General features: G+C 50.9%; 44 protein-coding genes and 3 tRNA genes. 26 read left to right on the top strand and 21 right to left on the bottom strand.

Annotated elements, in window-relative coordinates; all coding sequences use genetic code 11:
* Positions 1 to 340 (top strand): tyrosine-type recombinase/integrase (locus tag JQ822_RS23315; RefSeq protein ID WP_244849128.1); only part of this gene is annotated, 340 nt, incomplete at its 5' end.
* Positions 341 to 544: 204 nt separating this feature from the next.
* On the opposite strand, the gene JQ822_RS23310 is transcribed toward JQ822_RS23315, so the two are convergent.
* The 3 genes from JQ822_RS23310 to icd form a co-directional block, all read right to left on the bottom strand.
* A complete protein-coding gene (locus JQ822_RS23310) occupies positions 545 to 2,035 on the bottom strand; it encodes a hypothetical protein (protein WP_213135406.1) in 1,491 nt (496 codons plus the stop codon).
* A complete protein-coding gene (locus JQ822_RS23305; protein WP_213135405.1) occupies positions 2,032 to 6,993 on the bottom strand; it encodes an AAA domain-containing protein in 4,962 nt (1,653 codons plus the stop codon). The genes JQ822_RS23310 and JQ822_RS23305 overlap by 4 nt, the downstream gene beginning before the upstream one ends.
* A 404-nt stretch (positions 6,994 to 7,397) precedes the next feature.
* A complete protein-coding gene (gene icd / locus JQ822_RS23300) occupies positions 7,398 to 8,648 on the bottom strand; it encodes an NADP-dependent isocitrate dehydrogenase (RefSeq protein ID WP_213135404.1) in 1,251 nt (416 codons plus the stop codon).
* Between the two features lie 202 nt (positions 8,649 to 8,850).
* On the opposite strand from icd, the gene rluE reads away from it, so the two are divergent.
* From rluE to roxA, 9 genes are all read left to right on the top strand, one after another.
* A complete protein-coding gene (gene rluE / locus JQ822_RS23295) occupies positions 8,851 to 9,474 on the top strand; it encodes a 23S rRNA pseudouridine(2457) synthase RluE (protein ID WP_213135403.1) in 624 nt (207 codons plus the stop codon).
* 34 nt (positions 9,475 to 9,508) lie between these two features.
* Complete coding sequence (locus JQ822_RS23290; protein ID WP_213135402.1) at positions 9,509 to 10,447, top strand: hypothetical protein; 939 nt, start codon at positions 9,509 to 9,511, stop codon at positions 10,445 to 10,447.
* Between the two features lie 10 nt (positions 10,448 to 10,457).
* Positions 10,458 to 10,919 carry an NUDIX hydrolase gene (locus JQ822_RS23285; protein ID WP_213135401.1) on the top strand — a complete coding sequence of 154 codons (462 nt, stop codon included), beginning with the start codon at positions 10,458 to 10,460 and terminating at the stop codon, positions 10,917 to 10,919.
* A 53-nt stretch (positions 10,920 to 10,972) separates the two neighbouring features.
* A complete protein-coding gene (gene mnmA, locus JQ822_RS23280; protein ID WP_213135400.1) occupies positions 10,973 to 12,079 on the top strand; it encodes a tRNA 2-thiouridine(34) synthase MnmA in 1,107 nt (368 codons plus the stop codon).
* A 35-nt stretch (positions 12,080 to 12,114) separates the two neighbouring features.
* Entirely contained in the window at positions 12,115 to 12,756 is a 642-nt protein-coding gene (hflD, locus tag JQ822_RS23275) for a high frequency lysogenization protein HflD (RefSeq protein ID WP_045449571.1), read from the top strand.
* Between the two features lie 3 nt (positions 12,757 to 12,759).
* The gene (gene purB, locus JQ822_RS23270; protein WP_213135399.1) at positions 12,760 to 14,130 is read left to right on the top strand and encodes an adenylosuccinate lyase; all 1,371 of its coding nucleotides are present in this window, start codon (positions 12,760 to 12,762) and stop codon (positions 14,128 to 14,130) included.
* A 168-nt stretch (positions 14,131 to 14,298) separates the two neighbouring features.
* Positions 14,299 to 14,970, top strand: a complete 672-nt coding sequence (gene phoP, locus JQ822_RS23265; RefSeq protein ID WP_213135398.1) for a two-component system response regulator PhoP — start codon at positions 14,299 to 14,301, stop codon at positions 14,968 to 14,970.
* Positions 14,970 to 16,433: a two-component system sensor histidine kinase PhoQ gene (phoQ, locus tag JQ822_RS23260; protein ID WP_213135397.1), complete on the top strand. Its 1,464-nt coding sequence runs from the start codon at positions 14,970 to 14,972 to the stop codon at positions 16,431 to 16,433. Before phoP ends, phoQ begins: the two co-directional genes overlap by 1 nt.
* Before the next feature lie 88 nt (positions 16,434 to 16,521).
* A complete protein-coding gene (gene roxA / locus JQ822_RS23255; protein ID WP_213135396.1) occupies positions 16,522 to 17,643 on the top strand; it encodes a [50S ribosomal protein L16]-arginine 3-hydroxylase in 1,122 nt (373 codons plus the stop codon).
* 56 nt (positions 17,644 to 17,699) lie between these two features.
* Here roxA and pepT read toward each other — a convergent pair whose 3' ends face one another.
* Entirely contained in the window at positions 17,700 to 18,926 is a 1,227-nt protein-coding gene (pepT, locus tag JQ822_RS23250; RefSeq protein ID WP_213135395.1) for a peptidase T, read from the bottom strand.
* Between the two features lie 250 nt (positions 18,927 to 19,176).
* On the opposite strand from pepT, the gene potA reads away from it, so the two are divergent.
* Genes potA through potD form a run of 4 tightly spaced genes read left to right on the top strand, consistent with a single transcriptional unit; the run spans position 19,177 to position 23,004 of the window.
* Entirely contained in the window at positions 19,177 to 20,313 is a 1,137-nt protein-coding gene (gene potA / locus JQ822_RS23245; protein ID WP_135321510.1) for a spermidine/putrescine ABC transporter ATP-binding protein PotA, read from the top strand.
* Positions 20,297 to 21,154, top strand: a complete 858-nt coding sequence (gene potB / locus JQ822_RS23240) for a spermidine/putrescine ABC transporter permease PotB (protein ID WP_213135394.1) — start codon at positions 20,297 to 20,299, stop codon at positions 21,152 to 21,154. Before potA ends, potB begins: the two co-directional genes overlap by 17 nt.
* Positions 21,151 to 21,930, top strand: a complete 780-nt coding sequence (gene potC / locus JQ822_RS23235; RefSeq protein WP_003030794.1) for a spermidine/putrescine ABC transporter permease PotC — start codon at positions 21,151 to 21,153, stop codon at positions 21,928 to 21,930. The genes potB and potC overlap by 4 nt, the downstream gene beginning before the upstream one ends.
* 27 nt (positions 21,931 to 21,957) lie before the next feature.
* Positions 21,958 to 23,004, top strand: coding sequence for a spermidine/putrescine ABC transporter substrate-binding protein PotD (gene potD, locus JQ822_RS23230; protein WP_213135408.1), 1,047 nt, complete (start codon positions 21,958 to 21,960; stop codon positions 23,002 to 23,004).
* 51 nt (positions 23,005 to 23,055) lie between these two features.
* On the opposite strand, the gene cobB is transcribed toward potD, so the two are convergent.
* From cobB to lolC, 5 genes are read right to left on the bottom strand one after another with little or no spacing between them, the layout of a single operon-like run.
* On the bottom strand, positions 23,056 to 23,877 hold the full coding sequence (gene cobB / locus JQ822_RS23225; RefSeq protein ID WP_213135393.1) for a Sir2 family NAD+-dependent deacetylase: 822 nt from the start codon (positions 23,875 to 23,877) through the stop codon (positions 23,056 to 23,058).
* A gap of 15 nt (positions 23,878 to 23,892) precedes the next feature.
* A complete protein-coding gene (gene nagK / locus JQ822_RS23220) occupies positions 23,893 to 24,804 on the bottom strand; it encodes an N-acetylglucosamine kinase (protein WP_213135392.1) in 912 nt (303 codons plus the stop codon).
* Between the two features lie 46 nt (positions 24,805 to 24,850).
* On the bottom strand, positions 24,851 to 26,095 hold the full coding sequence (gene lolE, locus JQ822_RS23215) for a lipoprotein-releasing ABC transporter permease subunit LolE (RefSeq protein WP_213135391.1): 1,245 nt from the start codon (positions 26,093 to 26,095) through the stop codon (positions 24,851 to 24,853).
* Positions 26,095 to 26,796, bottom strand: a complete 702-nt coding sequence (gene lolD, locus JQ822_RS23210) for a lipoprotein-releasing ABC transporter ATP-binding protein LolD (protein ID WP_213135390.1) — start codon at positions 26,794 to 26,796, stop codon at positions 26,095 to 26,097. The genes lolE and lolD overlap by 1 nt, the downstream gene beginning before the upstream one ends.
* Positions 26,789 to 27,988 carry a lipoprotein-releasing ABC transporter permease subunit LolC gene (gene lolC / locus JQ822_RS23205; RefSeq protein WP_213135407.1) on the bottom strand — a complete coding sequence of 400 codons (1,200 nt, stop codon included), beginning with the start codon at positions 27,986 to 27,988 and terminating at the stop codon, positions 26,789 to 26,791. Before lolC ends, lolD begins: the two co-directional genes overlap by 8 nt.
* 261 nt (positions 27,989 to 28,249) lie before the next feature.
* On the opposite strand from lolC, the gene JQ822_RS23200 reads away from it, so the two are divergent.
* From JQ822_RS23200 to ldtC, 3 genes are all read left to right on the top strand, one after another.
* Positions 28,250 to 29,311, top strand: a complete 1,062-nt coding sequence (locus JQ822_RS23200; protein ID WP_213135389.1) for an acyltransferase family protein — start codon at positions 28,250 to 28,252, stop codon at positions 29,309 to 29,311.
* Positions 29,312 to 29,429: 118 nt separating this feature from the next.
* Positions 29,430 to 32,876, top strand: a complete 3,447-nt coding sequence (mfd, locus tag JQ822_RS23195) for a transcription-repair coupling factor (protein WP_213135388.1) — start codon at positions 29,430 to 29,432, stop codon at positions 32,874 to 32,876.
* 148 nt (positions 32,877 to 33,024) lie between these two features.
* Positions 33,025 to 33,990: a L,D-transpeptidase LdtC gene (gene ldtC, locus JQ822_RS23190; protein ID WP_213135387.1), complete on the top strand. Its 966-nt coding sequence runs from the start codon at positions 33,025 to 33,027 to the stop codon at positions 33,988 to 33,990.
* A gap of 85 nt (positions 33,991 to 34,075) precedes the next feature.
* Here ldtC and bhsA read toward each other — a convergent pair whose 3' ends face one another.
* Positions 34,076 to 34,333 carry a multiple stress resistance protein BhsA gene (gene bhsA / locus JQ822_RS23185; RefSeq protein ID WP_198904478.1) on the bottom strand — a complete coding sequence of 86 codons (258 nt, stop codon included), beginning with the start codon at positions 34,331 to 34,333 and terminating at the stop codon, positions 34,076 to 34,078.
* Between the two features lie 242 nt (positions 34,334 to 34,575).
* On the opposite strand from bhsA, the gene comR reads away from it, so the two are divergent.
* Both comR and JQ822_RS23175 read left to right on the top strand, forming a co-directional pair.
* Positions 34,576 to 35,211: a TetR family copper-responsive transcriptional repressor ComR gene (comR, locus tag JQ822_RS23180; protein ID WP_213135386.1), complete on the top strand. Its 636-nt coding sequence runs from the start codon at positions 34,576 to 34,578 to the stop codon at positions 35,209 to 35,211.
* Between the two features lie 246 nt (positions 35,212 to 35,457).
* A complete protein-coding gene (locus tag JQ822_RS23175; RefSeq protein ID WP_213135385.1) occupies positions 35,458 to 37,638 on the top strand; it encodes a TonB-dependent siderophore receptor in 2,181 nt (726 codons plus the stop codon).
* 63 nt (positions 37,639 to 37,701) lie between these two features.
* Here JQ822_RS23175 and JQ822_RS23170 read toward each other — a convergent pair whose 3' ends face one another.
* The 8 genes from JQ822_RS23170 to hinT form a co-directional block, all read right to left on the bottom strand.
* Positions 37,702 to 38,241: a glycine zipper 2TM domain-containing protein gene (locus JQ822_RS23170; RefSeq protein WP_135321498.1), complete on the bottom strand. Its 540-nt coding sequence runs from the start codon at positions 38,239 to 38,241 to the stop codon at positions 37,702 to 37,704.
* A 168-nt stretch (positions 38,242 to 38,409) separates the two neighbouring features.
* Positions 38,410 to 39,714 carry an NADH-quinone dehydrogenase gene (ndh, locus tag JQ822_RS23165; protein WP_117341953.1) on the bottom strand — a complete coding sequence of 435 codons (1,305 nt, stop codon included), beginning with the start codon at positions 39,712 to 39,714 and terminating at the stop codon, positions 38,410 to 38,412.
* 238 nt (positions 39,715 to 39,952) lie between these two features.
* On the bottom strand, positions 39,953 to 40,495 hold the full coding sequence (gene ycfP / locus JQ822_RS23160; protein WP_061067733.1) for an alpha/beta hydrolase YcfP: 543 nt from the start codon (positions 40,493 to 40,495) through the stop codon (positions 39,953 to 39,955).
* Positions 40,496 to 40,515: 20 nt separating this feature from the next.
* Complete coding sequence (gene nagZ, locus JQ822_RS23155) at positions 40,516 to 41,541, bottom strand: beta-N-acetylhexosaminidase (RefSeq protein WP_213135384.1); 1,026 nt, start codon at positions 41,539 to 41,541, stop codon at positions 40,516 to 40,518.
* Between the two features lie 10 nt (positions 41,542 to 41,551).
* Positions 41,552 to 42,376 (bottom strand): thiamine kinase, encoded by an 825-nt coding sequence (thiK, locus tag JQ822_RS23150; protein WP_213135383.1) that lies wholly within the window; start codon positions 42,374 to 42,376, stop codon positions 41,552 to 41,554.
* Positions 42,357 to 42,998, bottom strand: a complete 642-nt coding sequence (lpoB, locus tag JQ822_RS23145; RefSeq protein WP_213135382.1) for a penicillin-binding protein activator LpoB — start codon at positions 42,996 to 42,998, stop codon at positions 42,357 to 42,359. Before lpoB ends, thiK begins: the two co-directional genes overlap by 20 nt.
* Positions 42,999 to 43,011: 13 nt before the next feature.
* The gene (locus JQ822_RS23140; protein ID WP_213135381.1) at positions 43,012 to 43,386 is read right to left on the bottom strand and encodes a YcfL family protein; all 375 of its coding nucleotides are present in this window, start codon (positions 43,384 to 43,386) and stop codon (positions 43,012 to 43,014) included.
* 2 nt (positions 43,387 to 43,388) lie between these two features.
* On the bottom strand, positions 43,389 to 43,748 hold the full coding sequence (gene hinT, locus JQ822_RS23135; RefSeq protein ID WP_135324862.1) for a purine nucleoside phosphoramidase: 360 nt from the start codon (positions 43,746 to 43,748) through the stop codon (positions 43,389 to 43,391).
* A gap of 350 nt (positions 43,749 to 44,098) precedes the next feature.
* On the opposite strand from hinT, the gene fhuE reads away from it, so the two are divergent.
* Together fhuE and JQ822_RS23125 are read left to right on the top strand one after the other, a co-directional pair.
* Positions 44,099 to 46,288 carry a ferric-rhodotorulic acid/ferric-coprogen receptor FhuE gene (fhuE, locus tag JQ822_RS23130; RefSeq protein WP_213135380.1) on the top strand — a complete coding sequence of 730 codons (2,190 nt, stop codon included), beginning with the start codon at positions 44,099 to 44,101 and terminating at the stop codon, positions 46,286 to 46,288.
* Between the two features lie 72 nt (positions 46,289 to 46,360).
* Positions 46,361 to 46,735 (top strand): hypothetical protein, encoded by a 375-nt coding sequence (locus JQ822_RS23125; protein WP_244849126.1) that lies wholly within the window; start codon positions 46,361 to 46,363, stop codon positions 46,733 to 46,735.
* 99 nt (positions 46,736 to 46,834) lie between these two features.
* Here JQ822_RS23125 and JQ822_RS23120 read toward each other — a convergent pair.
* Positions 46,835 to 46,910, bottom strand: a tRNA-Asn gene (locus tag JQ822_RS23120).
* A 6-nt stretch (positions 46,911 to 46,916) separates the two neighbouring features.
* Between JQ822_RS23120 and JQ822_RS24720 the strand changes: the two genes are divergently transcribed.
* The 3 genes from JQ822_RS24720 (at position 46,917) to JQ822_RS23110 (ending at position 48,733) form a co-directional block, all read left to right on the top strand.
* The gene (locus tag JQ822_RS24720; protein WP_446715024.1) at positions 46,917 to 47,051 is read left to right on the top strand and encodes a DUF5951 family protein; all 135 of its coding nucleotides are present in this window, start codon (positions 46,917 to 46,919) and stop codon (positions 47,049 to 47,051) included.
* Positions 47,052 to 47,070: 19 nt separating this feature from the next.
* Positions 47,071 to 48,558, top strand: coding sequence for an EmmdR/YeeO family multidrug/toxin efflux MATE transporter (locus JQ822_RS23115; RefSeq protein WP_213135379.1), 1,488 nt, complete (start codon positions 47,071 to 47,073; stop codon positions 48,556 to 48,558).
* Positions 48,559 to 48,657: 99 nt separating this feature from the next.
* Positions 48,658 to 48,733: transfer RNA gene (locus JQ822_RS23110), tRNA-Asn, on the top strand.
* Positions 48,734 to 48,775: 42 nt separating this feature from the next.
* Here the strand turns inward: JQ822_RS23110 and cbl are convergent.
* Together cbl and nac are read right to left on the bottom strand one after the other, a co-directional pair.
* Positions 48,776 to 49,729, bottom strand: coding sequence for an HTH-type transcriptional regulator Cbl (gene cbl, locus JQ822_RS23105; protein WP_213135378.1), 954 nt, complete (start codon positions 49,727 to 49,729; stop codon positions 48,776 to 48,778).
* Between the two features lie 101 nt (positions 49,730 to 49,830).
* The gene (nac, locus tag JQ822_RS23100) at positions 49,831 to 50,748 is read right to left on the bottom strand and encodes a nitrogen assimilation transcriptional regulator NAC (protein WP_213135377.1); all 918 of its coding nucleotides are present in this window, start codon (positions 50,746 to 50,748) and stop codon (positions 49,831 to 49,833) included.
* A gap of 323 nt (positions 50,749 to 51,071) precedes the next feature.
* Between nac and JQ822_RS23095 the strand changes: the two genes are divergently transcribed.
* Positions 51,072 to 51,147 (top strand) — tRNA-Asn (locus tag JQ822_RS23095).
* A gap of 161 nt (positions 51,148 to 51,308) precedes the next feature.
* The gene (locus tag JQ822_RS23090) at positions 51,309 to 52,580 is read left to right on the top strand and encodes a tyrosine-type recombinase/integrase (protein ID WP_213135376.1); all 1,272 of its coding nucleotides are present in this window, start codon (positions 51,309 to 51,311) and stop codon (positions 52,578 to 52,580) included.
* The last annotated feature ends 148 nt before the right edge of the window (positions 52,581 to 52,728 follow it).

Raw genomic sequence — 52,728 nt, 5'->3', positions numbered from 1 at the left:
TAGCGATCTCCTTTGTTGGCAGAGTGATTATGCCGGAGGGTCTCTAAATGTGAATGGCACGATTATGCGGGATACTTACAGTACGACTTCACAGGCTGAACGCGGGGCACAGGTTAAATCTAACACATTGACGATGAATTTCAGTAAAGCGAGGGATTTGGCAGGAATCGACTGGGGTGATGGTTCGCCCGCAACATTCCATGAACAAAGGTCTTTATCTGAACGTCTGTACAAAGAACAGGGGTTAGACACACAAAAACTACTTGGTCATAAAACACAACAACAAACCGATCGTTATCATGATGATCGAGGTAAAGGATGGAGCAAAGTAGCGTTGTGAAACTTTAAGCGTCTCAACGCCACCTTGAATTTCTCACCACACATGAAAGTCCGCTCTGAACGAGGAGCGGAAGTCAGTAAGGCATAACTTATATTGAGAGGTTTTGATCAAAAGGGGCTGGCGATATAATAATTACTCCGAAAACCAGTCCATTAATTACATCACTAAAACGCCAGCTACCAGTTATGGTAACTGACTTTGATGTTAGCGATTCAGGCTAAGAATAGGTCTGGTGGTAGTCCTAGTTAGCCAGTTTTGTGGTAGAAGATCTCGTTCGCTTGCTGGCGATTTGGACTCTCCGGAAGAGCCCCATGTACTATTCAATTTGCTGAGGTCTCCGATTCTAGATTGGAATAATAACTCTAGAGACTTAATTCGTTCCGGATCTTTGGTCATGTAGCCAATGGGCAGACTAACTCCGCTATCACTATTAGGTTGACCATGATACTGTATAAGACCGAAAATACCAGGAATAACAAACAATTCAAGTCTATCCAGCTCTAGTGGAGTGGATAATCCATATGGGAAAATATTTATCAAGTACTGGCTAACATCCCATTTTTTTCCTTGATGGATTAGGGATACTTTTGCATCGTTGTCTCTTTGCTCAAGAATATTTTTTAGACCTTGTACAAAGTGCTCTATGTCCTCCGAATTAGCTCCCCACAATGGAACGTTACTCGGCATCCATAGTGCTTTTAGCTCAGTAACGTCATTATGCTCGTGTAGAGTTTTTCGAATCCATTGCAATGCATCACGTCGATTTTCAACTAGATATATGGGCCCAAAAACACCTCGAGTATCTGGTGAGCCATAACCAGTCTTGCTTTCATCTCTAGCATGCATCCAACCAGAATAATCTACCCGGTAGCCATTTACGAAAGGCTTAAGTATATGATCGTCGGCTAGTTGGCAGTATGTTTCCGCATCAGTGCCTTTTTCTTCTATGTAATTTGATCCTAGAAAATCTGCGATATGGGCTTCTAGCTTACTATTGAGGGGGCGACTTTGGTTTGGCCCTAGCCGTTCAACAGAGCAAATAAACTGTTTTGGTTCACCCTTAGCCTGCAGATAGGTGAATTCAATATCAACTGCTAACTGTAGCACTTCACTTGAACTGCAGCCCATCACTTTATAAAGTTGAGTTCGTTGACGTTCATGCTCGTTGTTGCGAGTTATTTCAAGATAACTGCGGAATTGTCGACTGAACTCTTCAATGATTTTATCCATTCCTAATTCTTTTAGGGATTCAGGCATTGCAAGTTCCGGCAAACCAAACATCAATCGACTCAATCTTTGTTCTTTACGGACAGACAAAGCAAAAGCGTCAAGTACCACATGTTCTGTCTGCTCATTATATTTAACCAACATTGGTACACCATCACCATCGCCGACTTGGCCCTTTAACAGTGGACTCGGGACTAGATAACCCTGGTGATCCAATGTAGCTAGGCGTTTATCTTCTAATGAATTTAGTAATTCTTCCTCTTCGCGTTCTGAAAGTCCGAAGAACTCACGTAACTCGAGAGGTAACATTCGTTCAAAGAGTATGAGCAGTCGACAAGCAAATAGCTCAATAGCAGGCATGGGCTTTTCTTCAGTCCAGGCTAAGTTCATGATGTATTTTCTAGCAGGAATAAGGATGGTGATGCGATTCCCTACACGAGCTTTAGTTTCTGTCGAAAGCGGGATCATAGTGGTGTGGCTTCCTTATTGAATTCAAGAGTCGTAATCATCTGGTAATGGCTATTGTGTTGTATTGCTTGCTCTGCGATGTATTCATACACTGAGCCCAATGCAGAGTCATTGTTGTCTTTACGCCACATTTTGCTTGCTCCAAGAATAACTAAGCGCTCCTGAGCACGAGAAATAGCTACGTTGATTCGGGGGGCATCCCTTAAGAAACCCTGCAGAGCGTCGGAATTATCTCGCACTAAACTAAGGATTATGATCTTGTTTTCTTGACCCTGGTAGGAATCAACGGTATCAATTCGGATCAAATGGCGCAGCGGTCCCATCCATTCAGCTTGATTGAGTTGAGTATCAATTTCATTTTTCTGCGCCCTGTACATGGTAATAATTCCAATTGGATAAGGTTGTTCATTGGTGACCGTTCTTTGCAGATGTTCCACAGCATCTGTCTCAACGAGAACGCGTAATGACTGTAATAACAGATCTATTTCATGTTGGTTGATGTAGCCTGGTTTAGCCTCTTTCTCACCCCGTTCAGAGGTGGTATCTATCCAGCTAACACCTTTATTCCATGGGAAAGGTAATTCGTCGTACCAGTATTTTACTGGTCCTCGCCCAGTGTGTAATTTGCCGATATCGTCGGCATAAAAACATGCTGAGACTAGGTCACCAATGGGTTCAATCATCCGATATTGTGTATCCAGTGTTACTCCACCACATGCCTTGAATGCTCGCTCGAAATCGGATTCTCGAAAAGCTTCTTTGTTTACATCAAGTAGTTTGCTTGCGTGCTTTATATGCCCATTCTGATAAAACGGAGGTAATTGTTTATGGTCGCCCACTAATAGAACGCGTTTCGCACTTTGCAATGCTACCATCAGCTCACTGGCTTGGGCGCGACCAGCTTCATCGACAATAACCCAATCAAATTGGGTCTGCTCCAGCTCTAAACTGCGACGTCCAACCCCCACTAGAGTGCCGCAAGCTAATTGTTTTGTTTTTAACATAAAACGTTCATAGCCAGCTTCTCCAGAGCGCAATACATCAAGCCATTCTTGGCTTAAGGATAGCAATCGATGTAGGCGGTCTACCTTAACGGGATTATTCACTCCATGACTTTGAGCTAATATCTGTAGTAGCTTGTCCAGTAGAAGCTCACTATCAGTTGGCAACTCGCCAAACGCCCCGTTGAATTGTTGTCGGATTATAGTTTCAATTGTTTCTAACGTCTGATTTCGCTGATGCATTAATTCCGTTAACTGGTTTACATGGATCTCATTGGAATCTCCACCAGTGCGTACAAGTTTTTCTCGCTGACGTTGGAACTGTCCTAATTGTGCTAGCAAGGGAGCTAGGTTGCGGTGCATTCGTGTTGCATCTTGAATAAGTTCATGTGGTAGCTGCAGTCTTGAGGACAGAGCATTAACTCGTATGTCATATTCCCTGTGAAATTTGTGGCGGATTTTTTGTTGCAAAGCTCGGCTATGTGTTGGCAGCATACGATCATCGATTAGTGATTCACTACCGATTCGAATAGTATCCAGTTCCAGGCCTTTGTCAGCACATAGTTCACGGGCTTTTATTGCGACATTATCGACCGCAGAGTGCTGCTGTCCTACCAGGAGTATGTTGTTCGCACCAGCATGCTCAAACAGATAATGGATGAATTTACTGACGAAAGTCGTCTTCCCTGTACCAGGGGGACCTTGAAGCACTCCAACAGGACCTTGTCCTACCAAAAATTGAAATGCCTCGAGTTGCTTGCTATTTGTTTCCTGGCCAGGTACATCATATAACTCTCGCAGCTTCTGGATGGATGGACGCTCTGTCATTTCCCTGAGTGCAGGAGATTGTCTGGCATCAAAGTAGTCAATCAAGTTGGGTATGACCGATTTTTTAGTCATAACTCGGTTCAAAGCCTTGAGTCTAAGATCTCTTGACGATTTGCTACGAATGGATTCAAGTTGAAACGACTTACCAGGCGTGAACTGCTTATTGGCCCAATTGTTGACAGGTTGTATAGCTACAAAACTGCTGCTCGTCTCGTTGACGACGAGTTCTCCAAGCTTTTCATCGGACTTAGGTTGATAGATGTAGTAGGTCTCATCTACATCTATCTGCAGGTCCCGTCCATCGAGACACGAATATGGGTACATTGGATACCCACTATCGCTCACTTTATCCTCTGCATTCGATTCAATTTGGAAGGTTTGACGAAGTTGCCCTTCTGAATCAGCTAATGTCTTCCATAATCTCTCTGGAGATAATTCCTTGCGCTCTTCATCTGTTAAAGGACTGTCTGAAACGTCTACAGATAGATTAAAGCGCTCAATAATAGCATCGATGACAGCTTCCATGCTTAGGATTTCATCCACCAAAGAGCATCTTTCATCCACAGGGCCATTCTTCAGAGCAATAAGTTGTGATACTTTTCCAACAGAACGTCGTTGAGCGCTGACAACATCACTTAGCGGAATGGAGGTTGTATACCGGACTTTGGTAATGATACGTGCTTCAACATCCACGTTAATTTTTAGATAAGCGGTATTACCTGTAATAAAGCAAGCAAGTTCATTACTTGAATTACTAACTCGACTATCAATCCATTTGCAGTTGAAATAATAACCGCCGTCGATTGGATCCAAAAGTGTGGGAGCACTCGGAAGGTTACCCCTCCAACTCAACAATATCGGCTCTTTTTCTTCAACCTCTGGTTCTTCTGATTCTTCTGGTTCTAGAGCTTCATGCAGCGAATTGAGCAATGGAGCAAGGGCGATTGGAATTTGTGTTTGATTGTCCCGAGCTCTAATGAGTTCTTCTTGAACTTGTGTTGGCAAGTCTCCCGAGAAAAGTTCCTCAACAATCTTGAATACAGCATAACGGTCTCTCCCATATGCATCAGTAATGGCTGGGTTTACTGGACCATAATCTGTATTAAATGCCTCAGTTTCACTACCGTAATCAACCACATCTACAAGCATGATCAGTTCAGCATTGCTGTCTTTCACAAGAATATTCTCTGGATGCAAATCTCCATGGGCAAATCTTTTTTCGTGGAAATCCATTACAGTACTAATAAGATTAATTGCAAGCTCCCTCTTCTCTTCTTGAGACAAAGTTAAATCGAGCAAGTAATGTGACCAGGTTTCACCCTCCACATATTCTGTGACTACAAATAAGCCTTGGGGATTCATTAGACCAAAGTCTATTACTTTTGGAGTTGCGAGAGTTGCTTCTTGGAACTTTTCCAATCGTTTTAGAAACTGCAATACTCGACGATTGGAGCCTGGCTGGTTTTGAGAGATCTGAACATTATCCCATAACTTTACTAGAATTTCCCGATTGTCTTTATGAGCCAAGAATGATTTCTTACTGCTTACGCTGGCTAGAGCCTCGAAGGCTTGCTGTAGTTGCTCTGGGGATGGTGGGAAATTCTGGAGTATTAAGTATGGTGTTAGTTCTTGCCGTCGGTGTGGACTATGCAGTAACTGCTCAAAGATCTGTTGTGATTCTTTATCTTCTTCAGGACATGTTCCGGTAAGGGAGTTGAATTCTCCTAGCATGCTATGGGCGCCGTCAAAACGTTCTGAGGCATCCCAAGATAAGGCTTTTTCAAACCAAGAGTTCAATAGTCCATCGAAAGGATCGTTTACAGGAAGAGTCCATTCGGGAACACCATCCACTTGCTCAAGCTTTTGATTAAAACAAATCTGATAAGCGACAGATGCCAGCAGGAATACATCGATACGAAAAGCGTCAATGATTTCGCCTTCAGACATAGCATCTTCAGGCAGTGCGACTGGTGAACTTTGCAGTAATTTTCGATGTTCGGCCACTGTTCCTGTTTCAGGAAAAAACGCAGCACCGAAACCTGATGCCAGAATACTACCGTGGTTGTTGGCATACCAGAGGTTGTGTGGGTCTACATCGCGGTGAGCAATATTCAATGCATGTAAGTCACCAAAAGGGGCTAGTAGAGCTCGAACCCTATCAATCCGTTGCTCTTTAGACCATGATGCAGAATCACTTGCTATAACCTCATCCAAACGCTCTGTATTTCGAGGTAACTCATACAACTCACAAAAATCCTCTGTGATGTCATCTGCTGAAACATCGTTGACATACCTAAGCAGATAATCTCGCATATTGCTGTTATCACGAATAAATTTCCCTATCCGATTTTCGCGCAGAGCAATATCGGACCAAGTAGCCTGTAAGGCATGTATGGTACCCAACTGATTAAAGTCCCAGCGACGGATCAATCCTTTCGCTGATGGCATTGTTTTATCTTGAGCCAAATATTCTTTGTAGATTGAGTTCCGGTGAGCAAACCAAGACTTGTTTGTGTGCGCCTGAAAGTTGCCAACAACAAGCTCTTTTTTCCGAATCTTTGGTCCTTCGATAAATCTGTAGATGACCTGCAAAGACTTTTCGGAGTTTGGTCTTGCTTTTCCATTGTTGAAGAATCCGGCCAGTTTTTTATTTGCGACTAGATTGTCATACTTTTCTGGAGACCGAATAGCAAGAAATTCATCGAGTGAGTGTACAAAAGGCCTTTCTATCTGAGGGAGATTGTCTGGAGTAGCGCTTCCACAGAGTACTACATGAGCTTCCACTGTGAGCCAATAACCGAGGTTGTGCGACAACTCTCTATCAAGTAATTTTTGTAGGCGCAGAGCATGTTCTCGTTTGATGGCAAAAGGACTTTTTCCACGATTTTGACCATTCTGGATCCACATCCCGTTGTCATATTCGATTACCCCATTCCATTCTTTGAGCTCAACTAAAAGCAAACGGTCATGGGTAATGATAAGGCAATCAATTTCCATTGCGCCTTGCGCATCCGAAGCAACCAATCCCGCAAATCCGTGCCAGCTGCTTTGGAAGTGCTGCTCCATTTTACTGATTGCTCTGAGCTCACTTGCGTGAAGTCCAGCACCACCCACTTTTTTTATGTCCATCGACCTTATGTCCTTATTACAGAGATTTAAATATTTGCTAAAAATAGATTATTGTCTGCAGTAGCAACATGCTACACATGATAAAACATACCAATCCCCAAATTGACTAATTAATTATTTGACCGGATCTTCTTCACAAACAAATATAGCACGATGTAAGCAACGTCTGCTCCTAGCACAGAATGAAGCTAGATATTAACGAGCGTCCACCAGAAATAATAAAAAGCTGAGGAATGTCAAATGGGGACCTGGCAATAGAACTGCCATCTGACCGACCAGCCTACTCCAAACTCCCAAGGGGGTTTTGATAACTTATTTTGACAAAATTTTGATAACCGTTAGCAGCCTAACAAAAAATAACGGGAGCGTTACGCTCCCGTTAATAAATTTAACAAATTACGGCATTACATGTTTTCGATGATCGCGTCACCAAACTCTGAACATTTCAGCAGTTTAGCGCCGTCCATCAGACGTTCGAAGTCATAGGTTACGGTCTTGGCGTTGATCGCACCGCTCATACCTTTAACAATTAAGTCAGCCGCTTCGGTCCAACCCATGTGACGCAGCATCATTTCAGCAGACAGGATGATGGAACCCGGGTTCACTTTATCCTGACCCGCATACTTCGGTGCTGTTCCGTGGGTGGCTTCGAACAGTGCACATTCGTCACCGATGTTTGCACCCGGCGCAATACCAATCCCGCCAACCTGTGCTGCCAGGGCATCAGAAATGTAGTCACCGTTCAGGTTCATACAGGCAATAACGTCATACTCTGCCGGGCGCAGCAGGATCTGCTGCAGGAACGCATCGGCGATAACGTCTTTAACAACGATCTCTTTACCGGTTTTCGGGTTCTTGATTTTCACCCACGGGCCGCCGTCGATCAGTTCACCACCGAATTCTTCACGCGCTAACTGGTAACCCCAGTCTTTGAACGCGCCTTCGGTGAATTTCATGATGTTGCCTTTGTGTACCAGGGTAACAGAATCACGATCGTTGGCGATGGCGTATTCAATCGCCGCACGCACCAGACGTTTAGTCCCTTCTTCGGAGCACGGTTTGATACCGATGCCGCAGTGTTCCGGGAAGCGAATTTTCTTCACGCCCATCTCTTCACGCAGGAATTTAATCACTTTCTCTGCATCAGCAGAGTCGGCTTTCCACTCGATACCCGCGTAGATGTCTTCAGAGTTTTCACGGAAGATGACCATATCGGTCAGTTCAGGATGTTTAACCGGGCTTGGCGTGCCCTGGTAGTAACGCACCGGACGCAGGCACACGTACAGGTCAAGTTCCTGGCGCAGCGCAACGTTCAGTGAACGAATACCGCCGCCAACTGGAGTAGTCAGTGGGCCTTTGATGGCAACACGGTAGTCACGAATCAGATCAAGGGTTTCAGCAGGCAGCCAGACATCCTGGCCATAAACCTGAGTGGATTTCTCGCCGGTGTAGATTTCCATCCAGGAGATTTTACGCTCGCCTTTATAGGCTTTCTCGACAGCAGCATCGACAACTTTGATCATCGGTGGGGTTACATCAACGCCGATACCGTCGCCTTCAATGAACGGGATAATCGGATTTTCAGGAACGTTGAGTTTGCCGTTTTGCAGGGTGATCTTCTTACCTTCCGCCGGAACAACTACTTTGCTTTCCATTCACCTCTCCTTCGAGCGCTTCTGGTTCTGCTCGTCTGTCATCACGCTGCATGTGCATTTGCGTCCTGCTACACGGATGCGTTAGAGCAACTTTTTGTTAATGATTTGTAATGAGCGTGTCAATACTACCCTATTGTTCGCCGCCATGAAAGACACTCGTTCTTAGGCTATAATGCGGCAATTGATATAATCTGAAAATACCATGCAAAAAACTTCTTTTAGAAATCACCGGGTTGAGCGATTCAGCTCACGACAAGTCACTAAGCATCGTAAAGAAAACCAGCCAAAACGCGTGGTTTTGTTCAATAAACCCTACGATGTTTTGCCACAATTTACTGACGAAGCGGGCCGCAGCACGCTAAAAGATTTTATTCCCGTACAAGGCGTCTATGCTGCGGGCCGTCTGGATCGGGACAGCGAAGGCCTGCTGGTACTGACGAATGACGGGGCATTACAGGCTCGACTGACGCAACCGGGTAAACGTACCGGGAAAATTTATTACGTCCAGGTCGAAGGTGAGCCGACACCGGATGCGCTGGACGTTCTGCGTAACGGGGTGACGCTCAATGACGGCCCTACTTTGCCGGCAGGCATTGAGGTTGTTGCAGAACCTGACTGGCTGTGGCCGCGAAATCCACCGATTCGCGAGCGAAAAAACATTCCCACCAGTTGGCTGAAAGTGACTTTATATGAAGGCCGTAACCGTCAGGTGAGACGCATGACGGCGCACGTGGGTTTTCCCACGCTGCGTTTAATCCGCTATGCCATGGGCGATTACACGCTGGAAAACCTCGCCAACGGCGAATGGCGGGAACTGAAATCGTAACCTCATGGTTTAACGCGATTGTTAACAGGGAAGAATGAAGAACATGGATAAACGGTTTATTGCAGCATTCGTCCTTCTCGGCGTGTCACCGTTTTGTTCAGCAGAACAGGACTGCGAGTCAATTGCCGGAATCGCGGCGGGAGAGGCAAATTATCTTTACGCCTCTGCCAAAGTCAACACGGGCTCCCGTCTGCATTTCTATTCCGCACCGGCCACCGAATGCCAGCTTCCCACTTTTTTGGTCAACAGTGACACTGTAGAGGTGCTCAGGAGTTCGCAGCGTTATGAAAGCACGGGCATGTTGTCCAAAGATGAACCTTTTCGCTACGTCCGTTATCGGGGCGCAAACGGTACCTTCGTCACCGGTTGGATTAAAACGGACGGGCTTACGCCGTTAGCTAACCCACTTCCCGTAAGCCCCGCGTGCCAGTCCTGGGCCAATAAGTTGATGCCGCAACGCGAGAAGATGCCCCCCGCCGCCAGTAATCATTATCAGGTTACAGGTGGTGCACGTGCAGGGTTCTATTCAATGCCGAATGAGCAGTGTCGCAGCGACTCCGTGTTCCTGGTGCCCGGCGACGTGGTTTCTGCACAGGAAGAGTCTAAAGACGATTTTATTGACGTGGTCTATTACACTGCAGATCGCCATATTGTGCGCGGCTGGTTAAAAAAATCACAGCTGCAGTCCTTAAACCGCGGCGACCGCTATCGCGACGACATCAATCCAGTCTCTACGGATAAAGCAACACGGGTCGCCAGCCTTGATTTGCGTCACGACTATCAATGTATTTTTTATGAAAGCTGGAATGCAAAAAAGGCCATTGAGATCATCGTGCGCGAAGATCATCAGACAGCGTTGTGCCGTGGAGGGGCCGATCCACAGACCTCCCCTCCGGTGGCCTACATCAGTATCGATAAAGCCACTGGCGAGATTAGCTGGCCAGATGTGGCTGAAGGCTTTAAAGAAGAATAAGAGGTGAACCATGTTCAAACCGCACGTCACCGTCGCCTGCATTGTGCATGCAGAAGATAAATTTTTAGTTGTCGAAGAAACTATCAATGGCAAAGTCTTGTGGAATCAACCTGCAGGGCACCTGGAAGCGGATGAAACTCTGGTGCAAGCCGCCGCGCGCGAACTGTGGGAAGAAACGGGCATCAAAGCGCAACCGCAGCACTTCATTCGTCTGCATCAATGGATCGCGCCGGACAGAACGCCCTTTTTACGTTTTCTGTTTTCTATTGAGCTTGCCAATATGTGCGCTACTGAACCGCATGACAGCGATATAGACTGCTGTCGCTGGGTGAGTGCAGAAGAGATTTTCTTAGCGTCAAACCTGCGTTCACCGCTGGTTGCCGAAAGCATTCGCTGTTATCAGAGCGGACAACGGTATCCGCTGGCCATGATCGGAGAATTTAACTGGCCGTTTACAGAGGGTGTCAAGTAAAGGGCTGCGTGATAGAATATGCCGCCTTGAAGTTCAATGTTGTGAGTATTCCTATGTCTGAAAGCCCAAAAAAAGTGATCGTCGGCATGTCCGGCGGTGTCGATTCCTCCGTTTCTGCCTGGCTGTTGCAACAACAGGGTTATCAGGTAGAAGGCCTGTTCATGAAGAACTGGGAAGAGGACGACGGTGAGGAATACTGTACCGCTGCCGCCGATCTTGCGGATGCGCAAGCCGTCTGCGACAAACTCGGCATTGAACTGCATACCGTCAACTTTGCTGCAGAATATTGGGACAACGTCTTTGAACTGTTCCTTGAAGAGTACAAAGCGGGTCGTACGCCGAACCCGGATATTCTGTGCAACAAAGAAATTAAGTTTAAAGCCTTCCTCGAATTTGCCGCTGAAGATTTAGGTGCCGATTACATCGCTACCGGTCATTACGTGCGCCGAGCGGATGTCGACGGCAAAAGCCGCCTGCTGCGTGGACTCGATGGCAATAAAGATCAGAGCTATTTCCTCTACACGCTCGGCCACGAGCAGATCGCGCAAAGCCTGTTCCCGGTCGGTGAGCTGGAAAAACCGCAGGTGCGTAAAATCGCCGAAGATCTGGGTCTGATTACCGCGAAGAAAAAAGACTCTACTGGCATCTGCTTTATTGGTGAGCGTAAATTCCGCGAGTTTCTCGGCCGTTACCTGCCGGCTCAGCCAGGCAAAATCATCACCGTGGATGGTGAAGAGATTGGTCAGCACCAAGGGCTGATGTATCACACGCTGGGCCAACGTAAAGGCCTTGGGATCGGCGGAACCAAAGAAGGGACCGAAGATCCGTGGTATGTCGTCGATAAAGACGTTGAGAACAATGTTCTGGTTGTCGCTCAGGGTCATGATCATCCGCGTCTGATGTCCGTTGGCCTGATCGCGCAACAGCTGCACTGGGTCGATCGCGAACCGTTCGCCGGTACAATGCGCTGCACGGTGAAAACCCGCTATCGCCAGACCGACATTCCGTGCACTGTTAAAGCGCTGGATGCTGAGCGTATTGAAGTGATTTTTGATGAGCCTGTTGCGGCAGTAACGCCTGGTCAGTCGGCCGTCTTTTACAACGGCGAAGTGTGCCTCGGTGGCGGCATTATCGAGCAGCGCCTGCCACTGCCGGTATAATTTATCTACATATCTAATACAAGGAAGCAGTGAACGTGGCAAAGAATTATTATGACATCACCCTCGCTCTGGCAGGCATTTGCCAGTCGGCTCGCCTGGTGCAGCAACTGGCACACCAGGGGCACTGTGATGCCGATGCGCTACACGTTTCACTGAACAGTGTCATCGACATGAATCCCAGCTCCACGCTGGGCGTGTTTGGCGGCAGTGAAGCCAATCTGCGCCTTGGCCTTGAAACGCTGCTCGGCGTACTGAACGCCAGCAGTCGCCAGGGGTTGAACGCGGAACTCACCCGCTACACGTTAAGCCTGATGGTGCTGGAGCGTAAACTGTCAGCCGCCAAAGGCGCGATGGACACGCTGGGAGACCGTATCAACGGCTTGCAGCGCCAGCTGGACCATTTTGATTTGCAGTCAGAAACGTTGATGAGTGCGATGGCGGGTATTTATGTTGACGTCATCAGCCCACTCGGCCCGCGTATTCAGGTTACCGGCTCGCCAGCTATCCTTCAGAGCCCACAGGTTCAGGCCAAAGTACGCGCTTCGCTGCTGGCTGGCATTCGTGCTGCCGTGCTCTGGCATCAGGTTGGCGGCGGCCGTCTGCAACTCATGTTCTCTCGTAATCGCCTGACCACTCAGGCTAAACAAATTCTTGCTCATTTAACCCCGGAGTTGTGATCTATGGAATTATCCTCACTGACCGCCGTTTCCCCTGTCGATGGACGCTACGGCGATAAAGTCAGCGCGCTGCGCGGGATTTTCAGCGAATACGGTTTGCTGAAATTCCGTGTACAGGTTGAAGTACGCTGGCTGCAAAAACTGGCCGCGACCGCTGCGATCAAGGAAGTTCCTGCTTTTGCTGCCGACGCAATCGGTTTCCTTGATACGATCGTCGCTAACTTCAATGAAGAAGATGCTGCACGTATCAAAACCATTGAGCGTACGACCAACCATGACGTGAAGGCCGTTGAGTATTTCCTGAAAGAAAAAGTGGCGGATATCCCGGAACTGCATGCCGTTTCCGAGTTTATCCACTTCGCGTGTACCTCAGAAGACATCAATAACCTGTCTCATGCGCTGATGCTGAAAACCGCGCGCGACGAAGTGATCCTGCCGTACTGGCGCAAGCTGATTGACGCAGTGAAAGACCTGTCCGTACAGTATCGCGATATTCCCCTGCTCTCCCGTACCCACGGCCAGCCCGCTACGCCGTCTACACTGGGTAAAGAAATGGCAAACGTGGCGTACCGTATGGAACGTCAATATCGTCAGCTCAATCAGGTTGAAATCCTCGGTAAAATCAACGGGGCCGTGGGTAACTATAACGCCCACATCGCCGCTTACCCGGAAGTTGACTGGCATCAGTTCAGCGAAGAGTTCGTCACCTCACTGGGCATCCAGTGGAACCCATACACCACGCAGATTGAGCCGCACGACTACATTGCCGAGCTGTTCGATTGTGTTGCGCGTTTTAACACTATCCTGATCGATTTTGACCGTGACGTCTGGGGTTATGTGGCGCTGAACCACTTCAAACAGAAAACCATCGCCGGTGAAATTGGTTCTTCCACCATGCCACATAAAGTTAACCCAATTGACTTCGAAAACTCCGAAGGTAATCTGGGCCTGTCTAACGCGGTGCTGCAGCATCTGGCAAGCAAACTGCCGGTCTCTCGCTGGCAGCGCGACCTGACGGATTCTACCGTTCTGCGTAACCTGGGCGTGGGTATTGGCTATGCGCTGATCGCCTATCAGTCCACGCTGAAAGGCGTGAGCAAACTGGAAGTGAACCGCGATCATCTGCTGGACGAGCTGGATCATAACTGGGAAGTACTGGCAGAACCGATCCAGACCGTAATGCGCCGCTACGGCATTGAAAAACCGTACGAGAAACTGAAAGAGCTGACCCGCGGCAAGCGCGTTGATGCTGAAGGCATGAAGCAGTTCATCGACGGACTGGCCCTGCCGGAAGAAGAGAAAACGCGTCTGAAAGCCATGACGCCTGCCAATTACATCGGTCGCGCTATTACCATGGTTGATGAACTGAAATAATCAGCTCTCTGCCGGATGGCTAACATAAGCCGGGTAAGCGCCATCAGCGCAACCCGGCTTTTTATCGCCCGCGGTCATGTCCCTTCCACTAGTTTATTAAATGTTTATCCCCACAGCCACATAATCAGCGTTAAACTATTCATACCGTTAATGTAGGGAGAAACGAAGATGCGCGTACTGGTTGTTGAGGATAATGCCTTATTACGTCACCACCTGAAGGTTCAGTTACAGGATGCCGGCCACCAGGTTGATGATGCTGAGGATGCAAAGGAAGCAGATTATTACCTTAACGAACATTTGCCGGATATTGCGATCGTCGACTTAGGGCTCCCCGATGAAGATGGCTTGTCGCTGATCCGCCGCTGGCGCAGCAATGAAGTCTCGCTCCCCATTCTGGTCTTAACCGCCCGCGAAGGCTGGCAGGACAAGGTGGAAGTACTCAGCGCCGGAGCAGATGACTACGTGACAAAACCTTTCCACATTGAAGAGGTGGCCGCCCGGATGCAGGCACTGATGCGGCGCAACAGTGGCCTGGCTTCGCAGATTATCTCGCTGCCGCCTTTTCAGGTTGACCTTTCTCGCCGCGAATTATCCGTGAATGACGAAGTCATCAAACTCACCGCGTTTGAATACACCATCATGGAGACACTGATCCGCAATAACGGCAAAGTGGTCAGCAAAGATTCGCTGATGCTGCAACTCTATCCAGACGCAGAACTGCGTGAAAGCCACACTATCGATGTGCTGATGGGACGTCTGCGCAAAAAAATTCAGGCGCAATATCCGGATGACGTGATCACCACCGTGCGTGGACAGGGCTACCTTTTCGAATTGCGCTAATGAACAAATTATTGCGTCACTTCTTCCCGCTATCGCTGCGTCTGCGCTTTTTACTGGCGACCGCAGGCGTTGTGCTGGTGCTCTCATTAGCCTATGGCATGGTTGCGCTGGTGGGTTACAGCGTGAGCTTTGATAAGACAACGTTTCGTCTGCTGCGCGGGGAAAGCAATCTGTTTTACACGCTCGCGAAATGGGAAGGCGGCAAGCTGCAGGTTGAACTGCCGGAACATCTCGATATGCAAAGCCCCACCATGTCTCTCATCTATGATGAAGATGGCAAACTGTTGTGGGCACAACGCAATGTTCCCTGGCTGTTGCGCAGTATTCAGCCGGACTGGTTAAAAACGAATGGTTTCCATGAAATAGAAGCTGATGTCGATGCTACCAGTACGTTGCTGCGCGAAGATCATTCCGTGCAACAACAGCTTCAGGAAGTCAGAGAAGATGATAACGACGCCGAAATGACCCACTCCGTGGCGGTAAATATCTATCCTGCAACTGCCCGCATGCCTCAGCTAACTATTGTCGTCGTCGACACTATCCCCATTGAGCTAAAGCGCTCGTATATGGTCTGGAGCTGGTTTATCTATGTTCTGGTAGCCAATCTGCTGTTAGTCATTCCGCTGCTATGGGTTGCGGCCTGGTGGAGCTTACGACCTATTGAATCACTGGCGCGTGAAGTCCGCGAACTCGAGGAGCATCACCGTGAAATGCTCAATCCCGCCACCACGCGTGAACTGACCAGTCTGGTACGCAACCTCAACCGGCTACTGAAAAGTGAACGTGAGCGTTACGATAAATACCGCACCACCTTAACCGATCTCACCCACAGCCTGAAAACACCGCTGGCCGTTTTGCAAAGCACGCTGCGCTCGATGCGCAATGAAAAGATGAGCGTCAGTGATGCTGAGCCCGTCATGCTGGAACAAATCAGCCGCATTTCTCAGCAAATTGGCTATTACCTGCATCGCGCCAGTATGCGTGGCGGTAATGCCCTGCTTAGTCGAGAACTGCACCCGGTTGCCCCTTTGCTGGATAAGCTGACCTCCGCCCTCAATAAGGTCTATCAGCGTAAAGGCGTCACTATCAGCCTCGATATCTCGCCCGAAATCAGCTTTGTGGGCGAGCAAAATGATTTTGTCGAAGTCATGGGCAACGTGCTGGATAACGCCTGTAAATACTGTCTGGAGTTTGTCGAAATCTCCGCTCAGCTATCCGACGACAGTCTGCATATTCTGGTTGAGGATGATGGTCCGGGCATTCCGCAAACCAAACGCGAAGTGGTCTTCGATCGCGGCCAGCGTGTGGATACCTTACGCCCCGGACAAGGCGTGGGGCTGGCGGTCGCTCGCGAAATCACCGAGCAGTATGACGGACAGATTATCGCTGGCGACAGCTTGTTAGGCGGCGCACGCATGGAGGTTATTTTTGGCCGCCAGCATCCGGGGCACAAGGACGGGTAAGCTGTTTGTAATATTTATGTGCCGACATCACTTATCCGGTTAAGCATCCGTTATAATCGGAGCAACCAACAGCCTGCGGATGCTCATTATGGAATACCAATTAAACCTCAACTGGCCCGACTTTCTTGAACGCCACTGGCAAAAGCGCCCGGTGGTCTTAAAGCGTGGTTTTAATAACTTTATCGATCCGCTTTCCCCTGATGAACTGGCCGGGCTGGCGATGGAAAGCGAAGTTGACAGCCGACTGGTCAGCCACCAGGACGGTAAATGGCAGGTGAGCCATGGTCCTTTCGAGAGCTATGATCATCTCGGAGAGAACAACTGGTCGCTGCTGGTCCAGGCCGTTAATCACTGGCACGAGCCTACCGCCGCGTTGATGCGTCCGTTTCGTGAATTACCGGACTGGCGTATCGATGACCTGATGATCTCCTTTTCCGTACCCGGCGGCGGCGTTGGCCCGCACCTGGATCAGTACGATGTGTTTATCATTCAGGGTACCGGCCGCCGTCGCTGGCGCGTGGGCGAAAAGCTCCAGCTGAAGCAACATTGCCCGCACCCTGACCTGCTGCAGGTTGATCCGTTCGAAGCCATCATTGATGAAGAACTGGAGCCGGGTGATATTCTGTACATCCCACCAGGATTCCCGCACGAAGGTTACGCGCTGGAAAATGCGATGAACTATTCAGTGGGTTTCCGCGCCCCAAACACGCGGGAACTGATCAGCGGATTTGCCGATTACGTTCTGCAACGTGAACTGGGCAGCACCTATTACAGCGATCCGGATCTGCCGCCGCGCGACCATCCGGCGGATGTTCTGCCACAGGAAATGGATAAACTGCGTGAAATGATGCTGGGGCTGATTAATCAACCTGAACATTTCAAACAGTGGTTTGGTGAGTTTATTTCTCAGTCGCGTCATGAACTTGATGTGGCCCCGCCGGAGCCGCCTTATCAGCCTGACGAAATCTACGATGCCCTGAAACAAGGGGATGTACTGGTACGTCTGGGTGGATTACGCGTCATCCGCGTCGGCGACGAGGTTTATGTCAACGGTGAAAAGATTAACTCACCGCATCGCCCTGCCCTCGAGGCACTGGCCAGCCATATCGTGCTGACAGCCGAGAACTTTGAGGATGCGCTGGAAGATCCATCCTTCCTCGCCATGCTGGCCGCACTGGTCAACAGTGGATACTGGTTCTTCGAAGGGTAATTATTGTCGTTATGCCGGATGACGCTTCGTGCATCCGGCATCTAACGCCAGGCTTATTACTGCTGTTTCGCCGTCAACTCGGCAATACGCACAATCACCTGCACCGCTTTTTCCATCCCTTCCAGCGTCACAAACTCATGTTTACCATGGTAGTTGTAGCCGCCGGTAAACAGATTCGGGCACGGTAATCCCATAAACGAGAGCTGCGCACCGTCGGTACCGCCGCGAATGGGTTTCAGCACAGGTTCAATATCGCAGTCGCGCATCGCCTGCTGGGCGATATCCAGCACATGCGGATGCTCGATCACTTTCTCGCGCATGTTGTAATAGCTGTCTTCGATCACCAGTTCAATGTAGCAGTCCGGGTGTAACCCTTTGCCGACTTTTTTGGCGATCTCCATAATTTTACGTTTACGCGCTTCAAACTGTTTACGGTCAAAATCGCGGATGATGTAGTGCATATCCGCCCGGTCAACGCTGCCTTTCATACTCGCCAGGTGGTAAAAACCTTCATAACCTTCGGTGGCCTCCGGGCTTTCATCTGCCGGAACCTCAGCGTGGATGCGGGCAGCCAGCGACAGCGCATTCACCATCACGCCTTTTGCGGTACCTGGATGCACATTGTTACCCACGATTTTGATGTTGACCGACGCCGCGTTGAAGTTTTCAAACTCCAGTTCGCCCACGCCACCACCGTCAACGGTGTAGGCCCACTTTGCATCAAATGCCGCAACGTCAAAGTGTTTCGCGCCTTTCCCAACCTCTTCGTCTGGGGTAAAGGCCACGCGAATATCACCGTGGGGAATGTTTTTATGCTTCAACACGGCCAGCGCGGTCATGATCTCCGCTACCCCGGCTTTGTCGTCCGCGCCCAGCAGCGTTTTACCGTCGGTGGTGATCAGCGTTTGTCCCAAAAGTTGATGTAACACAGGGAACATCACCGGCGACAAAATTTCATCACCAATGCCTAACGCAATATCGCCCCCGCGGTAGTTTTCAACAATTTGCGGATTGACGTTTTTGCCACTGAAATCCGGTGAGGTATCGACATGAGAAATGAAGCCAATCGGGGGAATATCACCCGCAACGTTGGCAGGCAACGTCGCCATCAGCGTTCCTTTCTCACTTAGCGAAACGTTAACCAGCCCCATTTCTTCAAGCTGTTGTTTGAGCAGCTGTAATAACTTCCACTGTCCCTCGGTGCTGGGTACCTGCCGCACACCCGATTTGGACTGGGTGTCCAGCGACACGTAGTGTAAAAAACGCTCAAGTAGTTTATCCATGCAGTCACCCTCACTTTTCGTGACAACATTATCAATAAGCAAGAAAAGACAAATATTGCGTCAGGTCACTTTTATCCCCGCAAGTGAGAATATTTCTCCCTGACACCCCTTCTGACTATAAGGCTAAGTCAGTAATTCGCAACAAGGATTGGCGATTACAATGGTTTGCCGTAGAATAACGGCCCTCATTAAGAGTCATCAAGGTGGTTAACCACAAACCCCGCAGCGGTCAGCCATCCGTTGCGTTTACATGGGACAGAGTAAAAAATTGAATAAACAACCGCGTTCGCTTTCTCCACTGGTGCAATTAGCGGGAATTCGCAAAAGTTTCGATGGCAAAGAGGTGATTTCCAGCCTGGATTTGACCATCAACAATGGCGAATTTCTCACGCTGCTCGGCCCCTCTGGCTGCGGTAAAACAACCGTTCTACGCCTGATTGCGGGTCTGGAAACGGTTGATTCCGGTCATATCATGCTGGACAACCAGGACATTACTCACGTACCTGCGGAAAACCGCTACGTGAACACCGTATTCCAAAGCTATGCGTTATTCCCCCACATGACCGTTTTCGAAAATGTGGCTTTTGGCTTACGCATGCAAAAAACCCCCGCAGCCGATATTCAACCTCGCGTCACCGAAGCCTTGCGCATGGTGCAACTGGAAGAGTTTGCCCAGCGTAAACCCCATCAACTCTCCGGTGGACAGCAACAGCGTGTGGCAATTGCCCGGGCGGTGGTCAACAAACCCCGTTTACTATTGTTGGATGAATCGCTTTCTGCGCTGGACTATAAGCTGCGCAAGCAGATGCAGAACGAACTGAAAGCGCTGCAGCGTAAGCTTGGTATCACCTTTGTCTTTGTCACTCACGATCAGGAAGAAGCGCTGACCATGTCAGATCGTATCGTGGTGATGCGTGACGGCAAAATTGAGCAGGACGGCACGCCGCGCGAAATTTACGAAGAGCCAAAAAATCTGTTCGTCGCCGGGTTCATCGGTGAGATCAATATGTTTAATGCGACGGTGATTGAGCGGCTGGACGAACAGCGCGTTCGTGCTAACGTTGAAGGTCGCGAGTGCAACATCTACGTGAATTTCGCGGTTGAACCGGGACAGAAACTGCATGTGCTGTTGCGTCCGGAAGATCTACGCGTGGATGAGATCAACGATGACAACCACGTCGAAGGGTTGATAGGCTACGTGCGTGAGCGCAACTACAAAGGCATGACGCTGGAGTCGGTTGTTGAACTGGAAAATGGCAAGATGGTGATGGTCAGCGAATTCTTCAACGAAGACGATCCTGACTTCGATCACTCTCTGGACCAGAAAATGGCGATTAACTGGGTAGAAAGCTGGGAGGTCGTACTGGCTGATGAAGAACACAAGTAAATTCCAGAGTGTGGTGATCGTCACCATTGTCGGTTGGCTTGTGTTATTTGTCTTTCTGCCCAACCTGATGATCATTGGCACCAGCTTTTTGACCCGTGATGATGCGAATTTCGTCAAAATGGTCTTTACGCTGGAAAACTACGCTCGCCTGCTCGATCCGCTCTATTTTGAGGTACTGATCCACTCCCTCAATATGGCGCTGATTGCGACATTCGCCTGCCTGGTGCTCGGCTATCCGTTTGCCTGGTTTTTGGTAAAACTGCCGGAGAAGGTGCGTCCACTGCTGCTATTCCTGCTGATTGTTCCGTTCTGGACCAACTCACTTATTCGCATCTACGGACTCAAACTTTTCCTCAGTACCAAAGGCTATCTCAACGAGTTTCTGCTGTGGCTCGGGGTCATTGATACCCCCATTCGTATCATGTTCACCCCCAGTGCGGTCATTATCGGCCTCGTTTACATTCTGCTGCCGTTTATGGTAATGCCGCTTTATTCCAGCATTGAGAAGCTGGACAAGCCGCTACTGGAAGCCGCGCGCGATCTGGGTGCCAGCAAATTTCAGACCTTTACCCGCATCATTATTCCGCTGACGATGCCGGGGATTATCGCCGGTTGCCTGCTGGTGATGCTACCCGCTATGGGACTGTTTTACGTGTCCGACCTGATGGGCGGCGCGAAAAACCTGCTGATTGGTAACGTGATCAAAGTTCAGTTCCTGAACATTCGCGACTGGCCGTTTGGTGCCGCCACCAGTATCACGCTGACCATCGTCATGGGCCTGATGCTACTGGTTTACTGGCGTGCTTCGCGCTTACTGAACAAGAAGGTGGAACTCGAATGATCGGTCGACTGCTCCGCGGCGGTTTTATGACCGCTATCTACGCGTATCTGTACATTCCAATCATCATTTTGATTGTGAACTCCTTCAACAGCTCGCGCTTTGGCATTAACTGGCAAGGCTTTACCACCAAATGGTACGGCCTGCTGATGAATAACGACAGCCTGCTGCAGGCAGCCCAGCACTCGCTGACCATGGCGGTATTATCCGCAACATTTGCCACGCTGATTGGCTCGCTGACGGCGGTTGCGCTTTATCGCTACCGTTTTCGCGGCAAACCGTTTGTCAGCGGCATGCTGTTCGTGGTGATGATGTCGCCGGATATCGTGATGGCAATTTCTCTGCTGGTACTGTTTATGCTGATCGGTATTCAATTAGGTTTCTGGTCACTGCTGTTCTCGCATATCACCTTCTGTCTGCCTTTTGTGGTAGTGACGGTTTACTCACGCCTGAAAGGCTTTGACGTACGAATGCTGGAGGCCGCTAAAGATCTGGGTGCCAGCGAGGTCACCATTCTGCGCAAAATCATTCTGCCGCTGGCGATGCCGGCGGTTGCTGCGGGCTGGTTACTGAGCTTTACCCTGTCGATGGATGACGTTGTCGTTTCATCGTTCGTCACCGGGCCGGGTTATGAAATATTGCCATTAAAAATCTACTCAATGGTAAAAGTCGGCGTTTCACCCGAGGTGAACGCGCTGGCGACCATTTTGTTGGTTCTGTCGCTGGTTATGGTCATCGCCAGCCAGCTTATTGCACGTGATAAAACCAAGGGCCGCTAAGGCCCTTAATTCAGGGGACGTTAAATGATGAAAAAATGGTCACGCCACCTGCTCGCGGCGGGTGCTCTGGCACTGGGCATGAGCGCCGCTCACGCAAATGATAACAACACGCTCTATTTCTATAACTGGACCGAGTACGTTCCGCCAGGACTGCTGGAACAATTCACCAAAGAGACCGGCATTAAGGTTATCTATTCGACCTACGAGTCGAACGAAACCATGTATGCCAAGCTCAAAACCTACAAAGACGGCGCCTACGATCTGGTGGTTCCTTCCACCTATTACGTAGATAAAATGCGCAAAGAAGGCATGATCCAAAAGATTGATAAGACGAAGCTCACCCACTTCAACAACCTCGATCCTGAAATGCTCAACAAGCCGTTTGATCCGAATAATGACTACTCGATCCCGTATATCTGGGGGGCAACGGCCATTGGCGTCAACAGCGATGCCATTGACCCGAAAACCGTGACCAGCTGGGCTGACCTGTGGAAACCGGAATACAAAGGCAGCCTGCTATTAACCGATGATGCCCGCGAAGTGTTCCAGGTGGCGCTGCGTAAGCTGGGCTACTCCGGTAACACCACCGACCCGAAAGAGATTGAAGCCGCGTATAACGAGCTGAAGAAGCTGATGCCTAACGTCGCGGCGTTTAACTCAGACAACCCGGCAAACCCGTATATGGAAGGCGAAGTCAATCTGGGGATGGTGTGGAACGGCTCCGCGTTTGTCGCGCGTCAGGCAGGCACACCGCTGGAAGTCGTGTGGCCGAAAGAAGGCGGGATTTTCTGGATGGACAGCCTGTCTATTCCGGCGAACGCCAAAAACAAAGAAGGCGCGCTGAAGCTGATTAACTTCCTGCTACGCCCCGATGTCGCGAAAGAAGTGGCCGAAACCATCGGTTATCCGACGCCAAACCTGGCCGCACGCAAACTGCTCAGCCCGGAAGTGGCCAATGATAAAACGCTGTATCCTGACGCTGATACCATTAAGAAAGGCGAGTGGCAGAACGACGTCGGCTCTGCCAGTGCGATTTATGAAGAGTACTATCAGAAGCTGAAAGCAGGACGCTAATCAGCATGTTGCCGGGTAGCGTTTTCGTCTTACCCGGCAACACAAAACCTATCACAGTCCTTTCAATAATTTCTCAACAAACTCAGGCACCACCTGGCTTGCCGGACCGTAATACTTCTCTTCGAACTCACTGCCCACCTGGCTCGGCTCAAGGTTAAGCTCCACCGTATGCGCCCCGTGCAGCCGTGCTTCGTGCACAAAACCTGCCGCCGGATAAACATGGCCGGACGTGCCAATAGCAATGAACACATCCGCCATAGCCAGCGCCATATAGATTTCATCCATACCCAGCGGCATTTCGCCAAACCACACGACGTGTGGGCGTAACGGTGCCGGAAACTGGCAGCAATGGCATTTATCTTCCGGGGTGACATCCCCCGTCCAGTCCAGAATCTGCCCGCTTTGCGAACAGCGAACTTTGAGCAGCTCGCCATGCATATGGATGACGTTCTGGTTACCCGCGCGTTCATGCAGGTTATCGATATTCTGCGTGACCAGTAAAAAATGGTCGCCCAACTCCGCCTCGAGTTTTGCCAGCGCGATATGCGCCGCGTTGGGTTGGATCTCAGACTGCTGTAGCTGGTGGCGGCGCGCATTATAGAACGACTGGACAAGACCCGGATTACGCGAAAACCCTTCCGGGGTCGCAACGTCTTCCACCCGATGTTCTTCCCAGAGGCCATCCGCAGCGCGGAAGGTACGAATACCTGACTCGGCGGAGATCCCCGCTCCCGTCAGGACTAATACTCTTGGTTTTTCCATCAATTCAGGCACCACTCTGTCTCTGAAGAAGATCCGTTGACGCAGGCGATCGCGCATATGGCGTTTATTTTTACGAAAACGGCTTAACCGATGACTCCGACGCGACAGCATAACAACCTCTTTGTATTAATCGGTAAGATGTAGGAAAGCGGCTCCACGCATTCCACCCGCATCACCGTGTCGTGCCCGCTCAATACGCGGCACACGGGCAACCGGCAGTAAATGGCGTGGCAGGCGATCTGCCAGTTGCGCCGTTATCGCGGTAAAATTCGACAAACCACCGCCAATCACCACCAAATCCGGATCAACGATAGTCAGGATATTCCCCAGGCAAACTGCCAGCAAATCGAGATAGCGTTCGACGTGAGCAAGCGCACGTTCATCACCCTGCTCCCAGAGCGCGATAATTTCACGGGCATCCAGGGATTGATTGGTGTAATGCTGGTACAGCCATGCAAATCCGCCACCGGAAAGGTAGCTCTCGATACATCCTAACTGACCGCATCCGCAGCGACGAAGCGGGAAGTCAAATCCCATCAGCGTCAGCGCATCTACCGGCAGGCGGATATGGCCAAACTCACCGGTAATATAGCTGCGCCCGGTGATGGATTTCCCGTTAAGCACCAGGCCACCGCCAACCCCCGTCCCAAGGATTAATCCCATGACTAGCGGGTACTGGGTAAATTCGTCGTCCCAGGCTTCAGAGAGGGCAAAACAGTTGGCGTCATTGTCCAGGCGTACATCGCGGTCCAGCCGCGCGCTAAGGTCTGCGCGCAGAGGTTTACCAGTGGCAGCGGGAACGTTGGCTGCATACAGCGTACCGTCTTCGGTTTCTGGCATACCGGGAATACCAATGCCTACCGAACCTTTAACGCCAAACCGCTGGTCTGCTTCCTTCACCAGATTGCAAACCGCATCAAGGAAAGCCTCATAGCTGTCACGCGGCGTAGGGACACGCGTTTCCCATTGCAAACGACGCTGTTTATCAAACACGCCCAGCGCAATTTTGGTTCCGCCGATGTCAAATCCGTAATACATCTCCGCTCCTTGATGCAATATGAATGCTTTAGTGTATATATTGCTGTTACTGGCCGCTAAGCACTCGCGCAGGGTCAATATTGCTGGCGCGACGCGCCGGATACCAACTCGCCAACAGACTCAGCGCTAATGCTGTTACCAGCACGTAAATGACATCCAGCCAGTGTAATTCTGATGGCAGGAAATCAATGAAGTAGATATCGCCGGACAGGAACTGATGGCCGATAAACGCCTCGATACCATTAATAATCGGCGTTAGCTGCAACGAAACGACCACGCCAATAACAACGCCTATCAGGCTACCAAACAGACCCGCCAGCAAGCCATACCAGACAAAAATGGCACGGATCAGCCCATCTTTCGCGCCTAACGTTCTTAATACCGCAATATCGCCGCTCTTGTCTTTTACCGCCATCACTAACGTTGAAACGATATTAAAACAGGCGACACCAATCACCAGCACCATCGCCAGATACATAATGGCGCGGATCATCTGAATATCACGATACATATAGCCGTAAGTACCAATCCAGCTTTTAATGTAAACGTAGTTATTGGTCACTTCACCCGCATCCCTGACCAGCTTATTGGCATTAAAGACGTCGTTAACCTTCAGTGCGATTCCGGACACGCTGGACCCCATATCCAGATACTGCTGGGCATCGATCATGGGGATCATGGCAAAGCTGTGATCGAGCTGGCCGCTCAGTTGCAGAATACCAATAACGTGCAAACGCACGCGCTTGGGTTGCATCAGCTTGTGATCGGCGCTGGCGTTGGGGATCATGATAGACACCCAGTCACCCTGCTTTACCTTCAGCGCATCCGCAATCCCCTTGCCAATGATGATTTGTTGCTCACCGGCTTTGAAATTATCCCAGGCATGGTTTTGTACGAAGGTGGGCAGCGCGCTCAAACGTTGCTCCTGTTTAGGATCGACGCCTTTCACCTGCACCGCGCGTAAGTTTGCCCCACTCTCCACTAGCCCGGTGAAGTTGATATAAGGCGCCGCCGCGGCAATTCCTGGCACCTTCTGCACTTTATCCAGTGCTTCCTGCCAGTTATTCCACGGCTGGTTAACCGCTTCAATCTCACCGTGCGGCACGACGGCAAGAATACGGTTGTTCAGCTCGCGCTCAAACCCGTTCATTGCGCTCAAACCAACAATCAATACCGCCACACCCAACGCGATGCCGATGGTAGAAATCACAGAAATCAGCGAGACCATGCCCCCACGCCGCCGACCACGGCTAAAGCGCAAGCCAATCAATAATGATAAAGGCGCAGCCATTACTCAGCTCCCATCAGGCTCAGTTCAGCCGTCAGGCGACCATCGCGCATTTCAAGCTGGCGGCTCATGCGCTTCGCCAGTTGTAGATCGTGGGTCACCACCAGGAATGCCGTCCCCTGAGAACGGTTCAACTCACCCAGAAGTTCGAAAATACTGTCCGCGTTACGTGCATCAAGGTTACCCGTTGGCTCATCCGCAAGTACCAGGCGCGGGTTATTCACCAAAGCACGGGCAATCGCCACACGCTGGCGCTCACCGCCCGACAGTTCAGATGGGCGATGGCTGGCACGATGATCCAACCCTACCGCTTTCAGCATATTGCGCGCACGTTCGGTAATTTCTGCCGGTTTTTTCTTGCCGATCAGCAGCGGCATCGCCACGTTTTCCAGCGCGGTGAAATCCGGCAGCAGATGGTGGAACTGGTAAATAAAGCCGAGCTTTTGATTACGCAGTTCCGCTTTTGCCGCGGAAGAGAGCTTACTCATCGGCTGACCGCTAAAAATGACGTCGCCTGAAGTCGGCGTATCCAGCCCGCCCAGCAGATGCAGCAACGTACTCTTGCCGGAGCCAGAACTGCCGACAATCGCCACCGTTTCACCTTCGCCGACGCTAAAACTAACATCGTGCAGCACATCGGTTTGCACGGTGCCTTCCTGATAGCGTTTGCACAGGTTGTCGCATTGCAACAGGATTTTATTCATAACGTAAAGCCTCAGCGGGTTGAGTGGCGGCAGCGCGCCAGGAAGGATAAAGCGTAGACAGCAGCGCGATGGCCATGGCCACCAGCGCAATGACGACAACCTGTAACGGCTCAATAGCGACCGGCAGCGCGGCACCATCCAGCAACGCCCCAATAATTGGCATCAGGTTGTTCAACTGGCTGGCAAGTAACGCCCCCAGCACGGCACCCAGCAGCGCGCCAATAATCCCGGCGCTGGCCCCCTGCACCATAAACACCATCATTATTTGCCGCGGCGTGAGCCCCTGGGTTTGTAAAATCGCCACTTCGCCTTGCTTTTCCATCACCATCAGCCCCAGCGAGGTAATAATATTAAACGCCGCGACCGCCACGATCAGGCTCAACAGCAGCCCCATCATGTTTTTTTCCATCCGCACAGCCTGGAACAATTCACCTTTACGCTCACGCCAGTCCTGCCATTTGGTGCCTTGCGGCAGCGTTTGCTGGCTCAGCGTATCGACCTTCAGCGGCTCGTTCAGCCACAAGCGCCAGCCGGTGATATTGCCCGCCGGGTAGCGCATCAGTCGCGACGCATCCTGAATATTGGTCAACATCTGATAGCCATCGACTTCGCTGTTGGCGGCAAAAGTACCAATTACCGTGAACAGACGCTGGCTTGGCAGACGTCCCATCGGGGTGAACTGGCTGGCTGACGGCACCATCACACGGATTTGATCGCCACGATTCACGCCCAACTGACCGGCAAGCTGCTCGCCGAGGATGACATTATACTTACCCGGCTCGAGATCGGTTTGCTTCACATTGACCAAATACGGCGTAAGCGGATCTTTTTGCGCCGGATCGATGCCCAGCATGACGCCAACCGCCACGCTACGCGCACTTTGCAGGACCACATCACCCGTTGTCAGGGGAGCAATGCGATTGACGCCGTTCAGCTTCACCGCGTTTTCCGGCAGCTTTTGCGGGTTCAGGGAACCCTGCTCTGACGAGAGAATGGCCTGAGGCATCAGGCCAAGAATATTATTTTGCAGCTCACGCTCGAAGCCGTTCATCACCGACAATACCGTGACCAGCGCCATTACCCCAAGAGTAATGCCAATGGTGGAAAGCCAGGAAACAAAACGACCGAAGCGATCTGCTGCACGCCCGCGCATGTAGCGCAGGCCGATGAATAGAGCGACAGGTTGATACATGAAATCCGTCTGGTTGCTGTTAGCAAAGTCACGAGTATATAAGCGAAAGCGGAATGGGTAAATGACTGAACCGTAAGTGTTCGTCAGCACTATTCCTAAAAGTATAAACAAATCAATCCGCTAAAGTTAACCCTCGGCTCATCAGCCTTGGTACCTGATCTTTATCTTAAAAAACAAAAATGCAGACGGTTACGCATTACAGCGACGCCAGGTACCCGCAGGATAGCAGGCTATGTTTCACACTACGGATACGTCGACGTAATGAATAAAAAAGAGCTATGGATTAACCAAATCAAAGGGTTATGCATTTGCCTGGTGGTCATTTACCATTCGGTTATTACCTTTTACCCCCATCTCACAGCCTTTCAGCATCCGCTGTCAGAGCTACTGACTAAATGCTGGATTTATCTCAACCTCTACCTGGCACCGTTTCGCATGCCGGTGTTTTTCTTTATTTCGGGATATCTAATCCGTCGATATATCGACAGCGTGGGCTGGACGACCTGCGTGGATAAACGGATCTGGAATATTGTCTGGGTGCTGGTACTGTGGGGTGTGGTGCAATGGCTGGCATTAATTATGCTCAATCGCTGGCTGGCGCCAGAACGCGATCTGAGCCAGGCAGCCAACGCCGCATATGCTGACTCCGTCGGCGACTTTTCCTACGCGATGCTGACTGCCAGCACCAGCCTGTGGTATCTGTACGCGCTGATTGTCTACTTCATTCTGTGCAAACTGTTCAGCCGCTGGGCACAGCCGCTGTTGGCGCTGTTTGTACTGCTAAGCGTAGCGGTCAATTTTTTCCCGACGCCGTGGTGGGGAATGAACAGCGTGGCACGTAATCTGGCGTATTACAGTCTCGGGGCATGGTTTGGCGCAACGCTGATGGCAAAGATTAAACAGGTCCCGCTGCGCCGCCACCCGGTCATTTTATCGTTTGCCGTGATTCTGGCGGTCATCGCGTGGTTAGCCAACGTTTCACTGCTGCTTTCTCTGGTCTCCATTGTGCTGATCATGAAGGTGTTTTATCAGTTTGAGCAGCGTTTTGGCATGCGTGATGCCAGCCCGTTGAGCGTGATTGGTGCCAACACCATCGCCATCTACACTACCCACCGAATTTTGGTCGAGTTGTTCAGCTTAACGCTGATTCCCGTCATCAACCAGGCCGAATGGCCCGCGCAGGCAGAACTGATCCTGCTGCTGATTTATCCCTTCGCTTGTTTGCTGTTGTGTACTCTCGCCGGACTGATAGTGCGAAAGTTTTCCCGGCGCGCCGTTGCCGACCGGCTCTTTTCCCCACCGCCGCTGGCCGCTTCCCGCTAGGCCAAACGCGCTTTTTGCCCCCCGTTGGGGGCGATTCAATTTGCTTATGAGAAACGATTGCGGATAATACAGTTCATTGCTTATCAGACGTATATCTAAACGAGATCCTGACAACCGAATGCCTGAACAACATCGTTATACGCTCCCGGCAAAAGCTGGCGATCAGCGCCAGCTAGGTGAACTTACCGGTGCCGCCTGCGCCACGCTGGTCGCAGATATCGCCGAACACCACGCCGGGCCCGTGGTGCTCATCGCACCGGACATGCAAAACGCCCTGCGCCTGCATGACGAAATTCGTCAGTTTACCGACCAGATGGTGATGAGCCTCGCGGACTGGGAAACGCTCCCTTACGACAGTTTTTCTCCGCATCAGGAAATCATCTCCTCGCGACTCTCTACGTTGTATCAACTGCCGTCCATGCAGCGTGGCGTGCTGATCGTACCGGTCAACACGCTGATGCAGCGCGTGTGTCCACACAGCTATCTTCACGGTCACGCACTGGTGATGAAAAAAGGTCAGCGTTTATCGCGTGACGCGCTGCGTGAGCAACTGGAAAGTGCCGGTTATCGCCACGTTGATCAGGTCATGGAACACGGTGAATATGCCACGCGCGGCGCGCTGCTGGACCTGTTCCCGATGGGCAGCGAGCTGCCCTACCGTCTTGATTTCTTTGATGATGAAATCGACAGTTTGCGTTTGTTTGACACCGATACCCAACGCACGCTGGAAGAAGTCGACGCCATTAATCTGCTGCCTGCGCACGAATTTCCCACCGATAAAACGGCTATCGAACTGTTCCGCAGTCAGTGGCGCGATACCTTTGAGGTGAAACGCGACGCTGAACATATTTATCAGCAGGTCAGTAAAGGTACGCTGCCTGCCGGGATCGAATACTGGCAGCCGCTGTTTTTCAGCGAACCGCTTCCGCCGCTGTTCAGCTACTTCCCTGCCAATACGCTGCTGGTGAATACCGGCGATTTAGAGACCAGCGCCGAGCGCTTTCAGACCGATACGTTGTCACGCTTTGAAAACAGGGGCGTTGACCCGATGCGTCCGCTTCTGCCACCGGAATCACTGTGGCTGCGGGTGGATGAGCTGTTCTCTGAACTTAAACGCTGGCCGCGCGTTCAGCTTAAAACCGAAAGCCTGCCGAAAAAAGCGGCAAATACCAACCTGGGCTTCCAGAAGCTGCCGGACCTGGCCGTACAGGCGCAGCAAAAAGCGCCGTTGGATGCATTACGTAAGTTCCTTGAAGCCTTCACCGGCCCGGTGATTTTCTCGGTAGAAAGTGAAGGTCGCCGTGAAGCGCTCGGCGAGCTTCTCGCCCGGATCAAGATTGCGCCGAAGCGCATTTTACGCCTCGATGAAGCAGTCGATACCGGGCGTTATCTAATGATTGGATCGGCGGAACACGGGTTCATTGATAGCAAACGGAACCTGGCGCTGATCTGCGAAAGCGATCTGCTCGGTGAGCGCGTGGCGCGTCGTCGTCAGGATTCGCGTCGCACTATCAACCCGGATACCTTAATCCGCAACCTGGCGGAGCTGCATCCCGGTCAGCCGGTCGTGCATCTTGAGCACGGCGTAGGTCGCTACGCTGGCATGACCACGCTGGAGGCCGGTGGCATTACGGGTGAGTACCTGATGCTCACCTATGCCAACGATGCCAAACTGTACGTGCCGGTGTCGTCATTGCATTTGATCAGCCGTTACGCCGGTGGTGCAGAAGAAAACGCGCCGCTGCATAAACTCGGTGGTGACGCCTGGTCACGCGCCCGGCAGAAAGCGGCCGAGAAAGTGCGCGATGTGGCAGCAGAGCTGCTGGATATCTATGCCCAGCGCGCGGCAAAGGAAGGTTTTGCCTTCAAACACGACCGCGAGCAGTACCAGCTGTTTTGCGACAGCTTCCCGTTTGAAACCACGCCCGATCAGGCGCAGGCTATTAACGCAGTGCTCAGCGATATGTGCCAGCCGCTGGCGATGGACCGGCTGGTTTGCGGCGACGTTGGCTTCGGTAAAACCGAAGTAGCGATGCGCGCAGCCTTCCTTGCCGTCGAGAACCACAAGCAGGTCGCCGTACTGGTGCCGACCACCCTGCTCGCTCAACAGCACTTCGACAACTTCCGCGACCGCTTTGCCAACTGGCCGGTACGCATTGAGATGTTGTCCCGTTTTCGTAGCGCCAAAGAACAAGCGCAGATCCTGGAGCAGGTCGCCGAAGGTAAAATCGATATTCTTATCGGTACCCACAAGCTGCTACAAAACGATGTGAAGCTTAAAGATCTCGGCCTGCTGATCGTTGATGAAGAGCATCGCTTTGGCGTACGACATAAAGAGCGTATCAAGGCGATGCGCGCTGACGTCGACATTCTGACGCTGACGGCAACGCCGATCCCGCGCACGCTGAATATGGCGATGAGCGGGATGCGCGATCTGTCGATCATCGCGACGCCGCCCGCCCGCCGTCTGGCGGTTAAAACCTTTGTACGCGAGTATGACAATCTGGTGGTACGTGAGGCTATCTTGCGTGAAGTGTTGCGTGGTGGTCAGGTCTATTATCTGTTCAACGACGTCGAAAATATCCAGAAAACCGCCGACAGACTAGCGGAACTGGTGCCGGAAGCGCGTATTGCCATCGGACACGGACAGATGCGCGAGCGTGAACTGGAACGCGTGATGAACGATTTCCACCACCAGCGCTTTAACGTGCTGGTGTGTACCACCATTATCGAAACCGGGATCGACATCCCAACCGCTAACACGATTATCATCGAACGTGCGGACCATTTCGGTCTGGCACAGCTGCACCAGCTGCGTGGTCGCGTAGGACGCTCGCATCACCAGGCCTACGCCTGGCTGCTGACGCCGCATCCGAAAGCCATGACCACCGATGCGCAAAAACGTCTTGAAGCCATCGCTTCGCTGGAAGATTTGGGCGCGGGCTTTGCGCTGGCCACCCACGACCTCGAGATTCGCGGCGCGGGCGAGTTGCTGGGAGAAGACCAGAGCGGATCAATGGAAACTATCGGCTTCTCGCTGTATATGGAGCTGTTGGAGAACGCAGTGGACGCGCTCAAAGAAGGGCGCGAACCGTCGCTGGAAGATCTCACCAGTCAACAAACTGAAGTGGAACTGCGCATGCCGTCGCTACTGCCGGATGATTTCATTCCCGATGTGAACACGCGACTGTCGTTCTATAAACGCATTGCCAGTGCGAAGGGCGAAAACGAACTGGAAGAGATCAAAGTCGAGCTGATCGACCGTTTTGGCCTGCTGCCCGATCCGGCCCGTACGCTGCTGGATATTGCCCGTTTGCGCCAGCAGGCGCAGAAGCTGGGGATCAGGAAACTCGAAGGCAACGAGAAAGGCGGCACCGTTGAATTTGCTGAGAAAAACCACGTCAACCCGGTATGGTTGATTGGTTTGCTACAAAAACAACCACAGCACTTCCGCCTGGACGGTCCAACTCGTCTGAAGTTCATTCAGGACCTGGCCGATCGAAAAACGCGTATAGAGTGGGTGCGTCAGTTTATGCGCCAGTTGGAAGAAAACGCCGTAGCATAACAATCACGCCGGGTGAGTATAATACTCACCCGGCTGATGAATTTACAAACTCTTTGCACTTCCCTGCACTTCCCGACATAGCAAACCGCCATAATTCCCGTTTACTTTCACATGATAAAAACCACGTAAAAACAATGGACTTATGGTGATGTTAAACAATAAGCAACTCTCTCGCTGGCTGGCGTTCTTTACGCTTGCCGCGTCTCTTGCTCTGGCGCTACCGGCCCAGGCAAATACCTGGCCGCTACCTCCGCCGGGAAGCAGGTTGGTGGGTGAAAACACCGTACATGTTGTCGAAGACAACGGCGGTTCACTGGAAGTCATTGCCAAAAAATACAATGTGGGTTTTTTAGCACTGCTGCAGGCTAACCCCGGCGTCGATCCCTTCGTGCCAAGAGCGGGCAGCGTGTTAACCATTCCACTGCAAACCCTGCTGCCGGATGCACCGCGCGAAGGGATTGTGATTAATCTTGCCGAACTGCGTCTGTACTACTATCACCCGGGAAAAAATTCGGTGACCGTGTATCCAATTGGGATTGGTCAACTGGGCGGAGATACCCTGACGCCCACCATGGTAACCACAGTCTCTGATAAACGCGCCAACCCGACCTGGACCCCAACAGCTAATATCCGCGCCCGCTATAAAGCTAATGGTATCGACCTGCCAGCCGTCGTACCTGCCGGACCAGAAAACCCGATGGGTCATCATGCCATTCGCCTGGCCGCTTACGGCGGTGTCTATTTACTGCACGGCACCAACGCTGATTTTGGTATCGGTATGCGCGTCAGCTCTGGCTGTATTCGTCTGCGCGACGGTGATATTGAGACCTTATTCCGCCAGATAACGCCTGGCACCAGGGTCAATATTATCAACACGCCGATCAAAGCCTCTGTTGAACCCAACGGCGTGCGCCTGGTAGAAGTACACCAGCCGCTGTCGGAAAATATTGATGACGATCCGCAGGTGCTGCCGATAGTACTGAACGCCTCGATGCAGACATTTAAAAATGCAGCGCAAACGGATGTCTCCGTCATGGAACACGCGATGGAACTGCGATCCGGAATGCCGGTAGACGTGACGCGACATCACGACGTCAACCAGCAAGCGCTGTAAAAGTCAGACCATAAAAAACCCCCGCTGGATTTTATTCCGCGGGGGTTTTTATTTAACTCGCAGTGGCATTGCGATGGGCTAAAACTTATTTGTAGATTACTGCTGTCCCATGGAGAGTATTAGGACCGGTTACAGAGGTAATACGGAACGATTTCGCCCCCATTTCATCTGCTTTCTGCGCCAGTTGATCTTCCAGAGAACCTAAGTTAGTTCCCGCATTGGCAGAGATAATCCCCACCTTCTGTTGGCCAGCAGGCGTTGCCTGAACTTCAACAGCGGCAAAGCTTGCAAATGACAGTGAGCTCAAAACAGTAGCCAGCAACAGTGTTTTTACGTTTTTCATAATAGTGACCTTATGCAGATGAATGTGTGTCGAAAAGATTAACTTAACGATCGATAGGTAAATCATAGATGTGATCCAGGTCACACGTCAACATTTTTTTATAACGATCGTTATATAAAAAACAAAGGTCTTATTTTTCATGTCAATAGCAATGAATTATTTTTATCGCGAATACACTGGAGAGTGTGGACGAATATTTTTATAATGATTGTTCAATAAACCCAACCAGGTACGACGGCATCATGACAACTGAAACGACAGGTTGTGCAAAAAAAAGCCGTGGCCGACCAAAAGTGTTCGACAGGGAAGCCGCGCTTGATAAGGCCATGACACTCTTCTGGCAGCACGGATACGAAGCGACATCGCTTGCCGATCTCGTGGAGGCAACCGGTGCAAAAGCACCCACGCTGTATGCGGAATTTACCAATAAAGAAGGTTTATTTCGTGCCGTGCTGGACCGCTACATCAGCCGCTTCGCCGCAAAACACGAAGCCCAACTTTTTTGCGAAGAAAAAAGTCTCGAAGCCGCACTGGAAGACTATTTCACTGCAATAGCGACCTGCTTCACCAGCAAAGACACACCGGCGGGATGTTTTATGATTAATACCTCCGCTACGCTGGCAGCGTCCTCTCGCGACATTGCACACACGGTGAAATCGCGTCACGCCATGCAGGAGCAGACGCTGACTCAGTTTCTTCGTCAGCGCCAGATTAATGGTGAAGTTCCGGCACACTGCGATCCGCAGAAGCTGGCCGAATTTCTGAACTGTATTTTACAAGGGATGTCGATCAGCGCCCGCGAAGGCGCAACGTTCGAAAAACTGATGCAAATAACCCGAACCACTCTGCGTTTGTGGCCTGAACTGATTAAAGAGTAACGCCCACCGTAATAACACCGCCGGGAGCTGATTAAGCTCCCGTTTCGTTTTCCGTGCATCCCAGAGAATCCCCTTACATTTCTCATTGTTTTCATTGAGTTAATGCACCTCTTTTGTAAAAAGCATTGATAATATCAATCATTATCAGCAATATTCGCATTTGCTTTAACACCTGTTTCACAATGTAACAATCGATATCTACATCACAACGACAAAAACAGATCGAATATTTTAAAAGGAATACAAATGCATAAGCGTCTCTGGGTGCTCAATCCTCTCTTATTGTCATTAACCCTACCGGCAATGGCGGCAGAGGAAGACGATCTCATCGTCAGCGCCAACCGTAGCCAGCGTACCGTGGCAGAAATGGCACAAACCACCTGGGTTATTGAAGGAAGCGAGATTGAGCAGCAGGTTCAGGGCGGTAAAGAGTTTAAGGACGTACTGGCTCAGTTGATCCCCGGTATTGATGTCAGCAGCCAGGGACGCACCAACTATGGAATGAACATGCGCGGCCGCGCTATCGTTGTGCTGATCGACGGCGTGCGTCTCAACTCCTCGCGTACAGACAGTCGCCAGCTGGATTCCATTGACCCGTTTAATATTGCGCACATCGAGGTTATCTCTGGCGCAACCTCACTGTATGGCGGCGGGAGTACCGGCGGGTTAATTAATATCGTCACTAAAAAAGGCCAACCCGAACGTGAGGTTGAACTCGAACTGGGAAGCAAAAGCGGGTTCAACAACAGCAACGATCATGATGAACGAGTTGCCGTAGCCGTCAGCGGAGGAACCGATCGCGCGTCCGGGCGTATGTCTGTTGCTTATCAACGATTTGGTGGCTGGTACGATGGCAACAACGATGCCTTAATGCTGGATAACACTCAAACCGGTTTGCAGCACTCTGATCGTCTGGACGTCATGGGCACCGGGACGATTGAGCTTGATGACAACCGTCAACTGCAGTTGGTGACCCAGTACTATAAAAGTCAGGGCGATGAGGATTATGGATTAGATCTGGGCGACAATATGTCAGCCGTTACGGGAACCGGTAAAGCGTATACCAGCAGCGGTCTGAGTTCAGATCGCATTCCCGGGACAGAACGTCATCTTATTAGCCTGCAATATTCGGATGCGAATTTCTTCGGCCAGAATCTGGTCAGCCAAATCTATTACCGTGATGAATCGCTGAAATTCTACCCCTTCCCTGCACTGAGCAAAGGTAAGGTCACCAGTTTCTCCGCATCACAGCAGGACACCGATCAGTTTGGTGCCAAAATTACCCTCAACAGCCAGTTGATGGATAACTGGGAGCTCACCTGGGGTATCGATGCCGATCACGAAACCTTCGATTCCAATCAGAAATTCTTTGATCTGGCTTACTCCCTGCCCTCTGGCGGCATGGATAACCGTACCGCCTACACCACCGGGCGCTACCCCGGGTACAGCATCACCAACTTCGCGCCTTTCCTGCAAAACAGCTATGACATTAATGACATCTTTACCATTAGCGGCGGCGTGCGCTATCAATGGACTGAAAACCGGGTTGATGATTTCGTCGGTTACGCGCAACAACAAGGGATTGCTAACGGACTGGCAAGCTCAGCTGATGCCATACCGGGCGGCAAAACCGATTACGATAATTTCCTGTTTAACGCCGGGATCCTCGCGCATCTGACTGAGCGTCAGCAAACATGGTTTAACTTCTCTCAGGGAGTGGAACTCCCCGATCCGGGGAAATACTACGGTAACGGCACTTACGCACTGGTCGGCGATCGTTACCAGCTCCAGCGCAGCGTTAACGTCGCGGATTCACGACTGGAAGGGATTAAAGTTAACTCCTTCGAACTGGGGTGGCGCTACACCGGTGATAGCCTACGCACGCAGCTGGCGGCCTATTACTCAACGTCAGATAAATCGATCGTCATCAACCGTAGCGATATGACCATTAACGTGCAACCCGACGATCGCCGGATTTATGGTCTCGAAGGTGCGGTGGATTATTTCATTGCTGATACCGACTGGAGTGTGGGAAGCAACTTCAACATTATAAAATCAGAAGTGAAGCAAAACGGGAAATGGCAGAAATGGGATGTCACGCTGGCCTCACCGTCAAAAGCGACCGCCTGGGTTGGCTGGGCGCCTGAGCCATGGTCATTACGCGTGCAGAGTCAGCAAACCTTCGACCTGAGCGACGCCAACGGTAATAAGCTGGACGGATACAACACCATGGACTTTATTGGCAGCTATCAGCTCCCATTGGGTAAACTGACCTTCAGCGTGGAAAACCTGCTGAATGAGGAATACACCACGCTGTGGGGGCAACGTGCGCCGCTGCTCTACAGCCCAACCTATGGCAGTCCGTCACTGTATGAGTACAAAGGACGTGGTCGCACCTTCGGTCTGAACTACGCCTTAACCTTCTGATAAAAAAAGCCCCCCAGCCTGAGCGAATGGGGGGCTAATTGATGTACAGAGTAAAACTATTTTTTACGCTTTGTTATTCAGCACCAACTGGCCGTTGTTATCCAGTGGGATTTGCGATCCAGGGTCTTTATCCATACGAATTTTTCCCTGCTGATCGCCAATTTTGTACGTGACGTCGTAACCCAGCATTTTTTCCGCTTTGTCATACACTGTTTTACAACGCTGCTGAGTACTGGTGTAGGTATCGTTTTCCTGCATCGAGCCCTGAATCTGGTTACCGGCATAACCGCCACCCAACGCACCCGCTACGGTGGCGATATCTTTACCGCGTCCGCCACCAAACTGATGGCCGATAACCCCGCCAGCAACGGCGCCCAGCACGGAGCCCGCGATACGATTTTCATCCTGAACCGGCTTACGGTGAGTGACCGTCACGTTACGGCACTCCTGACGAGGCGTTTTTACCGTTTCTTTAATCGGGGTCGCAGAGACAACATGCGCATATTGTGGGCCGCGCTCAAACACGTTAAGACTGGCCACCGCTGCCACACCCAGCGCAGCAGCCACGCCAATCCCTATACCCGCCAACATTGATTTATTCACGGGACTTCCTCCTTTTTTGCTATTAGTAACAACTTTGCAACAGGAGATGAAGAATGCCAATCAGATTACGGATGAAAATAGTGGAACAAGGAGGTAAAACAGCAGGATTCAGAGAACTCTGAAGGAAGAAGCCGGATGAATAGCATCATCCGGCATCACACGTCGATATTAGTGTAGTTTCAGGCGCGGGCGGATCACACGGTTGATACTGCCAACCAGCATCATCAAACCGGTTTTGAAATAGCCGTGCAGCGCAATCTGATGCATACGGTACAGCGAGATGTAGACAAAGCGTGCTATACGCCCTTCCACCATCATTGAACCGCGCGTCAGGTTGCCCATAAGACTACCGACGGTAGAGAAATTGGACAGCGAAACCAGCGAGCCGTGATCTTTATACTGATACGCCTTCAGCGGCTTGCCGTTCATCTGCGCCAGAATGTTGCTCATAGCGCACGATGCCATCTGGTGCGCAGCCTGAGCACGCGGCGGGACAAAGCCCCCTTCCGGACGCGCGCAGGACGCACAGTCACCAATCGCGTACACATCTGGGTCGCGCGAAGTCTGCAAGGTCGGTTCAACCACCAGCTGATTAATGCGGTTTGTTTCCAGACCGCCAATATCCTTCATGAAGTCTGGTGCTTTGATCCCTGCCGCCCAAACCATCAGATCGGCTTCAATATACTCGCCGTCCTTGGTGTGCAGACCGCCTTCATCAGCGCTGGTCACCATCGTCTGGGTCAGCACACGCACGCCCAGTTTGGTTAACTCATTATGGGCCGCGCTGGAAATACGCGGCGGCAACGCAGGCAGAATACGCTCACCGGCTTCAACCAGCGTCACGTTCAGCGCTTCGTTGGTTAGCCCTTTGTAGCCGTAGCTGTGCAGCTGTTTCACCGCGTTATGCAGTTCGGCTGAAAGCTCCACGCCCGTTGCGCCGCCGCCGACAATGGCGATATTCACTTTGCCGTTGGCGCCCAGATTCGCAGAATATTTCAGGAACAGGTTCAGCATTTCCTGGTGGAAACGGCGTGCCTGGTGCGGGTTATCGAGGAAAATACAATGATCTTTAACCCCCGGCGTATTGAAATCATTAGACGTACTGCCTAATGCCATCACCAGCGTGTCATACGCCACTTTACGCTCAGGAACCAGAAGCTCGCCTTTCTCGTCGCGCAGCTCAGCAATCGTAATGGTCTTCGCTTCGCGATCGATATCCATCACCGAACCCAGTTGGAATTCAAAACCGTGGTTACGGGCATGCGCCAGATAGCTCAGCGCATCAACGCCTTCATCCAGCGATCCGGTTGCCACTTCGTGCAGCAAAGGTTTCCACAGATGGCTGTGATTTCTGTCTACCAGCGTGATTTTGGCCTTCTTCTTGCGCCCCAGCTTTTTACCGAGCTGCGTCGCCATTTCCAGTCCGCCAGCACCGCCGCCGACAATCACGATCCTTTTCAATGGTGTAGTCAACGTGACCCCCTTAAATTTTATTAACCAATTGTTAATTAAAAGTTATAGACATAGCCTTTAATTAACAACACGTTACGATAATGAAAATGTTCTTCGAGACTGAGAATAACACGAACGGTGCATTGGTCATACCAAATTTGATGTGCATCAAGTTTTGATGCTGAAAAGATAGACAACCTGAACTTTTTAGATAAAAAAACCAGCCCGTAGGCTGGCTTTGTTAAACGCGAGTAGGTGACTAACCTAACGTTTTAAAGGCTTTGATTCGCTGCAAATGCGGGGAGATATTTTTGAATTTATGGGTCTGCTCTTCGTCCCAGACAATTTCATAATAGTGATGCAGCTCTTCGGATGAGCGTTGGCTGTTCAGCGCTTCATCATGGCGTGACAAAATAACCAGACACCGGTCGCGGTTCTTTTCACGGAAATTGGTCACACATTTTGTGGCGATGTCAGCATACTCTTCCGGCCTGTCGATTTTCCCTTCCATGTTCTCATACGGGAACAGGTTAGGATTAAACACCACCTGGCGAATATCACACAGGAAACCGATCCGTTCCGCCCAGTATCCCCCCAGACCCACACCGCAAATCAGCGGTCGGTCGTCGACATTAAGCTGCAACATTTTATCTACTTCTTTCAGCAGATGCTGCATATCATGTTTAGGATGCCGTGTACTGTAGCTAATCAGCCTGACATCCGGGTCAATAAACTGTAATTGCAACACTTTCTCATGGTTGCCCGGACTGTTAGAGTCAAAACCGTGTAAATAGATAATCATCGCATCCTCGCAAACTTGCGTTAATGACCTGCTTTCTCTTCCTGCCAGCGTTCATGAAGCTGGTTGAGCTGGGCGCTGATTGTTTTCCAGCGATCCGAGTCCATCAGTTCCTGACGCGAAAATGAACCTTTATGATACAAACGTGTAACACGCTCTGCATTGATCGGCGACAGATTATCTAACACACTGACCGCTCCCTTACGATTATTGCAGACCAGGATCATATCGCAACCTGCATCCAGCGATGCTTGCCCACGTTCCGCGTAGCTCCCCATGATTGCCGCACCTTCCATCGACAGATCGTCAGAGAAAATTACGCCGTCAAAGCCAAGCTCCTGACGCAGCACCGTTTTCAGCCAGTGCGGTGAACCACTCGCCGGAAGGGAGTCTACCTCACTGTAAATCACGTGCGCGGGCATAATAGCGTCGAGTTTATTTTCAGTAATCAGCGTCTGGAACACCGACATATCTTTCGCGCGAATCTCGGCTTCGGATCGCAGATCTGTCGGGGTTTCTTTGTGTGAATCCGCGGTCACCGCCCCATGTCCGGGAAAGTGCTTACCGGTTGTTTTCATACCTGCCGCATGCATACCGTCGATAAAGCGGGTTGCCATAGCCAGCGCTTTTGCAGGATCGGCGTGGTAAGAGCGCTCGCCAATCGCGGCGCTGATGTGACCCACATCCAAAACAGGCGCAAAGCTGATGTCGATGTCCATCGCAATCATTTCGCTTGCCATCAGCCATCCAGCGTCCTCAGCCAGCTTTCCGCCCTCCTCCAGACCGTGCAGTGCGGCAAACGATTGTGCCGCAGGCAGGCGGGTAAAACCTTCACGAAAACGCTGCACGCGTCCGCCTTCCTGATCCACCGCCACTACCAGATGATTACGTGACGCCGCGCGGATCTGACGCACTAATTCACGCAACTGTTCCGGGTCGTGGTAATTGCGGGTAAAAAGAATCAACCCACCCACCAGCGGGTGCGCCATAATCTCACGCTCTTCCGCGTCCAGCTCATACCCTTCGACATCCAACATTACTGGACCCACACTGCTCTCCTTATCCTTTCATGATTAGCTGCCGCCAGGTTTCATCGGCCAGCCTGATAAATTGTCGATCGCCGGTCTGTTGCCAGCGATACTCAAACCACCCCGCCTTCAGCATCAGTATCCAGGGCTGCCACTGCCTGACTTGCTGCCATAAGTCGTCTGCATCAATATGGGTACACCGGGCATAAGCATTGATCAACTGCCGATGTTGTTGCTCATCAGCAACCCACACCGCTGCCAGTTCCAGGGCGATGTCACCGTCCCCGGCATACTCCCAGTCAATCAACCGTAGCCCTGACGCCGTACGCACAATGTTGTCTCCGTGGACATCCATATGCAGTGGCCCCAGACGCAAAGGTCGGGGTTCACCTTTTTTCCTTAACCGCTTCAGCTCTCGCAACCAGCATGGCGTTCGACGCGCAGGGTCACCGCACTGCCAGTACTGTTCCAGTAACGGTAGCAGGCTAATTCGCCAGCCCAGGCGAGGTTGCTGGTGAAGATGATACATTAAGCCCGCCAGTTCGTCGGCTTCCGGTAATCCGGATTCTACCTTACCGTGAAAATAATCGACTGCCATCCACCCTCGCGTATAAAAACGAGGTTTGGGCGCAAGGCTGTCTGGCAGGCGTTTTAACGCATGATAGTGGCGTAAGAAATGTGATTCCGGCGCATTGGGATCGTGATGACAGCGCAACACTAAGCGGTGGGTATGATATTCGATAATGCAGCTCCCGCCGCTCAAGCCAGGTTTACTGGATGCGACGGGACGATACTGCGGGAAATAGCGCGACAGCACCTCGTCGCGCGTCAGTCTGTTATTGTTGCTGAACGGCACCTTTACCTGACCAGATTATCTCACCAGTTTGTACCAGCATTAATTGCATTTGCAGTGCAGGTGAATTGACATTGCCGGATGCGCTGGAATAGAGCACATACTGCGCGCCAACGTTACGGGCTATACCAATCGCTTTGCTGCGCGTTCCCAGGCTATCGTTCGGCGACAGCCCCAACTGCTGCTTGGCAACAGCCAGTTGCTGTGCGGAAACCAGGGTAAATTTACCGTTATTCGCCAGCGCATTGCGCAGCGTCTCGGTGGCTTCTCCCGCGTTAAGAGAACCATTGGTGCGGTTGTTTACACTGTCGACCAGCAAAACTCCTCCTGCTTTTACACCATCCGCCTGCAGCATTTTACCCACCATCGGCTGCATCGCACCGTTCCAGTCATAATGACGCACTCGCGGGGCTGGCTGTGCCGTTTGATCCTCATGTTCAATCGGACCCGGCTGCTGCGGTATGCCAGGCACCGTTGGTACAACCGGCACAGGCTGTTGCGGCTGCGCGGGCTGTTCCGGCACCGGTTTCACTTCATCTACCGGGGCGGGCTCACGTTGCGCCACACAGCCAGAGAGAAATATCGCCAGCGCGGCAACCAATGCGTAGCGATTCATTTTGATCATCAAGATTCACCTCTTACAAATAAAGATAAAGTCTAACCTTGTGCGCGCCCAGAAAATTGGCGCTGCCATACAACGTTACCGACGAACGAGCCGGGATGGTAATGCTGCGTGGTGCTTCCAGAGGGTGCATTTCCAACCCTCTGGCGTCATACCAGTAAAACCGATAATGAACGGTGACGGGTTCTTGCCTTTCGTTATAGAGTCGTGAGGATGCCGAGGGCTGAATATCAGACGTGGTTAACGCAGGTTGTTCTGCGGTTATGCCTGCGGCCAGTATCGTCGATTCCATCACCAGAGACTGTTCATCACTTACCGGTATCTCAGGGTGCGAACGACAGCCAGCCAGCAACAGCAGGCCCAGCGTCAGTGCGATGCATCCTCTGGTCATTATCATAGACCTTTATGGGCAAGCATTGGACCCAGCGCACGACCGCCCAGCAGATGCATATGTATGTGATACACCTCCTGTCCACCGTGGCGGTTGGTATTCATGATCAAACGGTATCCATCTTCAGCAATGCCCTCCTGCTCGGCAATTTTCGCGGCAACCGTAATCATTCGGCCCAGCGCCTGCTCATGCTCTGCCGTCACATCGTTAACGGTTGGGATCAGGATGTTGGGAATGATCAGGATATGCGTTGGTGCCTGCGGTGAAATATCACGAAACGCGGTGACCAGTTCATCCTGGTACACGATGTCTGAGGGAATTTCACGACGAATGATTTTGCTGAATATAGTTTCTTCTGCCACGACGTTTTCCTTTTTCATTAAGAGCCCATGCGTTGTGCCATGCTACGCCGGGCAACACTGCGAGTATAGAGTATGAGCGAGTTACTCACGCTCTTTCAACTTTAACCCTCGATTTTTCAAGCAAAAAACCTTCTCAACGCTGTTCTTATAATCATTTACTCACGCTATAGCTCCTGCAGGCTACTGAAACAATATTTCATTTATCTCTGTAGCATCCGTTTACATATTGAATATTAATGCGTATATTTCGCATTCGTATTTACATGCAAATTTAATAGTTTACAACAAAAGGGTTCATCACCCACAACGGTGGTTAGAACTTAATATTAATAATTATCAAGGACTTTCTGATGTCTTTCACAACACACAATCGGGATTTTCAGCGTCAATCTGCAGTCCCCCCCTCCCTGCTGGCCGTCAGTATAGCGATGGCTTTTATTCCCGCCTCAGGCTACGCCGCCAGTGAAGATACAGTGATCGTTGACGGTTCTGCCACCTCCAACTCGGCATCCGGCGAAAAGCAGGATTACAGCGTTAAGTCGACGTCGGCGGGTACCAAAATGCAGATGACGCAGCGCGATATACCGCAATCGGTCAGTATTGTGAGCCAGCAGCGGATGGAAGATCAGCAGCTGCAGACCCTCGGTGATGTGATGGACAATACGCTCGGCATCAGCAAAAGCCAGGCGGATTCGGATCGTAACAGCTACTTTTCCCGCGGTTTTGAAATTGACAACTATATGGTCGATGGTATTCCGACCTATTTTGAATCTCGCTGGAACCTCGGCGATGCGCTTTCCGACACCGCCTTGTTTGAACGTGTAGAAGTGGTGCGCGGGGCGAATGGTTTGATGACCGGAACGGGCAACCCTTCTGCCTCCATTAACATGATCCGTAAACACGCCACCAGCCGCGAGTTCACCGGTAACGTGTCTGCAGAATACGGTAGCTGGAATAAGCAGCGCTATGTAACGGATTTACAGAGTCCGCTAACCGAAGATGGCAATGTGCGCGCACGCATCGTCGCCGGATACCAGAATAATGACGCCCGGCTTGACCGCTACAACAACGAAAAAATGTTCTTCTCCGGGATTGTCGATGCGGATCTTGGCGACACTACCAGCCTGTCTGCCGGTTATGAATACCAGCGCATTGATATCAATAGCCCAACCTGGGGCGGGTTGCCGCGCTGGAATACCGATGGCAGCAAAAACAGCTATGACCGTTCGCACAGCACGGCCCCGGACTGGGCTTACAATGACAAAGACATCAACAAAGTCTTTATCACGCTCAAACAGCGTTTTGCCGATACCTGGCAGGCGACGATGAACGCCACCCACTCCGAGATCAAATTCGACAGCAAAATGATGTATATCGATGCATACGTCAATAAAGCCGATGGCACGCTGGTGGGCCCGTATGGCAGCTATGGCCCGGGTTATGACTACGTGGGGGGAACCGGCTGGAACAGCGGGAAGCGTAAAGTGGATGCCGTCGATCTCTTCGCCGACGGCGGCTACGACTTGTTTGGTCGCCAGCATAATCTGATGCTGGGTGGCAGCTACAGTAAGCAAAATAACCGTTACGAAAGCTCATGGGCGAACGTCTTCCCCAACGAAATCGGCAGCTTCTACACCTTCGATGGTAACTTCCCGGAAACCAACTGGAGTCCACAGTCGCTGGCCCAGGATGATACCACGCACATGAAATCGCTCTACGGCGCAACGCGTATTTCACTGGCCGATCCGTTGCATTTGATTCTCGGCGCCCGTTACACCAACTGGCGTATCGACACCCTGACCTACAGCATGGAAAAAAATCACACCACGCCGTATGCCGGTCTGGTGTATGACATTGATGATAATTGGTCAACGTATGCCAGCTACACCTCAATCTTCCAGCCGCAGAACAAGCGCGACAGTTCGGGTAAATACCTCGCTCCGATTACCGGCAACAACTATGAGATGGGATTAAAGTCGGACTGGATGAACAGCCGCCTGACCACTACTCTCGCAGTGTTCCGTATCGAGCAGGATAACCTGGCGCAGTCCACCGGCACACCAATCGCCGGCAGCAATGGCGAAACGGCCTATAAGTCGACAAATGGTACGGTCAGCAAAGGAGTCGAATTCGAAATTAACGGTGCAATTACCGATAACTGGCAGATGACATTCGGCGCGACGCGTTACGTTGCCGAAGATAACGAAGGCAATGCGGTGAATCCAAACCTGCCACGCACTACGGTGAAACTCTTCACCCGCTATCGTCTGCCAGCAATGCCGGAACTAACCGTTGGCGGAGGTGTTAACTGGCAGAATCGCGTTTACAGCAATACCGTGACGCCGTATGGGACTTTTCGCGCCGAACAGGGTAGCTACGCGCTGGTGGATTTATTCACCCGTTACCAGGTGACGAAAAACTTCTCTGTGCAGGGCAACCTCAACAACCTGTTCGATAAGACCTACGACACCAATATTGATGGCTCTATCGTCTATGGTGAACCGCGTAACGTGAGCCTCACCGCCAGCTATCAGTTCTGATTAGTGCCTGTACGGTCAAAATCCACCTGCGCCTCAGGTGGGTTTTGCTCGCAGAATGTTCAATATATTTAGATGACGATGTTTGTATCCCCCACCACTAATCGTAGAAAATCATCCCGCCTGTCGTTTTTTATTTTTGAGTTCCATGCAACACCAATATTCCAGCGAACCTGTTTTTCTATTGCCTTTACTATTGCTGGTATCGGTATCGCCAATCTCGTGCCGATTGCCTTTTCTGCGGCCGGAAACCAGCCAGATATTTCAAGCAGTACGGGGATGAGTATCGTCACAACAATCGGTTATCTGGGAACGCTGATGGCACCAGCACCTGTTGGCCTGGCTGCTGAATTGACAGGTTTTCCCGCTGTATATAGCACAATGGCAGCCATGCTGGGACTGATTTTTATATTTGCTCCACTGGTTAAGTCAAGGACTGACGAAGCCTGAGTGCATGTATCAGATTCAGAGGGTTATCCGAAGGCCTGGTGTCGACGGTAAATCAAGAACAAAAAGCCTGCTCAGTTTCCTGAGCAGGCTTCTTAAATTTGGCTCCTCTGACTGGACTCGAACCAGTGACATACGGATTAACAGTCCGCCGTTCTACCGACTGAACTACAGAGGAATCGTTGTGGAGGCCTATCTTAGCGGCGAAAATTTTTTTGTCAAACCCCATTTCCCTCAATGCGTATCAATTGGTGCTTCTCTAGACATTTTGTTGCATTTACAGACATTTTATATGGAAAAAACTTTGCAGCTTTTTTGATTCTCCCTCATCATTTGAAATGAGGTTTCAACTTTCTTCATTAAGGTCCACTTTGAACGTCTCCACCGCCTTACGCCAGGTCGTTTCCCGCACGCCCTGGTATGCCAAACGTAAGAGTTATAAAGTTCTCTTTTGGCGTGAAATCACCCCGCTTGCCGTACCTATTTTTCTGGAAAATACCTGTGTGCTCTTAATGGGGGTACTGAGTACTTTCCTGGTCAGCTGGCTGGGAAAAGAAGCAATGGCAGGCGTCGGTCTCGCCGACAGCTTCAATATGGTCATCATGGCATTTTTTGCCGCTATCGATCTAGGCACTACGGTGGTGGTGGCCTTTAGTCTGGGAAAACGCGATCGCCGTCGGGCCCGGGCCGCGGCCAGGCAGTCGCTGGTGATTATGACAATTTTTGCCATCGTGCTGGCAGCGGTCATTCACTATTTTGGCGAACAGATCATTAATGTTGTTGCCGGAGAAGCAACGCCGGAGGTCAAAGCACTCGCGCTTACGTATCTGGAATTGACGGTGCTTAGTTATCCTGCGGCAGCCATTGCTTTGATCGGCAGTGGGGCACTACGTGGTGCCGGAAACACCAAGATACCGCTACTGATTAACGGCGGGATGAACATACTGAATATCGTCATCAGTAGTATTCTTATCTACGGTATTTTCTCGTGGCAAGGGATGGGGTTCGAAGGTGCTGGACTCGGTCTGACAATTTCCCGTTACATCGGCGCTGTCGCTATTATCTGGGTATTGATGATTGGTTTTAATCCAGCGCTGCGCATTCCCCTGAAGAGCTATTTTAAACCATTGAATCTCGCCATTATCTGGGAAGTGATGGGTATCGGTATTCCTGCGAGTATCGAATCGGTGCTGTTTAACGGCGGTAAGCTACTCACCCAGATGTTTGTCTCAGGAATGGGAACCAGTGTTATTGCCGGTAACTTTATCGCTTTTTCTATTGCGGCTCTGATTAACCTGCCCGGTAATGCTCTTGGTTCTGCCTCCACTATCATCACCGGTCGACGTCTGGGAAATGGACAGATTGCCCAGGCCGAAATCCAGTTACGGCACGTATTCTGGTTATCCACCATTGGGTTAACCGCCATCGCCTGGCTTACAGCTCCTTTTGCTGGCGTGATGGCTTCGTTTTATACCCAAGATCAGGATGTAAAAGAGGTCATAGTCATCCTGATTTGGCTCAATGCGGCATTTATGCCGATATGGGCAGCATCCTGGGTTCTTCCTGCCGGGTTTAAGGGCGCACGCGATGTACGTTTCGCTATGTGGGTATCCATGCTGGGCATGTGGGGTTGTCGCGTAGTGGTAGGTTACACCCTCGGGATCGTATTAGGCTGGGGAGTCGTTGGGGTGTGGATGGGAATGTTCTTCGATTGGGCAGTTCGCGCAGCGCTTTTTTACTGGCGAATGGTCACTGGTCGATGGTTATGGAAGTACCCGCGAGCTGAACGTGAAAAGTGTATAAAACAACCTGTTGCGCCTGAATAAGCGACGAAATGAAGAAAAATTCGGCAAACGATCGCGTTTTTCCATTCTGGCTTTGACAACCCTGACAGGCATCGCTAATATTCGCCTCGTTCACACGATTCCTCTGTAGTTCAGTCGGTAGAACGGCGGACTGTTAATCCGTATGTCACTGGTTCGAGTCCAGTCAGAGGAGCCAAATTTAAGAAGCCTGCTCAGGAAACTAAGCAGGCTTTTTGTTTTATATTTGATAATCAATCATTACTTCATCATCTGACTCCATCACCTGTCGCTTGATCTCCTCCACGGATAATCCCGCATTGCATAATTCAATGAATCGCCACACGTAATTGCGCTGTAATTGACCGCGTTTCAGGCCAAGCCAGACGGTATTGGCGTCGAATAAATGCCGGGTATCAAGACGGGTTAACGTCCCCTCTTCCTGCTCACCGCTGGATTGCTCCGCCACCAGTCCGATGCCCAGTCCCAGCGCTACATAGGTTTTGATAACATCAGAGTCCTGCGCACTGAGAATAATATCCGGCAGTAACCCTTTACGGGCAAATGCCTCATCAATACGTGAACGCCCGGTAATGCCCTGACGGTAAGTAATCAGCGGCCAGCGAACAATGGCTTCCAGCGTCAGCGGAGAGGTCTGGACCAATGGATGATCGTCAGGAACAAGCAGGCTGTGATGCCAACGAAACCAGGGAAAAGCCACCAGCAGAGGATCGCTACTTAACCGCTCGCTGGCAATGCCAATATCTGCCCCACCATTTTGCAATAGCGAGTCGATTTCCTGCGGCGTTCCCTGAATTAATTCCAGGCGAACTTCCGGGAAGAGTTCGCGAAACGCTTTAATTACCGCAGGCAGGCTATAACGAGCCTGGGTATGGGTGGTGGCAATTGTCAGCACACCGGAAGTGTCATTGGTAAACAGATCGGCAAGTCGGCGAACATTGCTGGCCTCATTGAGAATGCGCTCAGCGATAACCAGCAAGGCTTTACCCGGCTCGGTCATGCCAAGCAGACGTTTACCGCGGCGGATAAATATCTCGATACCCAGCTCATCTTCAAGCTCGCGAATATGTCGGCTTACCCCCGATTGCGAAGTATAAAGAATATTCGCGACTTCCGTCAGGTTGTAATCCTGACGTGCCGCCTCACGGATTATTTTAAGTTGCTGGAAATTCACTCTACGCTCCGGATACATCAGACATTACGCTATTGTTAAAGTCTGATGCCCGGCATAACAAATAATAAAAACCTGCATCTTATTCCTGCACGGAATAAGGTCTAACTAACCAACTGCAGCTCACGGTTTTCCAGCGCCGGGCAACTGACCAACGACAGCAGAATCTCTTTCACCGCCTGTGCCTGAGGCGACAAACTGCCTCTGGCCGAGACATTCAACGATAATGGCAGGCTCATCGACGGTGTGGTAATTCGCGCCATCCAGCCATTTGCCGCATTGCATAACGAACGCGCTGCGGACTCCGGCAAAACGGTCACCCCCATACCACTGGCAATCGCCGCAGTTAAGGTAGAGATAGACTCAATCTCCCCAATCACTTTGGCCGTTAAGCGGCGCAATGAAAAGGCTTCATCTACACGCAAACGCACCGCACTGTAATCCCGGGGAAGAAACAGATTCATCTGGGCTACCGCGGTTAAATCGACGCTTTGCCCTGGACAATCGCGAGTGCCAACGAGGAAAAGGTCCTCTTTTACCAACGGTTGACTGATAATGCCTGCGATCGGGGAACGTTCGTAGAGTACGGCCATATCAAGTTGCCCACTGAGCAGCTTATCGTTCAGCACCGCCCCACTGTTCTCATGTAAATAGATCAACACCTCTGGCAGTTCTGCGCGCACGGACTGTAATAACGGCATGGTGATGGATGATGCCGCTGTCCCGGGCGCAAGGCCAATAGACACCTGTCCGCTTAAGGTCTGCCCAATATTACTGACCGCAAGCTGCGCCTGCTCACACTGGCGCAAAATCATGCGGGCGTGGGTGTAAAGCATCTTTCCAGCTTCAGTGGGTGTCACACCGCGCTTGGTACGAATCAGCAACTGTTGATCCAGCTCGCCTTCCAGCGTGGCAACCTGCTGACTCAGCGCGGGTTGCGCAATATGCAACACTTCTGCGGCCTGAGTCAGGCTACCAATATCGACGATTTTTACGAAGTATTTCAGTCGTCTGAAGTTCATCTTGCCTCCTGTCGGAATACCAGAACCCGTGCTGGCAGCCATGTGAATCAGGGTTGCAAGATGCTTGCCAGTTTCGACTTGATGCGCGTTACTACGCTCAGCGCCCGTAAAATAAGGACTGGAGGTCAATGTTCAAGATTCTTTACCCTGTCAGCCGTTTTTCCCTGCCCCATCGCAGGTAGTGGCGCACCAGAATAGGGCAAAAGGCTAAAAAGATGGAAAGATCGCCGCTTTGCTGGTTTTGTCAGCAAACAAACTCGCAATTACATTTCTCCTTTGACAACCCCTGCCCCCCTCGCTAATATGCGCCTCGTTCAAACGATTCCTCTGTAGTTCAGTCGGTAGAACGGCGGACTGTTAATCCGTATGTCACTGGTTCGAGTCCAGTCAGAGGAGCCAAATTCCTGTTTTCAGGCGTGCTTAGAAGTACCTATATGATTAGGTTTCAATAAGTTAGCGTGAAAATCTTTCCCGATGCGTATCTGGTTTTCCCTCCGCATCCGGCGAAATTGGTGGTCTGATTTGGGGTCATTTCAGTTCGATAATGGAGTGACCACCATATGTCCCTGTCCGACGCGAAAATCCGCAGTATTAAACCTCTTGATAAACCCTTTAAACTGACTGATTCACACGGTCTGTATCTGCTTATCAATCCGGGCGGTTCACGCCTCTGGTACCTCAAATATCGCTTCAACCGAAAAGAATCCCGTATTGCGTTGGGCGCCTACCCGCTGGTTTCACTTTCCGACGCCCGTCAACAGCGAGACGGCATCCGTAAGCTTCTGGCACAGAACATCAACCCCGCACAGCAGCGCATGAATGAAAAAGCCGCCGCGTCACCGGAAAAATGCTTTGAAATTGTCGCGCTGAACTGGCACAAAACCAACAAAAAGTGGTCGGCAGATTATGCTGACCGTATACTTGCCAGCATGAAAAATCATATCTTCCCGGTGATTGGTCATATGCCCGTTACGATGCTAAAAACGCAGCATTTCACGGCGCTGCTGAAAGTTATCGAGAATAATGGTTTTCTGGAAGTGGCATCCCGTACCCGGCAGCAGATCTGCAATATCATGCGCTATGCTGTTCAGCAGGGACTCACCGAATACAACCCGGCACAGCATCTGGAAGGCGTCACCGCGCCGCCGGTTAAAAATCACTACCCCGCTCTGCCACTGGAGCGGTTGCCCGAACTGCTGGAACGTATTGGTGATTATCAACAGGGACGGCAGTTAACAAGGCTGGCGGTGGTGCTGACCCTGCATCTGTTTATCCGTTCCAGCGAACTGCGCTTTGCCCGCTGGAACGAGATTGATTTCAGACACAAAATCTGGACCATCCCAGCCACACGGGAAACGATTGAGAAAGTCCGCTTCTCTGGTCGTGGCGCAAAAATGCGCACTCCGCATATCGTGCCGCTTTCCCGGCAGGCGATTGCCATTCTGAAGCAGATACAGGACATCTCCGGTCATCTGCAACTGGTGTTCCCCGGCGACCATAATTCGTACAAGCCGATGAGTGAAAACACTATCAACCGGGCGCTACGCTTAATGGGCTATGACACAAAAGCGGATGTCTGCGGCCACGGTTTCCGGGCAATGGCCTGTAGTGCACTTGTGGAATCTGAACTCTGGTCGCGGGATGCCGTAGAGCGGCAGATGAGTCATCAGGAGCGCAATAGTGTACGGGCCGCATATATACATAAAGCGGAACATCTGGATGCTCGAAAGGCCATGATGCAGTGGTGGTCGGATTATCTGGATTCGAGCCGTGAAGAATATATCGCTCCATGGATTTATGCCCGAGAAAATAATACGATCAGGAATAATTAAAGTGTCATTTACAGAAAAATAAAACTGAGACAAAGACAGAAAGTTAATATTATTTCTGTCTTTGCGAGACTGTAATTTAAACTGTGTATCTGCCTGTTTTTGATATGTTCATTCCAACAACGGAGACAGGCAAATTATGGACGAAAAG

It is taken from the genome of Citrobacter sp. FP75 (genome assembly GCF_018342065.1).
GTDB lineage: Bacteria > Pseudomonadota > Gammaproteobacteria > Enterobacterales > Enterobacteriaceae > Citrobacter.
This window is presented reverse-complemented; position numbering and strand designations above follow the sequence as displayed.

Excerpts from the sequence above, each read along its gene's own strand:
- JQ822_RS23310 (WP_213135406.1), bottom strand. The coding sequence starts at position 2,035 with ATGATCCCGCTTTCGACAGAAACTAAAGCTCGTGTAGGGAATCGCATC.
- JQ822_RS23305 (WP_213135405.1), bottom strand. The coding sequence starts at position 6,993 with ATGGACATAAAAAAAGTGGGTGGTGCTGGACTTCACGCAAGTGAGCTC.
- icd (WP_213135404.1), bottom strand. The coding sequence starts at position 8,648 with ATGGAAAGCAAAGTAGTTGTTCCGGCGGAAGGTAAGAAGATCACCCTG.
- rluE (WP_213135403.1), top strand. The coding sequence starts at position 8,851 with ATGCAAAAAACTTCTTTTAGAAATCACCGGGTTGAGCGATTCAGCTCA.
- JQ822_RS23290 (WP_213135402.1), top strand. The coding sequence starts at position 9,509 with ATGAAGAACATGGATAAACGGTTTATTGCAGCATTCGTCCTTCTCGGC.
- JQ822_RS23285 (WP_213135401.1), top strand. The coding sequence starts at position 10,458 with ATGTTCAAACCGCACGTCACCGTCGCCTGCATTGTGCATGCAGAAGAT.
- mnmA (WP_213135400.1), top strand. The coding sequence starts at position 10,973 with ATGTCTGAAAGCCCAAAAAAAGTGATCGTCGGCATGTCCGGCGGTGTC.
- purB (WP_213135399.1), top strand. The coding sequence starts at position 12,760 with ATGGAATTATCCTCACTGACCGCCGTTTCCCCTGTCGATGGACGCTAC.
- phoP (WP_213135398.1), top strand. The coding sequence starts at position 14,299 with ATGCGCGTACTGGTTGTTGAGGATAATGCCTTATTACGTCACCACCTG.
- phoQ (WP_213135397.1), top strand. The coding sequence starts at position 14,970 with ATGAACAAATTATTGCGTCACTTCTTCCCGCTATCGCTGCGTCTGCGC.
- roxA (WP_213135396.1), top strand. The coding sequence starts at position 16,522 with ATGGAATACCAATTAAACCTCAACTGGCCCGACTTTCTTGAACGCCAC.
- pepT (WP_213135395.1), bottom strand. The coding sequence starts at position 18,926 with ATGGATAAACTACTTGAGCGTTTTTTACACTACGTGTCGCTGGACACC.
- potA (WP_135321510.1), top strand. The coding sequence starts at position 19,177 with ATGGGACAGAGTAAAAAATTGAATAAACAACCGCGTTCGCTTTCTCCA.
- potB (WP_213135394.1), top strand. The coding sequence starts at position 20,297 with ATGAAGAACACAAGTAAATTCCAGAGTGTGGTGATCGTCACCATTGTC.
- potC (WP_003030794.1), top strand. The coding sequence starts at position 21,151 with ATGATCGGTCGACTGCTCCGCGGCGGTTTTATGACCGCTATCTACGCG.
- potD (WP_213135408.1), top strand. The coding sequence starts at position 21,958 with ATGAAAAAATGGTCACGCCACCTGCTCGCGGCGGGTGCTCTGGCACTG.
- cobB (WP_213135393.1), bottom strand. The coding sequence starts at position 23,877 with ATGCTGTCGCGTCGGAGTCATCGGTTAAGCCGTTTTCGTAAAAATAAA.
- nagK (WP_213135392.1), bottom strand. The coding sequence starts at position 24,804 with ATGTATTACGGATTTGACATCGGCGGAACCAAAATTGCGCTGGGCGTG.
- lolE (WP_213135391.1), bottom strand. The coding sequence starts at position 26,095 with ATGGCTGCGCCTTTATCATTATTGATTGGCTTGCGCTTTAGCCGTGGT.
- lolD (WP_213135390.1), bottom strand. The coding sequence starts at position 26,796 with ATGAATAAAATCCTGTTGCAATGCGACAACCTGTGCAAACGCTATCAG.
- lolC (WP_213135407.1), bottom strand. The coding sequence starts at position 27,988 with ATGTATCAACCTGTCGCTCTATTCATCGGCCTGCGCTACATGCGCGGG.
- JQ822_RS23200 (WP_213135389.1), top strand. The coding sequence starts at position 28,250 with ATGAATAAAAAAGAGCTATGGATTAACCAAATCAAAGGGTTATGCATT.
- mfd (WP_213135388.1), top strand. The coding sequence starts at position 29,430 with ATGCCTGAACAACATCGTTATACGCTCCCGGCAAAAGCTGGCGATCAG.
- ldtC (WP_213135387.1), top strand. The coding sequence starts at position 33,025 with ATGTTAAACAATAAGCAACTCTCTCGCTGGCTGGCGTTCTTTACGCTT.
- bhsA (WP_198904478.1), bottom strand. The coding sequence starts at position 34,333 with ATGAAAAACGTAAAAACACTGTTGCTGGCTACTGTTTTGAGCTCACTG.
- comR (WP_213135386.1), top strand. The coding sequence starts at position 34,576 with ATGACAACTGAAACGACAGGTTGTGCAAAAAAAAGCCGTGGCCGACCA.
- JQ822_RS23175 (WP_213135385.1), top strand. The coding sequence starts at position 35,458 with ATGCATAAGCGTCTCTGGGTGCTCAATCCTCTCTTATTGTCATTAACC.
- ycfP (WP_061067733.1), bottom strand. The coding sequence starts at position 40,495 with ATGATTATCTATTTACACGGTTTTGACTCTAACAGTCCGGGCAACCAT.
- lpoB (WP_213135382.1), bottom strand. The coding sequence starts at position 42,998 with ATGATCAAAATGAATCGCTACGCATTGGTTGCCGCGCTGGCGATATTT.
- JQ822_RS23140 (WP_213135381.1), bottom strand. The coding sequence starts at position 43,386 with ATGACCAGAGGATGCATCGCACTGACGCTGGGCCTGCTGTTGCTGGCT.
- fhuE (WP_213135380.1), top strand. The coding sequence starts at position 44,099 with ATGTCTTTCACAACACACAATCGGGATTTTCAGCGTCAATCTGCAGTC.
- JQ822_RS23125 (WP_244849126.1), top strand. The coding sequence starts at position 46,361 with ATGACGATGTTTGTATCCCCCACCACTAATCGTAGAAAATCATCCCGC.
- JQ822_RS23115 (WP_213135379.1), top strand. The coding sequence starts at position 47,071 with ATGAGGTTTCAACTTTCTTCATTAAGGTCCACTTTGAACGTCTCCACC.
- nac (WP_213135377.1), bottom strand. The coding sequence starts at position 50,748 with ATGAACTTCAGACGACTGAAATACTTCGTAAAAATCGTCGATATTGGT.
- JQ822_RS23090 (WP_213135376.1), top strand. The coding sequence starts at position 51,309 with ATGTCCCTGTCCGACGCGAAAATCCGCAGTATTAAACCTCTTGATAAA.